Origin of the sequence: Paenibacillus auburnensis, assembly GCF_927798115.1 — a bacterium.
Lineage (GTDB): Bacteria > Bacillota > Bacilli > Paenibacillales > Paenibacillaceae > Paenibacillus_AQ > Paenibacillus_AQ auburnensis.
Genome location: NZ_CAKMMG010000009.1, coordinates 115,343 through 173,013 on the forward strand (window position 1 = coordinate 115,343; position 57,671 = coordinate 173,013).

Consider the following 57,671-nt stretch of genomic DNA (forward strand, 5'->3'; position numbering starts at 1 on the left):
CGGCTCGCTCGGCTCGGCCACTGCCGACAATTGCCGCCCGACGACAGTAGAGGTATCCACCGCAGCTTCGGTCACCCGCGACCAGCCGCAGCATTTCTTCCTGGAGCGGTACAACCAGGCCTTTACCGATGAGGTTGCTGCGTTTGCCCGCACGATCCGCCTGCAGGAGCCGCTCATCTGCAGCGGGCTTGACGGCCAGCAGGCTGAGCGCCTTGCCGTAGCCGCCAAGGAATCGCAGCAGAGCGGGCTTCCGGTCAAGCTGTCTGCCAGCGCCGGGGAGGGACAATCAGAGTTGCAAGCCTTGTAAGCGGATGCATACCTTAAAGACCGAGGAGGACAGTGAAGATGTCTGATCTAATCATTAAGGCCGGTGCGCCCGGCAGGGATGGGCTTGTGGCCGCGGTGAGCAAGGAGAGCGCCGGATGGAAATACGTAGGGTTTGAAGTGTATCAGCTGCCTGCAGGAGATGTGCTTAAGCGCAGTGCGGAAGGGAACGAAATCTGCCTGGTGTTGCTGGCGGGTAAGGCGGATGTTAAGGTGGACGGCCAGCTGTTCGCCGGTATCGGCGGGCGCATGTCCGTCTTTGAGGATATGCCGCCGTATGCGGTATATGTTCCGGCGGGAGCGCATTATGAGGTTACGGCCCTGAGTGAGCTGGAGCTTGCCGCCTGCCTTGCGCCAGGAACGGGTAAGTATCCCCCGCGGCTGATTGCCCCGTCCGATGCTGTGGCTGAGGACCGCGGCTATGGCAGTATGTCCCGCCGGGTGGTCAACATCCTGCCTGAGAGCAGCGAAGCCGAGAGTCTGCTGGTCGTGGAGGTGCGCACGGGCGGCGGCAACTGGTCCAGCTATCCGCCGCATAAGCATGACCGGGATAATCTGCCGGCGGAGTCCTATCTGGAGGAGACGTACTATCACCGGGTAAATCCCTCTCATGGTTTTGTAGTACAGCGGGTGTACAATGACGACCGCAGTCTGGACGAGACGATGGCCGTGCCTGACCGCAGCATTGTGCTGGTTCCAGAAGGCTATCACCCGGTGTCTGCGCCGCCCGGCTATGATTCTTATTATCTCAACGTGATGGCCGGTCCGGTCCGCACCTGGGTCTTCCACAACGATCCGGATCATGAATGGCTGTTCAAGGCTGGACAGCGCAAGCCGGGCGGGCAGGAGTAGGGTTGCCGGCACGTAAAATGAAAGGGGCTTCCGCCCGTCGGAGGCCTCTTTTGCGCGGTCCCGGTAGACGAGGCGCTGTCTCCGCCGGATAGACACTGCCGGGTGAGTTCCCTATAATCGAGGTATACGATGGCATGAACGTAAAGGCGGGCTTATTAACAATGAAACCTACGATCTATGATGTGGCACGGGAAGCGGGAGTCTCGATCGCTACGGTGTCCAAGGTATTGAACAAGAGCGGGCGGATCAGCGACAAGACACGGGAGAAGGTGGGCCGGGTCATGGAGGAGCTGAACTATCAGCCCAGCCTGGTGGCCTCTGCGCTGACGAGCCGGCGGACGGGAACGATCGGGCTGGTGATTCCCGATATCGCCAATCCCTTTTTTGCCGAGACGGCCCGCGGTATTGAGGATTATGCCCAGGAGCAGGGGAGCGACCTGATCGTGTGCAGCACAGACCGGGATGATGAGAAGGCGGCCAGATATATCTCGCTGCTCCTGCGCAAAAGAGTGGACGGCCTGATCATTGCCTCCCATACGGGGAAGACGGATGTGATCCGCCGCCTGCTGGCCGACCGTGTGCCGCTGGTGCTGTTCTCGGCAGATATCCGGATGATGGAGGGTAATAGTGTCACGGTCGATGACTATAAAGGCGGGTATCAGGCGACGGAATATCTGCTCTCCCTGGGGCACCGCAGGCTGGGAATCATCTCTGACAACCTGCCCGGAAGCAAGCTGCGCGCCGAGGGCTTCCTGGATGCCCTGAAGGATGCGGGGATTCCCTTTGACAATCCGGCGAATCTTACACATACCTCGGCCACGCTTGAGAACGGCCGTAAAGCGGCCGCAGTTATGCTGGGCCAGGCAGAGGAGCAGCGGCCGACCGCGATATTCGCCTGCAACGATCTGCTTGCGATCGGGGTACTTAAAGAAGCGCGCGGCGCAGGCCTGTCCATTCCCCGTGATCTGTCCGTAGTGGGCTTTGACAATACAATGCTGGCTGAAATTTGTCATCCTTCCCTGACCAGCATCGCCCAGCCCCTGCGCGAGATGACGGAGCAGGCGATGATTCTGCTGAATGAATCGATCGACAATCCGGATAGCCCCAAGCGCAAGATCATGCTGATGCCGGAGCTGATTGTCCGTCATTCCACGGGTCCGGTACCGGGTTGAAAGAGAAAGATATCTTAAGGAGTTGGGCGTAGGTGTCAATCCATGAGAAGGTACAACAGTGGGAACGGGAAGAGGGCGTCAGGCTCTTTCAAAATCTCGGTCTGCCCCGCAATGCGGCGATTTTAGATTATGGATGTGGATTTGGTCATTATTCAATAGCCGCTTCAAGGTTTCTGGGAGGCAAGGACGGACAGGTATATGCAATAGATATCAATAAGGATTGCGTGAAACATGTTTCTAAGGTAGCTGATGAGGAAGGTTTGGTAAATATTATAGCTGCCGGAGGGAACAAGGATTATAGCTTTAACTTTTCAAATGATGTTTTTGACATGATTATGTTCTATGACCTCTTGCATGGCGATGGATTTCATAGATTCACCCTGTATGAAGAGGCTTCAAGAACTCTGAAAAAAGGCGGAATCTTGTCGATTCTGCCGTTCCATCTGTCAAACTTCCGGGATAAGGAAGGAAAGAAAACAAGCTACTCCTACCGTAAATTGGTCTTGGAAGCTCAAGAATATGGGTTTACGGAAATCGGCGAAAAGCCGCTGGGCATTCATTTTGAGAAATATCACAGCGCATATTATATAAATAAAGGCGGAGTTGAATTCGAGAATTTGGAAAGAGCAAAAATTTTGAATTTGCAAAAAAACTAAGGTTTAATTCCATAAGCTTGGCACCTGAAAGGCCGGTCTAGTACATAGACTGGCTTGTTTGCGTGTCTTGTAAAGCTGGCGCGCAAGTGTGATGATATCGCTTTCAAATTGAGGATTGCCAAACCGGAAATTCTAAACTATACTAAAGGGGAAAATTAGGTTAAGCGCTTACCCTTCCCGGGGATGATTTGCATGAAGTTCGAAGAACCGGCAGTGGTTGTTCCGGTCCCTTTTCGCTGAAGCTTTTTCAAGGAGGCGTCACTATGAATGGTTTACAGTTTAATCCCGCCCGGCCGCTGGACTTAATCGCAGTCGGCCGGCTCTGTATTGACTTGAATGCCAATGAAACCGGCAGACCTATGGAAGAGACCATGACCTTTACCAAATATGTCGGCGGCTCGCCTGCGAATATCGTAATCGGCACGGCCCGGCTGGGCCTGCGCACCGGCTTCATCGGCAAGCTTGCCGATGACCAGATGGGCCGGTTTATCCGCGCCTATCTGCAGCAGAATGGCATCGATGACAGCCAGGTGAGCGTGGACCGGACCGGTGCGGTGACAGGACTTGCTTTTACCGAAATTAAGAGTCCGCAGGAATGCAGCATTCTGATGTACCGGGACCATGTGGCGGATTTGCTGCTGAATACCGGGGAAATCTCCGAGGATTACATCCGGCAGGCCAAGGCGCTGCTGATCTCCGGCACCGCTCTGGCGCAGAGCCCCTCCCGTGAGGCAGTGTTTCTGGCACTGGAGTTTGCCCGCAAGCATAACGTCACTGTATTTTTTGATCTGGATTACCGCCCGTATACCTGGAAATCGGCCGCAGAGACGGCTGTCTACTATAATCTGGCTGCCGAGAAATGCCACTGCATCATCGGTACCCGCGAGGAATTCAATATGATGGAGAGCCTGTACAATGTGGCTGATGAAGACGATGAGAGAACGGCCAGCAGCTGGTTCGCACATCAGGCGAAGCTGGTCGTCATCAAGCATGGCGGCAGCGGCTCGATCTCTTATACAGCAGACGGGCAGAGTCACCGGAGCGGTATTTTCCCGGCCAAGGTACTGAAAACGTTCGGCGCCGGCGATTCTTATGCCTCCGCCTTCATCCACAGCCTGATGCACGGCGACAGTGTCAGTGAAGCCATGCGCCGCGGCAGTGCTTCGGCCTCCATCGTCATCTCCCGCCACAGCTGCTCGGACGCGATGCCGACCCTGGAGGAATTGGAAGCGTTCTTACTGACTAATGAGGAGATCACTTCAGGCGCTTAGTGAGAAGAGCGGAAGCAGCCGATGCACCTGAGGCAGCGGAAGGAATCGGAAGCCGCAGAGGCAGCAGAGGCAGAGTCAATCGAATCGCACAGCGGTGCAGCAATACTTTAGCAGCAGTACATCATTAGAGCCGAGGGAGTGGACAGAATGGCAGAGCAAACCGTGCAAGTACTGAACAACTATATAGACGGGCAATGGGTAGAGGCGGATACGAAGCTGACAGAGCCGGTGTTTAATCCGGCCACTGGTGAGGAGCTGGCCAGAGTTCCGTTGTCCGGCAGAGCCGATGTTGACCGGGCAGTAGCGGCGGCGAAAGCGGCTTTTGCCGACTGGTCCAAAACGCCGGTGCCGCGCAGAGCGCGGATTTTATTCAAATATCAGCAGCTGCTCGTGGACCACTGGGAGGAACTGGCGAAGACCATTACGCTGGAGAACGGCAAAAGCTTCAAGGAAGCCTACGGCGAGGTACAGCGCGGCATCGAGTGTGTGGAGTTCGCGGCTGGTGCGCCGACGCTGATGATGGGCCGGCAGCTGCCGGATATTGCGACAGGCATTGAGTCCGGGATGTACCGCTATCCCATCGGGGTGGTCGGCGGGATTACACCGTTTAATTTTCCGATGATGGTACCCTGCTGGATGTTCCCGCTGGCCATTGCCTGCGGCAACACCTTTGTGCTGAAGCCTTCGGAGCGTACCCCGCTGCTGGCGGCGCGCCTTATTGAACTGCTGGCGGAAGCCGGACTGCCGAAGGGTGTGCTCAATGTAGTTAACGGTGCGCATGAGGTGGTCAACGGGCTGCTGGAGCATCCCGATGTGAAGGCAATTTCTTTTGTCGGATCGCAGCCGGTGGCTGAATATGTCTACAAAAAAGGAACAGCCCACCTGAAGCGGGTTCAGGCGCTGGCCGGGGCAAAGAATCACTCTATCGTTCTGGCAGACGCGAACCTTGAGGCTTCCGCTAACCAGATTGTGAATGCGGCCTTCGGCTCAGCCGGAGAGCGCTGCATGGCTTGCTCTGTTGTGACAGTGCAGGAGGAGGTGGCCGATGAACTGATCTCGATTTTGCTGCGTGAATGTGATGGTATGACTATCGGTAACGGGCTGGACGAGGATACGTTTCTCGGTCCGGTCATTCGCCAAGGTCATAAGGACAAGACCGCCGCTTATATTGATCAGGGTGTGGCTGAAGGCGCGAAGCTGCTCAGAGACGGCCGGGTGGATGCTGCTGTGCAGGGAGAGGGTTATTTTATCGGCCCGACAGTGTTTGACGGGGTGACCCGGGAGATGAAGATCTGGCAGGAGGAAATTTTTGCGCCGGTGTTGTCAGTCATACGGGTCAAGGATGTGGAAGAGGCGGTGGAGATCGCCAATAGCTCACGTTTTGCCAACGGGGCTTGTATTTTTACGAATGACGGCGGGAAAGTGCGCTATTTCCGGGAGCATATCGAGTCAGGCATGCTGGGGATTAATGTCGGGGTACCGGCACCGATGGCCTTCTTCCCTTTCTCCGGCTGGAAGGATTCCTTCTACGGTGATCTTCATGCGAACGGAAGCGACGGGGTTGAATTCTACACACGCAAAAAAGTCGTTACTGCCCGCTGGCAGTAGAACAGGCGAAGGGAGGAAATGAAGTGGAGCGAATCAGATTAACGACGGCGCAGGCGCTGGTAAAATTCCTGGATCAGCAGTATGTGGACTTTGGCAGTGGCCCGGAACGCTTCATCCATGGCATATTCACCGTCTTCGGCCATGGCAACGTACTCGGTCTGGGGCAGGCGCTGCAGGAAGCGCCGATCGGGCTGACGGTCTACCAGGGCCGGAACGAGCAGGGGATGGTGCATGCGGCGACCGCCTTCGCCAAGCAGAGCCGCAGGCGGCGGATTATGGCCTGCACTGCTTCCGTTGGGCCGGGTTCAGCGAATATGCTGACGGCTGCCGCGACGGCAACGGCGAATCAGATTCCTGTTCTGCTGCTACCCGGCGACACCTTTGCCACCCGCCAGCCCGATCCGGTGCTGCAGCAGATGGAGCATACTTACAACCTGTCGATCACAGTGAATGATGCCTTTAAGGCGGTGAGCAAATATTGGGACCGGATTTACCGGCCGGAGCAGCTGATGACGGCACTGCTGAACGCCATGCGTGTGCTGACCGATCAGGCGGACACGGGAGCAGTTACGATCGCACTGCCGCAGGATGTGCAAGGGGAAGCGTGGGATTATCCGCTGGAGTTCTTTAAGCGGCGTGTCCACCGGGTCGCTCCCCGGCTCCCCCGTCCGGATGAGATCGCTGCGGCGGCTGAGCTGATTGCCGGCAAACAGCGGCCTTTGCTGATCTGCGGAGGCGGAGTCCGGTATAGTGACGCCGGAGCTGAGCTGCGCGCTTTTGCCGAGAAATTCGCCATCCCGTTCGGGGAGACGCAGGCCGGAAAAAGCGCGGTGGCCAGCAGCTTCGCCTACAACCTCGGCGGCATAGGGGTCACCGGTAACGGCTGCGCCAATATGCTGGCTCGGGAAGCCGATCTGGTGATCGGTGTCGGCACCCGGTTTACGGATTTCACCACAGGCTCGAAGAGCCTGTTCGCGCATCCTGAGGCGGAGTTTTTGACGCTCAACGCCTCGCCTTATCATGCAGCCAAGCTTGATGCGCTGGCTGTGGTATGTGACGCGGCTGAAGGCCTGAAGGCGTTATCCGCTGCTTTGGAGGAGCGGGGTTACCGCTCTGCTTATACAGATGAGATCGTATCCGCCAAGAAGACTTGGGAAGCGGAGAGAACCCGTCTGGCTGGCGTGGAGTATACGGGGGAAATAGGCGGTTTGCAGGCGGCATATGGCGTATTGGAAGGCAGCGTGGAGGAGGCCGGTGCGATGGATAGTGTGAAGGAAGCCGGTGCGATGGAGGATGGTGTGAAGGAAGCCGGTGCGGTGGATGGCGTGAAGGAAGCCGGTGGGATGGAAGACAGCACGCGGGCAGCGGCCCGCTTAGGGGATTTATTCGTACCCGAGGTTGCCGGACATCTAGATGATAAACTCCCCGAGTATGCGGAGGTGCTGAATACTTCACTGACTCAGACACAGGTGCTTGGGATCATCAACGAGTCCATTCCTGAGGATGCCATTGTCATCGGAGCGGCCGGCAGCCTGCCGGGTGATATGCAGCGGATGTGGAATTCGGCTGTGCCGGATACTTACCATATGGAATACGGATTTTCGTGCATGGGGTATGAGATCGCCGGTGCACTCGGCATCAAATTGGCTGAGCCGGAGCGGGAGGTATACGCCCTGGTCGGGGACGGCAGCTATCAGATGCTGCATTCGGAGCTGGTAACGAGCCTGCAGGAGAACAAGAAGATCAACGTCATCCTGCTCGACAATGCAGGCTTCGGCTGCATCAACAATTTGCAGATGGAACAGGGCCTCGACAGCATGGCGACAGAATTCCGCCATCGCGGCCAAGACGGCGGGCTGAGCGGCGGGCTGATGGTCATCGACTATGCAGCCAGTGCCGCCGGCTATGGGGTCAAGACCTTTCGGGCGGCGACTGTGGAAGAGCTGCGTAATGCTCTGGCGGAAGCCCGGCGGGCGGAACGGTCCACGCTGATCGACATCAAGGTGCTGCCGAAGACAATGACACACGGCTATGGATCCTGGTGGCATGTCGGTGTGCCGGAAGTGTCCGGCAGCGAAGCCGTGCAGGCCGCCTACGTGCAGAAACAAGGGCAGCTGGAGAAGGCTCGCAGTTATTAAGCTGTTTAAGCAGTTTGTGCTGTCGGAGCAAGGAAACTCTGCGGTGGGCAGCTGAAGCCTACTGCCATACCTGTGATAATGGAAGGGGTAGTACCGATGATGTTCAAAGAACATGCGGTCAGGCTGGCGATTGCCCCCATCGCCTGGACTAATGATGATATGCCTGAACTGGGGCGGGACAATACGTTTGAGCAGTGTATTAGTGAGATGGCACTTGCCGGGTATGAGGGCAGCGAGGTGGGCAACAAATATCCGCGTTCTCCGGAGCGGCTGCACCGGGCGCTTGAACTGCGAGGGCTGCAGATTGCCAGCGCCTGGTTCAGTGCCTATCTGACGGCAGGTCCTTATGAGGAGACTGCGAAAGCTTTTATTGCACACCGTGACTTTCTGCATGAGATGGGAGCCAAAGTGATTGTGGTTTCCGAGCAGGGGCGGAGCATCCAAGGGCAGATGGATACACCTTTGTTCGCTGCCAAGCCCGTGTTTACGGAAAAGGAGTGGGCGGCGCTCGCTGCGGGTCTGGGCGGGCTGGGCCGCCTGGCTGCCGAAAAGGATATGGTGCTTGTCTATCACCACCATATGGGAACCGGAGTGCAGACGGCGGCTGAAATTACCCGGCTGATGGAGCTCACCGATCCCGGCGAGGTATCCCTGCTATTTGATACCGGGCATCTGGCTTTTGCCGGTGAGAATCCTTTGGAGGTGCTACGCGCCCATCTGCCGCGGATTAAGCATGTCCACTTGAAGGATATCCGTCCCGGGGTTGTCCAGCGTGTGATTTCGGATGGGCTCAGCTTCCTGCAGGCGGTAAAAGCAGGAGCGTTCACCGTGCCGGGTGACGGGTGCATTGCGTTTGCGGAGATTTTTGAAGAATTGGCGGCGGCGTCCTATACGGGATGGTTCGTGGTGGAAGCGGAGCAGGATCCGGCGTTGGCCGATCCACTGGAATATGCGATCAAGGCGCGCCGCTATATCCGGGAAGTCAGCGGCTTATAAGCCGCTTGGGCGGCGGACCGGGCGGCTGTGATCTGGCGGGTTTGTCCAGGTGAATGTCCATGCGGGGTTGTGCGGCTGCGGCTGTGCGCACCCCGCCTTTTGCATTGGTAGGGGTATGTGGACTTCTATCGTTGCGCGGATAAGAAGCATCTTAAAGGTGTAGGTGTGGTAAGGGGGAATCTTCGTAAGAAGATGGAGCCCGGCCAATCCCGGACGGAAACAGAGGGAAAAATCCCACTGATTGGGCGGAAGTCCGGCCACCGGGCGAAAATAGTAGGAAAAATCCCACTGATTGGGCGGAAGCCCGGCCATGGGGCGGAAACAGAGGGATAAATCCCTCTGTTTAGGCAGAAATCCGGCCACCGGGCGAAAATAGTGGGATAAATCCCACTGATTGTACAGAAACCCGGCCACCGGAAGGAATCAGAGGGAAAAATCCCACTGATTGGGCGGAGACCCGGCCGCCGGACTCCGCAGATCGGGTTCGGGCCGTCCGGATGATCTTAATGCGTCAACTCCGGGAACAAGGTTGTTACGAGAATCCATTAGAATCCATTATTTGCTCCGTTGGCCGGGCCCGGGGGGCATGTGCTATAATGGCAGCAATTCGGACGGAAGCTTCGATTATGAAAAGCGCAGCCGGGTTTTCGGGGCGGCGTGTGCATGGAGCGGCCGGACCGCGGCCTGGCATTTTAACGGTTGTGGAGGGGGTTGTCTATTGTTCCGTACCTGGTATCACCGATTGCTGCTATCCTACTTTCCTATCTTTCTGCTAACTGTGACAATCCTGATTTTTGCCTCGTTTGTGTTTATCAATGACATTTCCCGGATGGAAACCAAGAAAGCGGACCGCATCTCTGCCAGTTATCTCATGGATAATGTGGACCGGACGGTCAAAGAGGTCGAACTGTCAGTGCTGGAAGCTGCCGAACGCAGCGACGCCTATAAGCGTTACTTTAACAATCAGGGTAAAGCGGATACGGGAACGGTTTATGCTGTGGCCCAGAGTCTGCGCAATCTAATTCACGAATCCTCCTACATTCAATCAGTCTATCTGTACGACAAAAGAAATGAAAGCGTTTTAACAGAAACTGGATTGAAGGAGCTTACCGGATTTGTAGACGAAGACTGGATTAGGCAAATAACCTCCGGTGTCCTGCCGGAAGGCTGGCAGCCCGTCAGGGAATATAAATATGAATTCATTCAGCGTACGCCCATACGTGTGCTTACTATAAATAAAGCCATGCCGCTGCCCTTCGGCTCAGAGGGGATACTGGTGATCAATATCAAAATGAGCGGAATTGAGCAGCTTGTCGACAGCATGGTCAATCCGCAGCTCTCTTTCCTGACCATTTCCGGCAGCGATGGACAGACCGTGTACCAGGCGCATTCGGACAGCGAAGGTGCCAAAAGCGGCAAGCTGCTGAACACGCTTTATCTGGAGAGGCTCGGCTGGACGTTCTCCAGCGGAATCAAGGCAGGCAACCTGTTCAGCTGGGTGTCTGTGATTTCCTATCTCTGGGTGGCGATTGCTCTTGGGACGGTTATATGTGCGATTTTTTACCTGGTCTATGTGACCCGGCGCAATTATAAACCGATCCAGGTCATTATGAACCGGATTGAAGGCCACCAGATCCGCAGGATGGACCAGTCGGCTGACCGGCCTGACGAAATGATGCTCATTGACGGGGTGCTGGAGGATCTGATCAACCATATGACGGATTATGATAAAAAAAGCAGGGAGAACCTGTTGCTGCAGCGCAGCAAGCTGTTCACTGATCTGTTGCACAGCGAGCGGCTCGACAATGTCATCCAGCGGCTGGAGGAACTGTCGCCGCTCACCGGAGCCGATTCCTCATCCCGTTTTATGGTTGTGCTCAGCGAAATTAACCGCTATGAGCAGGTATTCGAGGACCGCTATACAAGGGGAGATCAGAATACGCTTAAGTTTGCCCTGATGAATGTTTTTCAGGAACTGGCGCGAAATGCAGAGCTTCAGGGCTGGGCGGAGTGGGTCGGGACCGAGCGGGCTGCGATTCTTTTCCTGGCTACCGGCAGTGATGAGGAAATGACGGGTAAGATCCGCCATTTTGCCGAGGATTGCCGCTCCTGGGTAGAGCAGAATCTGCGGATCTCACTCAGCTTCGGCATCGGCCCGGCTGCAGCCGGACCGGCTACGATCCGGGAGTCTTATGCAGCAGCTGAACAAGTTATGCAGCATAAGCTGCTGATGCATGAGGATATCGCGCTGGCAGAATGCGGGGAGGCGCGCCAGCCGCTGCTTGAAACGTATAAATACCTGCAGATGATTGCCGAGTTTGTCAAGCAGTTCCGGATGTCTAGCGGTCAATGGAGGGAGCAGCTAGAGGGGATTTTTGAAGCGTTTGAACAGGACTTTCTGCAGGACGATGATATCCGCTCCCTCATTCAGGCTATGCTGCAGATGCTGAGCCGGGAAGTGGCCGTGATGTCGGAGCAGCTGCAGGACGAGCTGTCGGCGGAGAACGCCCGGGTTCGACTGAAAGGACTGGATAAGGCTGATTCGATCGATGAAGTGAAGAGCATTCTGTTTGAATATTTGACTGATTTATTCCGTACCTATGTCTCTGTAAGTGAGACCAAAAGCTACCGGGCGATGGTCAACGAGATGAAGAACTATATCGAAGAGAACTTTGCCAATCCCGATCTTTCCCTGAAGCATTTAAGTGACCGGTTTCAGGTATCCGGCAAATATGCCAGCTACCTGTTCAAAACGGAATTCAAAATGAAATTTGTGGATTTCGTTACCGAGCTGCGGATGAAGGAAGCGGAACAGCTGCTGCTGGAGACGGAATATTCGCTGCAGGATATCGCACTCCAGGTGGGCTATGCGAATGCGATTACGTTCGGCAGGGTATTTAAGCGGGTTGCCGGCATCACGCCGGGCGATTACCGCTCTTTGAAGCGCCGCGGAGCATCCAAAGCTTAAGACGTATGTTCTGTTTATGGCTCAATAGCGATACCCGTCCAGCTTGCCGGTCTCGAAAGTGAAACGTCAGGCCCATTCTTGTTAACCAAGCCGCATTCCTGCTCGCAAACCTCCGTCAGGAGCATGCAAACACGGATGCGGCTTCTATTTTTTCTGCTTTTGAAAGCGGTTTATCATACGAAAATGGTTGGTCCGATAAACCGGAAGTCCGAATTATTAGCGTTTTTGCAATCGGAAACAGGTTTATTGTCAGCCCTCAGGAGAGTGTGGAATACTGTGGTCATCCCGGTACGTTAAGCAGCCAGGCAGTAAAGGCGGCGAGAGCGTGAAAGCATTCTTTTCTGAAGAAAGGCAGTACGGGAGCTCGGATGTGAGGTTGGGGGATTCATAAAGTCACCATTATAGCCGCAGAGGCGAAGGAGATGGCACAATGACAGTGAATGCAAACCAGAAAGTTCTGAAGAAGGCATTGGGAGTCGGATTGAGCGCAGTAATGGGGATGTCGCTGCTGGCCGGATGCGGATCGGATTCCAATGGGAACACGGCAAACGGAGGTTCAGCAGTAGAGGGAGACAACGGCAAACGTGTCACCTTGAAAGTGGAAGTGTTCGACCGGGGGAACAGTCCGGCGCCTCATACGATCACCAACAACTTCTTGACTCAGATGGTACAGGAACGATTCGGTGATCCGAACAACATTGATGTCGAGTTTGTACCGGTTCAGCGCTCCGAGGAAGTTACGAAGCTCAACGTTCTGATGGCCAGCAACACAGATGTGCCTGATATTGTGTTTACTTATGATTCCAGTGTGTTCTACCGTTACGCCCAGCAGGGCGGGCTGACTGATGTCGGAGCGATTCTTGATGAACACGGACCCAATCTGAAGAAATTCCTCGGTGAGGAAACGCTGTCCTACGGACAGATTGATGGCAAGCAGCTGTCCATCCCGGGCAAACGTGCCGTTACGGGGCGCTACAGCTCCTATATCCGTCAGGATTGGCTGGATAAGCTTGGTTTGCCTGTTCCAACAACCACCGATGAGCTGTATACAACCTTGAAAGCGTTTAAAGATAAGGACCCAGGCGGTCTCGGCAGCAAAAACATCCCGATGGGCATGGCGCTTGCCCCGGCCCAATTCGAAACCTTGATCTACTCCTTCATCAAACCGGTTAAAGGTGATCTGACTTACGGTCAGCGCTACGAGCTGCCGCTACATGAAGGCTTCAAGGATGCGATGCAGTTCCTGAACAAGCTCTACAATGAGGGCCTGATCAGCAAAGATTTCAGTCTGGACGAAGATAAGACCCAATTGGGCAAGGATCTGAATAACGGTTATGTAGGTTACTGGTCAGATGATGTTGGTAACCTTGCGTATGCCGATGGAACGCTGGATGTCCTCTACGCAAATGTGGAGGGAAGTAAGATTTCTGCTGTGGATACTTATACCAATGCTAACGTTGACAACAAACACATTAAATCCCGCTATGCCTCGAACGGCATGTATATCATGATTCCCAAGAGCAGTAAGCGGGCAGTGGAAGCTGTGAAGTATCTGGACTGGATGGCTTCCGATGACAATCTGGTTCTCATGTACAGCGGGGTTGAAGGCGAGAACTATGATCTGGTTGACGGCATCCCGGTTGTCAAACCCGATGTGTCTAAAGAGTTTGCAGACCGGCTCTTTAACGGCGGTGACATGGCGATTATCTCCAACGGTAAAAACTTTGGAGACCAGGAGCTTAATCAGAAAGCTTGGATAAGCGGCTTCCCGGAACGTCATAAGGAAATTCTTGAGCAGTCTTATGCAATCGCCAACACCGATACGGTCGGACCGATTGTCTTCAGTAAACCGATTGAAGCGGAACCCAAGTACGGCACTACCCTCAATGACAAGCTGGCCGTAATTATGGTTAAGACAGCGATGGCCAAACCGGAGCAATTTGATGCCGTGTATGAGCAGGAGATGAAGGATTTCATGTCCCTCGGCGGAACTCAGCTTAAAGAAGAACTGGAAGCAGCTTTGAAAGATCTGTAAGCACGGTAAATAAATATAAAGGGAAAACCGGAGGGAGCTGGTACGCCGCTTCATCCGGTTTTTCTTCCCAAGGAGGGAACCGACTTGAGTAAAGTGAGCTACTTGAAGCGGTATTGGCAATTGTACGCGCTGCTTTCACTGCCAATGATCTACTTTTTTATCTTCCGCTACGGACCGATGTACGGTGTGCAGATTGCCTTCAAGGACTTTAATCTTTTCCAGGGAATCGGCGGCAGTGAGTGGATTGGGTTCGACGCATTCCGTGAAGTGTTTAACCTGAGAGAGTTTTATACCGCACTGCGCAATACCTTTATGCTTAACTTCCTGGATTTACTCGTATCTTTCCCTGCCCCGATCATTCTGGCGATCATGCTGTATGAGATTAAGGGCGTATGGTTCAAAAAAATCTCGCAGACCATCCTTTATATCCCTCACTTTATTTCCTGGGTTATCATCGGGGGAATTGTTTATCAATTATTCGGCAACCAGTCCGGTATGGTCAACGGGGTGCTGGAAGGCCTGGGCTTAAGCCCGATTCCGTTCCTGACTGAAAAAGGTCCATGGCTCGTCACCTATCTGTTCACAGGGGTCTGGCAAAGCGCCGGCTGGGGAACCATACTCTATCTGGCAGCGCTTACCGGCGTAAACAGAGAGCTGTTTGAGGCGGCTGAGGTCGATGGGGCAACACGAATGAAGAAGATCTGGTATATTACGCTGCCAAGCATTAAGCCGACAATCGTCACCCTGCTTATTCTCAATCTCGGCAAAATGGTCAGCATCGGCTTTGACCGTCCGTACATTATCGGAAATACAGCGGTACGTGAATACTCTGATGTGCTGAGTACCTTTGTCTACCGGGTCGGTCTGGAATCCGGGCAGTACACCCTGGCTACCGTAGTCGGGCTGTTCCAGGCTGTGGTCGGACTGGTATTCATTCTGGGCTCCAACTATATTTCGAAAAAAATGACCGGCAACGGCATTATCTGATAAAGAGGGAAGGAGGCGGAGTACTATGAGTGAACGTACTTCCAACCGGATATTTGATATCGTCATTGTTACCTGTGTGGCCTTGTTCGTGCTGTTCTGTCTCGCTCCGTTCTTGCATGTTATCGCAGTATCACTCAGTTCCAACCGGGCCATTACTTCCGGTGAGGTGACGCTTTTTCCGATTGAATTGAACTGGAAAGCCTATGCCCAGGTGTTCTCGGATAACGCAATGATAAGATCTCTGGGCTATACCGTGCTGCTGACTGCCGCGACAACCGGGCTGTGTATGCTCTTCACCATCGCCGCAGCCTATCCGCTGACCAAGGGCTACCTGAAAGGCCGCAAGACGTTTATGGTTATTATCATCATTACCATGTTCTTCAGCGGCGGGATTATTCCTGAATATCTGCTGATGCGCGATCTGCGCCTGCTCGATTCCACCTGGGCGCTTATTCTGCCCGGTCTGGTCAGTCCGTTCAACCTGATTATCCTGATCTCCTTCTTCAATAATATTCCCCAGAGTCTGGAAGAGTCGGCTGAGATCGACGGCAGCTCCTTCTTCCGCACGCTGATGAGCGTCGTTCTGCCGCTGTCCATGCCTGTGCTCGCCACGCTGGCCCTCTTCTATGCTGTAGGCAGATGGAATGGTTTCCAGGATGCACTGATGTATATCAATAGTCCGGAGCTGTATCCGCTTCAGCTCAAGCTGTTCCAGATGGTCCAAAACAATATGGTTTCCGAGCTGACGCAGATGGAGGGTGCGAACCGTACTCCCCTGACCCCGGAGAGCCTCAAGGCGGCAACGGTTATCTTCGCTACGGTGCCGATCCTCGCCGTGTATCCGTGGCTGCAGAAGTATTTCGTCAGCGGCGTCATGCTTGGTGCCGTTAAGGGTTAAAGCTGCGGCTGCACAGGCAGAGATAAGAAAGGAGAACAGGGCTGTGGAAGATAAAGGAGCATTCTCATTCTCAACCTGCTGGAATATTAAACGGCATACGGATGGCAGCAGCATGCTGCGGGAAATCCGTGAGCTTGGCTTCCGGCGGGTGGAGCTGAACTATAATGTCACCGAAGCCATGCTGACTACGATTGAGCCGATGATCGAGCGGGGGGAGATTGGCATCTCCAGTGTTCATAATACCTTCCCTCACGTATCCGATCCTGATTACGGCACAGATTCCGTGCTGCTGGGCTTTGGAGATGAGACCAAGCGGCAGCGGGCGGTAGAGCTGCTGGTCCGTTCGGCTGAGTATGCCCAGCGCTACGGCGGCGAGGCCGTGGTGGTGCATCCCGGTGAAGTGCCTTTTCCGAATGATATTGCCAAGGAGCTGGAGCAGATTTACAGCGGGCAAGGCAGAGATTCGGAAGCGTACCGCAGCAAGTGGGCGGAGCTGCTGGAACGGCGGGGGGCTTATAGCGCCGGCTATGTGCAGACGATTATCCGCAGCCTGGATGAAGTATGCAACCGCGCGGCCTCCAAGGGTCTAAATGTCCGCTTCGGGATCGAGACACGCTCCCGGCCGCAGCAGATTCCAACGCTTGCAGAAGCCAAAACGGTAATAAGCGCATTAAAGGGCGCACCTGTCGGCATCTGGTATGACACCGGCCACGCCATCATGATGGACCGGATGGGCTTGTACGACAGTGTAGGAGAGATGGAAGGGCTGATGGATGATATTGTGGGCGTTCACGTCCATGAGACCATCGGGCTCTCCGACCACTGGTGTCCCTATGTGAACAGCGGAAATATGGATTTCTATGATGCCTATTTACCGATGATTGAGCGGGCGCAGGTTAAGGTATATGAGCTGAAGGCGGCCTGCCGGCCGGAGGAAATCCATGAGAGCCACCGCCTGCTTACGGCTAAACTGGCAGGCAGGGGGTAGGCCGCATGCTGGGTGATGCAGACCGGATTATGAGCGATGAAGACCGCAAGTTAAGTGATGCAGACCGCAGACTAGCTGCCCTGTATGCCCCTCGCTTAATGTTCGACCGGAGCGAGCCGTTTTTCCCGGTCCGCTTCGGTGTAACGGTGCTGCGGGAGGACGGGGACTCTTCTTCCTTCCGGCGCCGTCTGGCCGTGGACCATCCCAAAGTAGAAGCAATTGTAGAATACGCGATATATTACGATTATGATATCCAGCATCTCTATGATCTGGAGCATGTGTGGGTGTATATCGGCAGGAACGGAGAGGTGGCGGATGTGGAAGCCAGCTTTCACGGGAAATACCTGAAAGGACTGCTCCGTGGCTCCGCTAATCTGAGCGGTACGCGGGCCGTTCTGTATGTCCAGCCCGGCAAGCATGCGCTCTCCCCGATCCCCGAAGTCTTTGAGCTGCTGCCGGCCTTTGCCTCTTGCACACAGGAGGGAGCCGGGGCAGACGGGCTGATCTTCGGGGATTTCTTCCGCGGCATTCTGGCTACGGACGAAGAGACGGACCGAAGGGTCCGATGTTATCTGCAGACCTGCCGCTTTACGCCTTCTCTGTCTTATGAGGAATGGATATATGCTGAGCAGGAGGATCTGTTCGTTTCCTGGAGCCAGCTGTTTGCAGAAATTCCCGGACGTATCCGCAGGGAGCTGGACCGGCTGTAGATAAGTTATACGAGGGCCCGTTATGATACAAGAAAAGATTCTTAATGGAGGGAACCATCATGTATAAGCAACTGGTGGCCAGCAATGATCTGGCGGTAGAGAGCGGATTATCCCGGCAGGTGCTTGATCCGGAGAGCCGCTATTACGGAGGCACCATTGATCCCGGCACGGGCGTTGCCTGGGTCAATCACACCACCGGCACTCCGACCGAGATGTGTTATTGGGGGGCCGCCCTGGTAAACCCCGATTCTAAGTACTACCGGGACGAAGAGCTGCTGGACCGGCTGCGGCTGGCAACGGAGTTCGTGCTGCGTGCCCAGCATGAGGACGGCTCTATCTCCCCGGGCTGGACGAACTATCATTCCCCGCCGGACACAGCCTTTGTCATCGTCGGCTATGCCCAGCTCTATCAGCTGCTGGCGCAGCAGGAATGGCAGCCGCTCCAGCCCGTGCTGGACAATATGAGGCTGTTTCTTGAGCGGACGCTGCCCGTCATGCTTACGGGCGGCGTCCATACCCCGAACCACCGCTGGGTAATCTGTGCGGCGCTTGGATTTCTGCATGAGCTGTTTGGGCTGGAAGAGCTTGTACAGCGGGCGGATCAGTGGCTGGCAGAGGGAATGGATATTACCCCGGACGGGGAATGGACGGAGCGCAGCAACGGCATTTACAATGCAGTCAGCGACATCATGCTGATTCATGCTGCCCGCCTGCTGGACCGGCCGCAGCTCCTGGAACCGGTCCGTCTGAATCTGCGGATGATGGTCTATCTGGTCCATCCTTCGGGCGAGGTCGTGACCGATTATTCCGGGCGGCAGGATCTGGGGAGTGTCCATGATCTGTCCCCGTATTATTTGCCCTACGCCATTCTGGCCCGTGCAGACAACGATGCGCAGTTCGCTGCCATGGCGGAATGGGCCGGGAGGGCGCTCAGCCATCCGGGCGTCTGCTCGGCCAATGTGCTGGTGAGGATGCTGCTTGAGCCTGAGCTTCAGCAGTCTTTTGGGGCAGTGGCAGAGCTGCCCGTGAAGTACGAGACGCTACTGAACGGGGATTTTCTGCGGCACAGCTATCTGCAGGACATGGAGGCCGCCGGTCATCAGGGGCGGATCTTTCACAGTCGGCTGCATACCGATTTCGGGGCACCCGTTGCCCGCTTTAGGGATGGAGATACCAGTGTAACGCTGATCACGGAGACACCGTCTTTCTTTGCGCTGCGCCATGGTGCTGTGCGGCTGCTGGCCGTGCAATTGGCGTCTTATTTCAATCCGGGATTCGTCCCGATGCAGGAAATGACGAAGCTGTCCGCCGGATACCGCCTCGCAGGCGAGCAGAAGAAAGGATATTATGGTCCAGTCGAAGAAGCCCTTCTTCCGCCGTCTGCCACAGCAGCGGTCAGTCCCTGGTATCTGCTCCCCCACCAGAGCCGTCCGCTCACGCATGAGCAGACGCTCCGCGTGGAGACAGAGGTGCAGCGAACAGACACGGGCTGGACGATCCGGGTGCATTGCGAGGAGCCGGGGGAGGTCATGACCCAGCTGTCCTTTGTTTTTGGCCAGGAAGGCAGCTTCACTTCTGGCGAGCTGCAGGCGGTAGAAGAGGACTGCTACCTCTGGAGCGGAGGCGTTCTCCGCTATACCAGCGGCGAAGACTGGGTGGAACTGACGGGGGGAGAGCTTGGCCATCTGGCGAGGGCGGTACGGGAAGCGAAGCTGCAGAACAACTGCAAGGCGGTGCTGGTCAATGTGATGACCCCGTTCGATAAGACGTTCACCCTGACGCTCTCTCCTTCTATGAGAAGTGTCTAATCTCTGAGAGAATCGGCGGATTCCTTGACTTCTGAACTCCATATGTTAGAATGACGAAACCCTAATTCTAATATAAAGAAGTGAAGTTATGCTAGAGCCCAAGGTAAAGGGGAAACGGGGCAGCCTGTTCCTCGACAAGTATTTTTCCGGAGAATCCATAGATTACCGCCAGATGATAGCGTTATTTATACCGCTTCTGGTCGATCAGGCCTTTATTGTCGGTCTGAATCTAGTGAATACGGCGATGATCAGCTCGTCCGGTGTGGCGGCGATCAGCGCCGTGAATATGATCGATTCACTTAATATTTTTCTGATCAGTGTGTTCATTGCAGTTTCCACTGGAGGGACCGTTGTTGTCGCCCAGTATAAAGGGAGCGGTAATGACCAGATGGTCTCCAAAGCCACAGCCGGTGCAGTCTCATCAGTTTCTTTGATGGCGCTATGCATCGGCTTGTTTGGGATTGTGCTGCACGGTCCGCTGCTGAACCTGCTGTTTGGTGCGGCTTCGCCAGAGGTAATGGCCAATGCCCGGACGTATCTGATTGGCAGCAGCCTGTCCTATCTTGGTATCGCTGTTGTAGAAGCGGTCTGTGGCGCATTGCGCGGAATCGGCAGGACCAGGGCATCACTCGTGCTGTCCCTGATCATGAATCTGATCTATGTTTTGCTGAATTTTGTATTCATTAACGGTCTGCATATGGGTGTGTTCGGGATGACCATTGCCATCAATGTTTCCAGATACCTGGCTGCGGTCTGCGCACTCATCTATCTTTTCCGGATGGACAATACGCTGCATGTGAGAATCCGCGATCTGCTGGTCTTGAACTGGACGATGCTCAAACGAATTATGAATATCGGCCTGCCGTTTGCCGCAGAGCAAATGTTTTTTAACGGCGGAAAGATCCTGACTCAAATCTTCATCGTCAGCCTGGGCACCTATGCGATTGCGACGAATGCCATCACATCCACCCTGGCCGGAGTCATGCAGATTCCTGCGAATGCCTTGTCCCTGACGCTCATTACGGTGGTAGGCCAATGCATGGGCAGCAGAAATGTGAAGGACGCCCGGAAATTCGTCAAATCGTTTCTTTGGCTGTCGTCCGCTTCCTTTGTGCTGATGGCGCTGCTGATTTTCCCGTTTTTCCATCCGCTGGTGTCCTTGTTCCACCCTCCGGCTGAGATTATCGGCGACATTTTCCTGGTCTTTCTGATCAATTCGATTGCCCAGATTCCGCTGTGGTCGATCAGCTTCATTACGCCGTCGGCCCTCCGGGCCGCGGGTGATTCCAAATATACGTCGATGGTCTCGATGCTGTCGATGTGGCTATTCCGCGTGGTGCTGGGATACCTGCTCGGTATCCAGTTCGGTATGGGCATTGTCGGTGTATGGCTGGCGATGAACTGTGAGTGGGGCGTGCGGGGCTTCATCTTCCTGCGGCGGTTCCTTGGGGAGAAATGGGTCCAGCATAAGGTAATCTAATCCAGATCGGGGCTGGATGTTATATATATGAATTCTGCACAGCCTCATTTGGGGTAAAACAGAGCAGGTCCGGCGGCCGCTTTCAAGAGAAAGCGGTTTTTTTGGTGCGATTTTGACTGCGCAGATCACGTTTTATCCGAATAAATGACAATAAACCTACTAATATTTCCTTTTTTACTATGAGCTGAATCCCGTAATTACCCCAATTTACAGCAAAAATCCTACAGATTATAGTAAGTTAAAAAATTGGGTCAAGGAGGAATCTAATGAAGCACAAAAAAATGAACCGCTGGTTTTCCGGCACCGTTGCAGGCGGACTTCTAGTTTCCACTTTACTGGCGCCCGCGGTGTACGCGGCACCGTCCAGCGGCAGTACAACAGTTACCTCCGAGCAGGCAGCAGCTATTCTGGAGAGCCTGACTCCTGCACAGAGACAGGCGCTGGAACAGCTTAGTGCCAGTACGGGGCCTATCATCTCGTCTGACATCGATACCAAGAGCACGGATCTTGTCCATGTTATCGTCCAGTTCAAGCCCGAGCCGGCGGCAGTAGCCAGCCTGAAGGGAGCTGCCACTGCGCGTTCGTTTTCCTTGACCTCTGCGGAGGATCAGGTAGAGCAGTCGCATAAGGATTTCAAGGCTTTCCTAAACAAGCTGCAGGTAAGCCGCAGTGCACTCGCCTATAGTCCTTCTCGCATATCGGTCAGCCAGGAGTACCGTGATGCCTTCAACGGTGTGGCGCTGACTCTGCCGGGGATTGCCGTACAGGATTTGGCCCAGTCCGGTGTAGTCAAGAAGATCTGGAACGATGCCAAGGTTGAGCTGCCGGACGATACGCTGGTGCCTACCGATCTCACAGCAGACGATGTTATGGATGAGTCTGCAGGAGAAGAGGCGGCGGCAATCAATCCCTTGATGATGGACAGCGTTCCATTTATCGGAGTGGACAAGCTGCAGGCCGAAGGCATTACCGGCAAAGGCATCAAGGTAGGGGTTCTGGATACGGGGATTGATTATAATCATCCCGATTTAACAGGCGTCTATCATGGATACCGTAAAACCGAAGGCGAAGATCCGGCTGCTGTTGATCCGGCTACCGTCAAGGGTTGGGACTTTATCGACAATGATGCAGATCCGATGGAAACGACATATGATGACTGGATCGCCGCCGGCGAGCCGGAATCCGAGACGGAATACTTCACGGCCCACGGTACCCATGTTTCCGGAACCATTGCCGGCCAGCAGGCCAATGATGTGGATTATGCCGTTAAAGGTGTGGCACCCGGCGTAGAGCTATACTCTTACCGTGTCCTTGGACCTTATGGATCAGGCGCGAACAGCGGCATTATCGCCGGGATTGACAAGGCCGTTCAGGACGGCATGGATGTTATCAACCTGTCCCTCGGTTCGAAGTTGAATGATCCGCTTGATCCAACCTCCATTGCCATTAACAACGCTATGCTGGCCGGAGTTGTCAGCGTGATTGCTGCAGGTAATGACGGTCCGGCAGCCGGAACGCTTGGCACACCGGGGGCCAGCGCCCTCGGGATCACCATTGGGGCCTCGAGCGTACCGATTACCATTCCTTCAGTAACGGCTTCTGTGTATGATGCGGCCCACCCGGTAAAGGAAGGGGAGGCAGCAGCCGCTGTGACAGATACGGTCTATCAACCGCTTACTATGAAGCTGTTTGGCGAAGAGTTCAACTATGAACCAAGCAGTATCGTCGGTTCGGAGATGGAGATCGTATATGCAGGCCTTGGCAAGGCTGATAACTTCACCGGCCTGGATGTAGCCGGCAAAGCAGCACTTATCATGCGCGGAGAAATCGGCCTGAACGTCAAGATTAAGAATGCGGCCAAAGCAGGTGCAGCCGCGGTTATTATCTATAATAATACAACTGGTTATATCGATAATTATCTGGGTGAGGCGTCCGGGTTTGTCCCAACCTTCCAGATTCAGCAGGCGGAAGGCGAGAGCCTCAAGAAAATGGGCAAGCCATATATCAGCTTCACGGCGGCAGATGAAGGACTGTCCGCAGGAGATAAGCTCGCTGATTTCAGCTCACGGGGACCGGTGTCGGGAACGGATGATATCAAGCCTGACCTGGTAGCTCCAGGTGTAGCCGTATTCTCCACCTATCCGGTATATATGAATGATCCGGTGAACCAGAGTAATTATGATATTGCTTATACGCGGATGTCGGGTACTTCCATGGCGACTCCGCATGTTACCGGTATCGCTGCATTGATGCTGCAGGCGCATCCGGAGTATACACCTTTTGATGTGAAGACGGCTCTGATGAATACAAGCGTCGACCTGAACAAGGATTATTCGGTGTACGAAGTCGGCGCAGGTCGGGTCGATGCTTACCGCGCAGTTCATGCAGATACAACGGTTAAGGTCCTGGATACAACGACCAGCGTTTCTGCTGATAATCAGTATGTCGAAATCGCGGATATTACCGGTTCCCTGAACTTCGGAAGCGTGTATACCGAGGACGAGGAGACTGCAAAAGCCAGCAAGACGCTCGAACTGGACAACCGGGGGGACAGCGACAAGAGTTACCGTCTGGAACTGGAATTTCTCACGGACGTGCCGATTACCCTGGGCACTAATGAAGTAACCGTGCCTGCAGGCACCCGTGAAACTTTTAATGCCGAGCTGCTGGTGGATGATACGGTACCGGAGGGAACCTATGAAGGGTACATCCACGTGGTCAATAAAGCAGATGCTGCGGACCATTACCAGTTGCCGCTGCTCGTCCGGGTATCCGGTAAAGGGATCGGTTACTTCCAGATGGACCCGCCGGCTATCTCTAACAACTATGTGATGCATTCCTACTCCAACTGGGTTACAGTAGCTTACTTTGCGCTGAAGAGTCCGATGGAGACATTAGATGTCTATCTTAAGGATTACAAAACCGGAGAAGTGCTCGGTTTCCTGGGTACTATGGATGCTTCAGGCCTTGCGTTAGGCAAGGAGCTGTTCCTGTTCAATATGTTCAAAGGATATGTCTATCCGTTCACTGAAGACGGCGGCATCTCTGATATTGCCCGATTTGTTAAGGAGGGTGCTTATACGTTAGAAGTGCTGTCCAGAGATGCAGACGGTGCAATTTATCATCAGAGTTCTCCAATGACACTGGTGGATAATACGGCACCGGAACTTTCGCTTAAGACCACGAATGCTGCCGGAGACACGGCTTTGCTGACTCCACGGGTCATTGAAGTCGATGATTCGCTGTTCACGACAGAAACGTACGACGGCAAAGATATTTCTGCCATTTGGGTACACGGGAACATTGCGGACAGCAGTGTGAAGCCGCTGCAAGAGGCAGGATATTCCTATGATCAAAGCGACAATACGGTAAGCTTTTATGAATACGGAAGTCCGTTCATGTCCGGTTACTTTAAAGCTGATGAGAACGGCGACTTCCGTTACGGGATAACGAAGGAAGACTTCGCATCGGAACCTTATGAACTCCGGCTCTTCGGCTGGGATATTGCTACGGTAGGTACGACTTGGCTGGGCAATAAATATGTATATCTGACCCCGGACACCACTTATGCACTTACTGAACTGGACCGGGAAACGGTAAAAACAGGCGATACCTTTACTGCGACGATCAACATGAATAATCTGAAAGCATTCACCGGGGCGGAGTTTACACTTCAGGAACTTACCGGGAACTTCAAACTGGAATCGCTGGATGTCACGGATGAATTCAAGGCACTGGCGGCGAAGCAGGGGGCTACCGTGGAGCTCCAGGATGATATCAGAGATTTCTACAGCAGCGTAAAAGTAAAACTGCAAGGCGAGAACCTTACCGGGATCGATGGCGATGTACCGTTCCTGAAGCTGAAATATAAAGTAACTGGCGACACCTACTATAATAAGGTGGCCACGATTCTGGCAACGGATCTCTTCGTGACTCAAGCCGGGACGGAAGAAGCCGTATATACTCCGTCGTATACAACGGATTATATGGATTTCGTATCCAAGACTTCACGGTTCTATGGCTATTTAAGCCCGGAAGCCTTCCTGGTTAACGGGGAATATTTGGAGTTTGGCAAGGATTACAGCAAGATGAATTTCAAAGTATCTGCGGAAACTGAATCCGGCAAAAAATATACGGCAACCGTGGACCGGAATGCTCAATATGATCTTAAATCGATTCCTGTCTCAGACGAGGTAATCAAAGTAACCTTCAAAGCGCCGGGACACACTTCTATCAGCCGCTCAAGCACTGCTTACAAGATTGAAGACGGCAAGCTGATCGGCTCGCAGCAGCTGTTGTCCCTGCACGGCTCGCTGGCCGGGGACGTCAACGGCGATGAAGTCATCGATATTAACGATTTACAGCAGGCGGGACTGGCTTACGGGACAAGTGATCCACAATCAGACATCAACCAGGACGGAATTGTGGATGATACGGATATCGGGTTCATCGTGAAGAACTTCCTGTCACTTGGCCAGAATGCCGCTGTAGATGCGGTTCCTCAGGACAAAATTGGCGGGATTGGCCTGGACGAGATACTGGAGCAAATCAAGAACGGCATGCCTAATAACGGCGGCGGCACCGACAATGGAGGCGGCACTGACAATGGCGGTGGAACCGACAACGGAGGCGGCACCGATAACGGAGGCGGCACCGACAATGGCGGTGGAACCGATAACGGAGGCGGCACCGACAATGGCGGTGGAACCGATAACGGAGGCGGCACCAATAACGGCGGTGGTGATACCGGAGGCGGTACTGATACAGGCAACGGCAATACTGGCAACACAAGCAATACAGGCAGCAGCAATACCGGAGCTGCTCCGGTTGTGGTTACTGAGCAAACTGTGCCGGCCTCCGATTTGGCGGCTGTCACTAACGGTATAGCAACAGTTGACGGCAAAGCGGGCGTTCCGGTGAAACTGCCGGCCAATGCCGGGGAGCTGCTCAAGGGCAGCAGCCTGGCAGTACACATGGATGCTGCAATGGTAACTATTCCGTCTGAGGTGCTGCAGGCACTTGCAGCGCAGGCCAACGACAATAAGCAGGGCAATATCTACTTGAATATTGCAGCTAAGGCGGCAACGCCTGCACCTGCTGAAGCGGGTGTGGCACTGACGGCAGGCGGCGTATATGATTTCAGCCTCTTCTATAAGAAGGCGAATGGCGAAGAAGTGCGCCTTGCAACCTTCCCGAAAGAAATACAGCTAACCCTGTCATACAATCCTGATCTGAAAGCGGATCTGGCAGGTATCTACTATCTGAACGAACAGACCTCTGCCTGGGAATATGCAGGTGGTAAGGTGAATGCAGCACAGCATACGGTAACTGCAGGGGTCAGCCATTTCAGCACTTACGGTGTATTGGCATATGACAAGAGCTTTACCGATCTTACGGCTTCCCATTGGGCTGCCGGAGCGGTCAAAGCACTGTCGGCGAAGCACATCGTAACCGGCCAGTCGGAAACGCTGTTCGCTCCGGATGCCAAGACAACACGGGCTGAATTCGTGGCGATGATTGTAAGAGCGTTGGGATTGCATACGGCTGCAGCGGATACGCACTTCAGCGATGTTCCGGCAGACGCCTGGTATGCGGATGAAGTGGCTGCGGCGCATGGGGCCGGACTGGTGAACGGCATTACGCAGACCGCGTTTGCACCTGATCAGAGCATTACCCGTGAAGAAATGGCAGTTATTGCAGTTAAGGCTTATAACTATGCGGCTGCAAAACAAGCTGGGGCTTCGGCCAATACTCAGGTGTACAAGGATCAATCGTCCATCTCTTCCTGGGCGGCGGCGAGCATCCAAGAGGCAGCAGGCCTGGGAATTATGTCCGGGCATGCGAGCGGGCTGTTCGCTCCGAAGGCGGCGGCAAGCCGGGCCGAAACAGCGCAGACCATTTATAATCTGTTGACTGCGGCAGGCAAGTAATATCAATTTTTAATATGTAGGCAAAAAGCCGGGGGATTATCGCTGCAAGAGCGGTAACCACCCGGCTTTTTTTAATGGAATAACTCTTGAATCTGTCTTTACCGTTGTATAATAAAGAGAGCTTACTGCTGTACTTTAATGGAAAAGAGGACTTAAGAATGACTGAGGGGAAAATCATCAAGCACTACCGGGAGAAGCAGCAATTAACCCAACGTGAGCTTGGTCATGGGATTTGCTCAGTGACTCATCTAAGCAAAATAGAGCGGGGCATCACCGAGTATTCCTCCGAAATCATCGATTTACTGTGCGGGCGACTCAACATCAATATGGCTACAGAGATAGAACGTTTCCATATGACCCAGCGCAAGTTAAACGAATGGCATGATGCGATGGTAATGCAGCGGACGAAAGAAGCGGAGATCCTGAAGGAGCAGATAGAGCAGGAAACACTCAAAGATTTGCCCGATTACAAAATCCCGTATCCTCTGCTGTTGACCCGTTACTATTTATATAACAATGACTTGAAGCCTGCTTCCGGGCTTATCCGGGATATTGGAAAGGATGAATATGCTTCGCCCTACGTGCGCAACTATTTCAAGCATCTTCAGGGAATCTATTATTTTTTGTCGGGTAAATTCCTGGAATGTATCGGCGTTTTGACGGAGATTGACGAGCCGGAGTATACCGAACAGGAGTATTTCTATCATCTGGCGCTTGCGTATCATTCGATTCATTCCAATATTATCGCCTATTATTACGGGGAAAAAGCGCTGCAATATTTCCGCAAGACACTTAATCTGGTGCGGATTATCGATACCGAGACTCTTTTGCTGATTCAGCTGAGTGTGAACGAACCGCATTATTTCTCGATAGCGAAGCAATCTTACGAAAATCTGATCAAAGCCTGTGAGCTATGCGGCTCTATCGACCGCAAGTACAAGCTGCTCCATAACCTTGCCTTTGAGCATATGCGCCGGGGACTGTACGACGAAGCGGCAGACCTGTTCGAACAGGTGATGGAGCTGATCAGCGGGCCGGACCATTCGTTCTACCTTACTGTGCTTGACTGCTATATCACTTCCTGCATGGGCGCCAAGCGCCTTCCCGTGTCCGAATTGCTTGCATTAACCTATCAAGGGCTGACACTGGCGACAGAGCGTACAGACAACCGGGCGATTAACTTTAACCTGCTTATGTTGTCGTTGAAAGAGGATTGGCAGCCGTATTACCGTTATATTGAAGAGGAAGCCCTGCCGCATTTCCGCAGCAATGGTGACACCTACGCCATCGAGCGGTATGAGCGCAAGCTGTTGTCTTATTATCTCAAGAGCGGCGAACGCGATAAAGCACTGGATCTTTCGCTCTCCATGATTGGCGGCATGAGCAACGGGCTGGAGAATTATTGATGACCGATATAAAAAAAGAGACTTCCTCTATCGCAGAGTTGAATCTGCAAAGAGGGGGTCTCTTTGTTCATATTATTCAGCGGCAGCCGAAGCCGCTTCTTTACCGGCAAAAAAATTCGGCAGATACTCCCTGTTCGCCTCCAGCATTTCATCCAGCATGGTGATGGCCACCTCTACGGAAGGCACGAGCGGATGATGGGCGAGCGCCTGGATCGCCAGGCTGCGGTCGCCGGTAACGGCTGCGTCAATCGCCAGCTGCTCATACGTCTTCACGGCATGGATCAGCCCCTTAGCCATCGGCGGATTCCTGGTCAGCGGCAGCGGCAGCGGCCCGGTCTTTGTGACGACACAGTTGACCTCAATGCTGGCATCCTCCGGCAAAAAGCTGAGAATGCTGCGGTTCGCCACGTTCAGTGTCTGAATATCATTCGTGCCGTTATGCAGTGAGCGCATCAGGTTGACGGCGGCTTCAGAATAAAAGGCACCGCCGCGCTGTTCCAGCTGCTTCGGCTTCTCCTTCAGCTCCAAATTGCTGTAGATTTCGAACAGCTCTTCCTCAACGCGTTTGACCACTTCGGCACGGTTTGCACCCTGCTTGGCGGAAGTCAGCTGCTCTTCGAGCATGGCGTCGGTCATGTAGAAATATTTCAGATAATAAGAGGGCAGAGCACGCAGGGACTGCAGGAATTCGGGATTCCATTCCCGCGCAGGGACGTTCTTCGCGCTGTAGCCAGCCGTATCGGCCAGCATCTCATCCAGCTTGTCTTCACCCTCGACATCAATCCGGGTAATCCAGTGCAGATGATTAAGCCCGACGAACTCGGCATAAATCCGGTCCGGCGCGGCATTGTATTTCGCTGATACCTGCTTGATCAGCCCGATCGGCGCATTGCAGAGGCCGATGCTCTTCACCTTCGAGTATCTTAGTACCGCTTCAGTCACCATTCCCGCCGGGTTGGTGAAGTTCAGCAGCCAGGCATCAGGAGCGAGCTCTTCGATATCCCGGCAGATATCGAGGATTACGGGAATGGTGCGCAGCGCTTTCATCATTCCGCCCGGGCCGGTCGTTTCCTGGCCGATGACGCCGTATTTGAGCGGAATAGACTCATCGCGGGCGCGCGCGTCCAGCATGCCGACGCGGATCTGGGTGCTGACGAAGTCGGCACCGGCAATCGCCTCGCGGCGGTCAGTCGTCAGATGGACTGTAATCGGCAGACCCGATTCCTGCACCATCCGTTTAGCCAGGCTGCCGACGATGTTCAGCTTACGCAGGCCGGGCTCAATATCTACGAGCCACAGCTCAGTCACAGGAAGCTCTTTATGATGGAGAATGAAGCCTTCGATCAGTTCGGGTGTATAGGAAGAGCCGCCGCCGATCACGGCGATTTTGAGTCCTTGGTTAGCTGCCAAGATGAATCACTCCTGTCTGGTTGTTATCGGAATGGGTTCGAATTCTTGAAAGGTACGCATTTTGTCATAGATTTCACTGGTGATGCTGAGGCCGTCACTTTCCAGCGCAGACCATACCGCACCGACCACAGGCTCTGTGGTCAAGGTAACAACAGAGGCGTGCGGCGCGGCTTCGCGCACAGCCTGTTCAATCGGCCCGCGGATCCAGCCGCGGTCCCCCCGGGTCAGCAGGCTGCCGGCCAGCACGACGTCGAAGACGTCATGCTCCATGCCCAGCCTGCGGATCACGGCCGCTGCCGACTTGCCCAGCTCGGCACCCTGCCGGTGCAGGATGGCAAGCGCGGCTGCATCGCCCGCCGCTGCCGCCGGGAACAGCAGGCGCGCCGCATCCAGCGGCACGGATTTGCCATGGTCGAGGAAGTCGTTGTACATGTCTCCGACCGACTTGTAGCCCAGCAGCTCCAGCAGCGCTGCCGTCAGCAGGGTTGGAGCTTCGCGCCCGTCCCAGGCACGGATCACGGTGCGGAACACCTCGACATTCAGCGCGCCGCCGCCGCCGAAGTCGCCGTACATATAATCGAAGCCGCCGCACTGGAAGTGCTGGCCTTCACGGTTACGTCCTGCGGCATTGGTGCCGGTGCCGCAGATCAGGGCGACCCCGTATGGGCGGTTCGTGCCCGCCCGGAGGCCGATCATCGTGTCCCCGCCAATCGTATAGCTGCTGAATCCGATGCTGCGGACCAGCGGATGGAGGATGTCGTAGTCCGTCTTGCGGTCGGCTCCGGCGAGCCCGAGATAGGTATGCCTAACATCCTCAAGCCCGAGCCCGGCCTCCGCCAGTGCGGCAAACGCTGCTGCACGGATATTCGCGGCGGCTTCCTGCGCGCCAGTCTGGTGATTACCGTTGCCGCTCCTGCCCTTGCCGAGCACATTGCCCGCGGCATCGGTCAGCAGGGCATAGGTTTTACTTCCGCCCCCATCGATCCCCATATAGTAAGCCAATGGTCGTCACTCCTAAAGTTTTGTGAGCAATCCTTCATTGATGTGCGTGCTATTCCAATGAAGTGGAATTTCTCCTCTTATTTCTCCTTTAATCCATAGAATTGGGATGCTAGTAGGAAAAACTCCACTTTATTGAACCGAATTCGGCCCCGAAGGGATGGATGATCCGAAACAGATGGAGATTTTCCAGCTAATCATCGCAAATGATAAAAAACGGTGGAATTAGATGGAGGAAATCCAACTAATACTTAAACCGGGCGTTTGGCGTGCACGTCGTGTACTCGGGCAGTTGGACAGTCGTGTACTCATGCAATCGGACAGTCGTGTACTCGTGTACTCGTGCATTCCGACAGTCGTGCACCCGGGAAGCCTACTTCCCGGCAGTCGATTCCCGCACAATCAGCTCCGGATCAATCCGGATGCTGGCGCCCCGCTTCATATTGCCGTTAATCCGCCGCAGCAGCATATCGGCTGCGGCCAGCCCGATCTTGTCGGCAGGCTGGCGCAGCGTGGTCAGATGCGGGCGGAGCTGTGAAGCAATATAGTGGTCGTCATAGCCGACCACGGCCACCTCTTCCGGCACAGAGATGCCGGCCTCCATTAGGGCATTGATCAGGCCGAGCGCGATGTTGTCATCGCCGGCGAATACTGCCGTGGGCAGCTTCCCCTCCCGGAGCCAGCGTTTGCCCGTGTCATAACCCATGCCGATATCGAAATCCCCGTGTACAATTTCGAACGGCTCCAGCCCTTTCTCCTGCAGCGCCTGCAGGAAGCCGCTGCGCCGCTCGCGCGTGCTGCGGAACATCTCGTGCCCGCAGAGATGGGCGATGGAGGTATGCCCCAGCTCCAGCAGATGGCTGGCTGCGGCATAGCCGCCTTTGACATTGTCGATGGTAACCGAGTAGGCATCATTGCTCTCCTGCTGATTATCGATCAGCACATAGGGAATACCCCGGCGTTTCAGCTCCACGAGATAATTGTCTTCCTCCATCGGCGATAGCAGAATCAGTCCGTCTACCCGGTCCTCCTGGATCAGGTAATGATTGTCGCCGCCTTCCATACCTGTAGAGATGGAGATGGCCAGGAAATACCCGTGCAGCGCAAGCACCTCGTTCAGCTCTTTGACCACTGCATCGAAGAAGGAATCCTGCAGCGTCGTTACGATCAGACCGATAATTCCGGTCTTGCCGCTGGCCAGACTGCGGGCAGCCGCGCTCGGCCGGTAGTCCAGCTCCCTGATCGCATCGAGCACCTTCTGCCGGTTGTTTTCCCGCACGGATCCGGCACCGTTTAATACACGGGATACGGTAACAACGGACAATCCCGATTTTTTGGCTACATCAAATATACTTACTTTCATCTCCAGCGCTCCTTGCGGTGATTTTCCGAAGCTATAATACTACCTCCAGTATACAGGGTCGGGAAATGTTCTGCTAAAGGTGTTACCGCTTGATAATCTCGGTGACCTTGCTCTGAATGACCGGCATTACTTCCTTGAGTGATTTGTGGCCGGTCTCGACCGGCTGGAGCTCATTGATGAACATGTCGTTGATCTGCGAATAGTTGGTGATCAGATGGTTGTAGGATTCATAGCCGTATTTGACCGCACCTTCGTACACCTTTTTCACATCCGCAGGATCGATGCCGTCAAAATGCTTATAGTATGCTTCCGCTGCCTCGGTGTTCACCGGCGGGTTGCCGCCGCTCAGCTCGATGGATTTCTCCTGAACCTCGGTCGTCATCAGGAACTTGATCCATTCAAAAGCTTCCTTCGGATGCTTCGAGCCTTTTAGAATCAGCAGCGGGTCAACATACAAGGTGCTCCGCACTTTATCATTACCGCCCCATGGGACAGCGGCTACACCGATTTTGAACGGAAAATCATTCGCACCTGCCAGATTCCAGGAGCCGCCGATCGACATGCCGATTTTGCCGGCTACGAAGGGGTCGCCGTTCTGGCCCGCTACACTTTTGCTCCACTCGGAGGTAGGTGATACTTTGTCCTTAAAGACCAGATCGAATAATTTCTGGTAAGCAGCAATAACCTCCGGTGAGTCAAAATGCGTCTCAGAAGGTACGCCCCCGTTAGTCCACGTATCCTCAGAGTACGGCTCAGCTCCGAAATACAGCGGCCGCATGTCGCGTTCAGCCCAGGTAAAGTCAACCCCGTATTGGGTTTTGGTGATATCGTCCGACACTACAGTCATCTGTTTGGCTTCTTCGACCATTTTCTCAAACGTCCAGCTCTTGTCCTCGTAATCACTTGGCGGATAGGAGAGCTTCGCTGCATCGAACATATCCTTGTTGTACAGCATAAGCGTGACGTACATATTCACCGGGATGCCGTAGGTATGGTTATTGACCGTATAGATTTTCATCAGATTGTCCGGGATATGGTAATCCTCGGCTTTGAACCCGTCTTCGGCTATCAGGTCGGTCAGATCGAGCAGCATATCTTTGTTGTAATATTCGGCAAAACCGCCGTATCCGTAGTGGCTGGTGACATCGGGAGATTTGCCTCCGGCAATCAGGGTCTGCAGCTTGCTGTCGAACTGCTCGTAGGGCGCTTTTTCCACTTTGACCTTGATATTCGGATGCTCCTTCTCAAAATCAGGAATCAGCTTCTCGATGAAGGTGCGGTCCTCGGAATCAATCGTATAATGCGTAATCGTCACTTGTTCGTCTGAGCCGCCGCTGTTACCGGTGTTTCCGCTGCCTGTCGCCACATTGCCTGCCGATTTGCCCCCGCCGCAGCCGGACAAAGCCGCCGCTGTAGTCAACAATGCGGCCAGCAGCAATGCGGACCGTTTCCTCATGGTGTTCTTATTCATCCAGAATCCCTCCATCATTTCAAGAGTATTGGGCCGCTGGCAAGAGCAGCGGAGATTACTTGATGCCTGTAAGTACTATGCCTTCCACGAACTGCTTCTGGGCGATTGCGAACAGGGTGACAATCGGCACCATCGCCAGCACGGAGGCGACCATTAAAAGGTGCCACGGCGGGATACGGAACCGGGAGGAGGTGAGTGAGGCCATCCCGACCGGAAGCGTGAATTTGTCCGAGGAGCTCAAGTAGAGCACCGGGGTCAGGAGATCATTCCAGCTGTAGATAAAAGCAAAGATCGCCACGGTTGCCAGCGCCGGAGCCGAAAGTGGGAGTGCAATCGTCCGCCACATCCGCAGCTCGCCGCAGCCATCGATCCTTCCGGCGTCGAACAGCTCCTCCGGCAGTGTGGAGAAGAACTGGCGCAGCAGAAAAATGTTATACGCCGAGCCGAAGAAGGCGGGTACGACCAGCGGCAGGAAGGTGTCGATCCACTGCATTTTGGAGAAGAGCACGAATTGTGGAATCATGATCGCCGGATAAGGCAGCATCATTGTGCTAAGTAGCAGAATGAACCAGAGCTGGTTGCCTCTGCCGCGGTATCTGGCGAATCCGTAAGCGACCAGCGCCGAGGACAGCAGCGTGCCAATGACGGTGAGGACCCCGATAATCAGACTGTTCTTGTACAGCGTACCGAACTGCAGCGTATCAAAAATCTCTGTGTAATTGCTCCAGGCCCAGCTCTCCGGCAGAAAGGTCGGCGGAAATTTCAGCATTTCGCGCTTCGATTTCAGTGAGGTAGAGACCATGAAGAACAGCGGCAGCAGCATCAGAAAGGTTGTAATCAGCAGGGCTGCGAAGCTGGCGATCTTGACCGGGTCAGCCTTCCGGCGGTGTGCCAGGGATGAAGGTGCCCGGGAGCTGGCAGCTTTGACGATACTCATCGGCGTCCGCCTCCTTCATAGTGAACATAACGGTTAGACAGCTTCATAATGACGGCCGTGAACAGCATGACTACGATCAGCAGCACCCAGGCCAGCGCAGAAGAGTAGCCGGCGCGGTATTCCTTGAAGGCGCTGGTGTACAGATTGTAGACGTAGAACCAGGTGGAGTAATTGGGACCGCCCTGCGTCATGACAAATGCCTGGGTAAAGACCTGGAAGGAGTCGATCAGACCCATAATCAGCTGGAACAGCAGGACCGGGGAGATCATCGGCAGCGTAATATTTACAAAAATCCGCAAGCGTCCCGCCCCATCGAGCCTGGCGGCTTCAATCAGGCTGCCCGGAACACCCTGCAGTCCGGCCAGGAAGAGGATCATCCCTGCTCCGGCGGTCCAGAAGGACATGATAATGAGTGCGTATAATGCAGTGTCGGGACTCATCAGCCACGCCGGGCCGGGAATGCCGAACCAGGAGAGCATATAATTGAAGAGTCCGATCTGCGGGTTAAAGATCCAATACCAGAGCAGTGACATCGCCACCCCCGAGACCATGCTGGGAAAATACATCGCAGTCCGGAAGAACCCGCGCAGGGGAAGGGTCTGATTCAGCAGCAGCGCGAAGCCGAGGGCCAGAAGCAGCTGTACAGGTACACTAATGAAGGTGTATTTCAGCGTGACCGTTACAGACTTCCAGAACAGTTCACTGTCGAACATCTCAGTGTAGTTGGCCAGGCCGATGAACCTGGGCGGATGGATAATGTCATAATCAGTGAAGCTGTAGTAGAGTGAAGATAAGATGGGGTAAAGGGCGAAGACAAGGAAGCCGATGAGCCACGGCGATATGAACATGTACATGTAGAACGTCTGCCGCCGGCTTTCACTCTTAATCACGGTCACACCAACCTTTCATCAATAAAGTTTAAGCGCTTTAACTTTTGTTGCAAATAAAAGTCGGATAAGCTCGGTACTTGTTGGAATAAAATACATAAAGTTTAAGCGCTTAAACTTTATTATCATCCTGATGACAATATCATAGAGGATGGGCCGGGAATAATCAACAGTTATTTTTGATAATAAAGCGCTACCAGTCAATAAATATTACGTAAGCCTGTGTTTTTTAATGATTATTGATCCGCCAAGCCGATATAATTGCCTTTTATGTTAAGTATAATGACATTATTCTGGCATATTAAGCAGATGGTGTGATCAATTTCCCATAAAAGCGGACAAAGAAAAAGACAGCTGCCATGATTGCTCACAGCAGCTGTCTGTCCCAAACTTAAAACCGTTATGCCTTAACGTGTGCTTCCGTTCCACTGCTGATCGCCCGACAAATATTTCGCGGTCAATACCGACAATAGCTCGATGCCGACTTCATTTTGCCCGCCTTCGGGGATGATGAGGTCTGCGTATTTCTTGGATGGCTCAATAAACGCCTCGTGCATAGGTTTCACCGTTGTCAGATATTGCGTGTGGATCGAACGGATCGTCCGTCCGCGTTCCTCGATATCGCGCAGCACCCGGCGCAGAATCCGTACATCCGGGTCAGTATCAACGAATACCTTAATGTTCAGCTGTGTCCGCAGCTTCTCGTCGGACAGCACATGCAGTCCTTCCACAATAACAATGTTGTTGGGCTTCAGCTCAACGGTCTTGTCTGTAAAGCGGGCATGCGTGGTGAAATCATACACCGGAGCATAGGCGGCTTGTCCTGACTTCAGACAATCGAGATGCTCAATCAGCAATTCCGTGTCAAAAGCCAGCGGATGATCGTAATTGATTGCTCCGCGTTCTTCGAGGCTGAGATAGGAATGGTCTTTATAGTAGTTATCCTGAGATATGAACGTCACTTTGTCAGTTCCGAGACGGTTAATAACGGAGCGGGCTACCGTTGTTTTGCCGGAACCAGTCCCGCCGGCGATACCAATAATAAGCATGGTGTTGTAATAAACCTCCCTAAGCTATTGCCTTTGCAATTCCAATATTGTAGCACAGCGGTCAACTTATTTCACCTCGGATACCGGTACTAAAACGTGAATTTTTTAAAAAAATATAAGAAATTATAGGTTTTAAAGCTGTTTCTGCTTGGAATTTAGAAAATTGCCGTGAAATGTTATAATTTTAGAACATTGTTCAATTTAGCGTACCTGAGAGGAGAATTTGCCCTTATGCAAGAACAGATAACATTGATGGAGGCCTTTAACGGAGCAGAGATTCAATTAGCGGGGCACGGGAAACGGGATGTGCAGGTGCTGAAACAAGCATTTGCCGCTGCCGAAGGAAATATTGGCAGTGATATATACGGGGACGGCGCAGTCATCGAGGATTTCCAGGCGGAAATAGCAGGCGTTCTCGGCAAAGAATCAGCGGTCTTCTTCCCGAGCGGAACGATGGCTCAGCAGATTGCTCTCCGGATCTGGTGTGACCGCAAAGGGCTGAAGACTGTCGCCTATCATCCTTTGTGCCATTTGGAGATTCATGAGCAGGACGGGCTGAAGGAGCTGCATCATATCAAGCCGGTACTGCTCGCTGACAAGGACCGTCTGATTACGCTGGAGGATGTGCGGAATATTGGAGAGGATATTGCCTGCCTGCTTCTCGAGCTGCCGCAGCGTGAGATCGGCGGCCAGCTGCCGGATTATGCTGAGCTTGAAGCCATCTCCGCCTATTGCCGTGAGCAGGGGATTATTCTGCATCTGGACGGGGCCCGGCTGCTGGAGGTACTGCCGTATTACGGGAAGACTGCGGCAGAGGTCTGCGGGCTGTTCGACAGCGTATATATCTCCTTCTACAAAGGCATAGGCGGCATCGCCGGGGCGATTCTCGCGGGCAGCAAGGACTTTACAGAGGAGTCTAAGATCTGGAAGCGGCGGCATGGCGGCGATCTGATCAGCCTGTATCCGTATATTATTCCAGCACAATATTACTACCGGCAACGGGCGGGCCGGATGGCTCAGTATTACACAGAAGCCAAGGAGCTTGCGGCTCTGTTCAACGCTTGCGACAAGGTGTCTACGCTCCCGGAAGTCCCGGTGTCGAACATGTTCCATGTCCATTTTGCCCTGTCCAAAGAGCAGGCAGAGCTGATTCTAATCGAAGTGTGTGCGCAGACGGGTGTAGCCCTTGCCGCAAGGCTGAAGGAAACCGGAGCAAACTCCTGTTATTATGAGCTGAACATCGGCGATTTGTACGGCGGGATTTCCAAAACCAAGCTGAAAGAGACGTTCGGACTGCTCGATCAGCTGCTGAAGGAAGCTTAAATGATAATCCGGCATCTTCTGAATAAGGAGGGTGCCGGTTTTTTTGCTCTTGTCCTCTTATTTTCTTACAATATAACGTATTTTGATCTCGAAAAATTACATAAGTTACTAAAAAAGACACCCTAAGGGTGTCTTCTGTGTGAGCGATATGGAGCTGATCCGCAGCCGGCAGTTACCGGTTCAATAGCGTTCTTACAAAAGAAACGCGCAGCAGCTGCTTTTTCATCAGCTTGGTGCGGAACTCGCGTTTGAGCTGGCTGTAGGCTTTGGGGCAATGGGTGCTGGCCCAGCTGTACATGAACTTGAAATCGGTATGGCTTTTGGCCGAGTTCATCAGATAATACGAGATGGTGTCATAGACATTATGGTTGAACCACTCGTTCATTTCCGCCTTGCTGTAGCCGTAGCGTTCAATGGCCATGTTGCGGATCAGCCGCTTCTCCTCCAGATTCTCGATCAGGAAGGACTGGCTGAGATTGAAGGTAATGTTGTTGCCGTGGATCCGGTAAACTCCGGCAATCGTGTCGATAAATCCGGCATCGCCGATCAGCAGCGCGCGCAGATAGATCGAAGCGTCGTTGACCATGTTCATATTCAGGATATCCAGCGCCATCAGCGCTTCCCGCTTGAAGATGGTTGTGAGCGTGGAGGCGGGTTTGGGATAGTTTTTTTGCTCGAAATTTTTAAAATAGTCCTGCTTAGGCGTGATGCTGCGCAGTCCCAGGCTGGAGATTTTGAGCTGCTGCGTCTTGGAATATTCCATGAAGACATTCGCCGCGACAAAGGAGATCTCCGGGTGGAGCTTATGGAAGCTTACGGCCCTGCTGAAGTAGCTGGAGTCAATGAGATAGTCATCATCGTCCAGGAACAGGATGTACTCTCCGTTGCCGTGAGCGGCGAACGCCTTGCGCCGGTTGTTCCCCGGCCCCTGATTGGTTTCGCTGCGCATATAGATGACACGCGGTTCCTCCCCGAAGCTTGCTGCCATCATGGCATCCGTTCCGTCGCTGGAGCAGTCATCGATGACGGTGATTTCTTTATGGGGATAATCCTGGCGCAGAATACTGTTAATCGCCTGGTTCAGGAAGTCTTTTCTATTATATGTTGTGATAATCACGCTAATCTTGGGAAGGCTGGCCGGGTCGGCGGATGCTGTAGGCTGGCTCTCCGGTGCAGTTATCCGCAGCTTCTCAAGCCCGGACAGGAGCTCCGGGAACTCTTTGCCAGTGTCCGTATTGAACTGCTCCGAACAATAGAACTGCAGCGCATCCGCCGAGGCACGCCCTGACAAGTAGGCTTCAATGACTCCAGTTAACGTCTCCAGCGCATCTTTCTCCGCGTTATTGGCTGCTCCGCTGCTAATATTCCGGCATTTGGTGACGATGTCTTCGCGGGACAGCCCCCGTGCGGGCGGATGTTGAATATCGTTATGGAGCTGATGCAGTAATCGGTAGCCGGCCTGATGCAATCCTTCGCTGTGATCCATATTCAGCCCTCCTAAAGGTATGGTTCTTGTTTAAAAAGTTATTACAGTTAAGCCTCGGCTCTTTGCCCCGCCGCAACCTTGCGCTTAAGCCGCAGCTTGGTGAGGGCGCTTTTGGCGTAACCCCAGGCGTAGCGGGAGACTTCCCGCTCCATCATGGAGCCGATTAGGAAATAGAGGGGCAGGATGATAATACCCAGCAGCACGCTCCACAGAATGACGGTGGTGTACGAGGTCATTTTGATATCGATGAGGTTAGCTGCAAAAACAATAGCGGCGAACACAGCGACATTGGTCAGCCAGCGGCGGAAAGTCACCCAAGGGCTGCGCTCCAGCAGTACTCTGTTGGCATAGACGATAATATCGATCGAACGGTATAAGAGCGCAGCGATCGTGCCCATCAGCACGCCGTAAATGCCGAAGAAGATCACGAAAATAACCGAAGCCCCCAGGTTGATCGCCGATTCGAGAATCGAACGGAACTGGGTATTGCGGAAGTGTCCGGCGATCGTAATCAGATTGTTGGACGAGGTCCGGGCATTTGTCAGCAGCTTGATGACCACGAACAGGACCGGAAGCCAGAAATTAATATAGTTCACATCGTTGACCCCGGCGGTGTACAGGCGCATGAACGGTAGAATTACAATGTACACTACGGTCAGGATGGAGAAGATCAGGCCCATGAAATATACCTCGTAGGCATCGTAGAACTTTACAAAAGCCTCTTTGCCTTCATGATAGCTCTGCCCCAGCGCGGATTTGATGCTTCCGTTCACCGTCTGGACGATGTTGTCGACAATGGTGAAGATCATATTGTACATCACGTAGATGCTGACAATTTTCAGGTTGGTGAAGATCGTCAGAATCAGCACATCCGTATTGCGGAAGACGAGATAGGAGATTTCATGCACCATAACCGAGTTTTTTTGCCCGATGGCAGCGAAGTCCGGCTTCTGGTTCAGATCAATCCACTTATAATGCTTCCGCGAATAGTAGTAGAACGCAACGATCTGCAGCAGCGTCAGCACGAAGAAGGAGGCCTGCACGGCGATAATGTTTACACCCTGCAGCAGCAGGATGATCCGCACCACATTGTTGAGAATGTTCGCAATCGTGACGATAGAGGTCTCTACATAGCTTTTGCCCTCGGCGATCAGCAGGATGCGGAATTTACCCTGAAAATAATAATTGATCGCTCCGCCAAGGCCTGAGAAGAGAATAATCGCCATAATCGCTATACCGCTGATCTCCGAATGGATAACAAGCGGATAAATGACGGCCAGCAGGACAACAGAGATAAAATAATAAATCCCGGTTTTTTTGTAGTAGCTGGACGAGGCAGCGAGTATCGAATTGATATGCCCGCGGTCACCCGCGGCAATAGGCTTATAGAGGGCCTGCAGCGAAGCTGCGCCGATTCCGGCTTCAAGCAGGGCGAAATAGCTGATAATCTGCACAATTGAGGCGATCAGACCGTTCGCTTCCGAGCCGTAGTTGACCATAATCAGCCGCGGGATGAAGAAGCCGAGAATAATGGTGATCACCTGGCTGGCAAGACCGAAGCCCAGGTTCAGCATACTCCGTTTAGCTTTCATAGCTGCGTCTCCCTTCCAGGGCAAACGGTGCCGGAGACAGATAGGCGTCCAATTGTTCGAAATGCTTCTGGGCCTGGTTGGCCTGTAAAGTCACATCGATTGTATTCGTGGCCATGCTCTCATAGACCATTTCCGGAGTAAGCTCCGCCAAATGGGCGAAATCCGTATATTTGCCGTCAAAATAGGCGTCCTGCATGACGTTGATCATTTTTTTGCTGTAGGCGATCGGGAAGACCGGTTTGCCGAAGACCCAGCCGAGAATCATCGCATGGAATCTGGAGGCGACGATAAAGCTGGCATCCGATAGCGCCGCGAGAATGTCATCAATATCTGTTTTATAGAGATGCACATGGGTCTGTCCCTGATACTCAGCGGGGATGAGGCCAAGAATATGCGTAATCGCCTCCTGGTCACCCTCGTGCTGGCAGAACGACATGAAATGCACGGCATAGCCCTGCTGAATGAAATGGATTGCAACATCTTTCATTTTTTCATAATAGAGGTCGTCAAACCCTGTTAAAGCCTTGGAGGAGGGCTTGATTACTGAGATCGCAATCGTCCTGCCTTGGCCGCCGTTCTTCTCCGCTGCGGGTTCAGCACCGTCATATTTTAGCTGGAAAATAATATCCGGAGCCATCCGCACATTGTCCAGATCCTTGAACAGATCATAGGAGTACTGCTCTCTGAAGCAGACGTCTGTATATTCCGGGAACACCTTCCGGTAGTGCTGGACATATCCCTCATCGGTAAACGGGCCGAAATTGGCGCCCATGAGATAGTAAGGTTTGCTCTTGTTGCGGACATCCTCGGCAGCAGCCACATATTCCGCCCAACCCTCGCCCTGCATAAAAATAGACCCGCCGATATGCACGGTTCCATCAGATTGATCCCCGAGCAGCCTCTGCACAAAATTAGGATGCAGCTTCAGCTTGCGGAAGACATAGTTAACGCCCCGGAACAGCACGGAATCGGAAGCATAGACCTTGAGGTTCTTAATGTCCTTGAAGACCAGCTTGTAAAGACGCGGAGCAATAATCATAAAGCGGGTATCCGGGTAACGTTCGCAGAGTACCTTAATGAATAAATCGTCGCCGAGGTTGAACTCTGTATATGCGTAGATCATCATCTTCTTCATATCTTAATTTCCTTTCTAGAAATCACGGTTTTGAGCTTGTGTTTGAACTGGATCCAGCTCCGGTCTAAGCGGATCAACCGCGCGTATAAAGGCGGGGAAATTAAGAAGGCCTTGATGTGCAGGGCAAGCTGCCGGTCATCTCCCTGGTAGTGCTTCATAATCAGCTTCATCTCCTGGGGTAATCCGGGATAAGCGCGCCCGATATCTTCAAGCAGGCTGCGGATATCCGCTCCGGTAGTGCCGTTCAGACAGGTTTTCAGGTTGTAGAAATAGTTCTCGGTCATTTCCCTGTTCATCAGCAGCTCCGATATAGCGGCGGCTTCACTGAAGGGATGGGCTCTGAAATATTCATCCACCCGTTTAAAGGCAGCGACCACATCGAACTTGCTTACATTATACGTACCGGTAATGGAGGAAGTCCGCTGTACATAATAAGACAGAACCTCCGGGATAGAGACTACCCGTACAGCTCTGGATAAGGCTTTATAGATAAACTCCTGATCCTCGCCGTTTACACAGCGCTCCGTATAGAGGATGCCGTGATCAAGCAGGAAGCTGCGTTTGTAGGCAATGCTGCCGGTCCAGATTCTCAGGCTTTTGTGCATAAAAATACTCTGCAGTGCTTCGCTGCCCGTAGTATCGCTCGCGGCAGAAGTGAAGCTTACTATCGTTGACTGATCCTCACGGACCAGGTTGTAGCCCCAGCAGATCACGTCCGGCCCGGCAGAGCTGACGATCCTCCGTACCAGGCTGCTGTCGGCATAATCATCTCCGTCCAGGAATAGCACATAATCCCCGGCAGCTGCGGCTAGTCCGGTGTTTCTGGCGGCGCTGACGCCGGCGTTGGCTGTGCGGATCAGCTTGGCCTGAAGACCGGGATACTGCTCCAGGAAGCTGTTCACGACCGCATAGGTCCTGTCGGTAGACCCGTCGTCGACCAGAATCACTTCGAACCGCTTCTCGCTCTGCTCCAGGAGTGAATGCAGCAAGGGCGTTACATAATGCTCTAAATTGTACATAGGAACTACAATACTTACACTCATGCGGCTGCTCCTTTCCTGAAGCGGAAGTGGTTTAACGGGCCGTCTGTCTGGAGAAAATTTCCCTCAGCCCTTTTTTGTAGCCTCGGATAGCGGGGAAATTCTTCTTGGGCTGCTCCCGCAGAATGAGATAGAGCGTGGTCCAGATCAGGGCAAGGTAGCCGATCGGCCCCGAACGTTCGTCTTTCAGCAGATGTACATGGTTAAGCACCCTTGTATAGGCCACGTCCTCAAGATTGTCCCTGGAGGCTGGAGATTCGTGGTGCAAGAGTTTCAGTTCAGGATTGATATAGAGAGGTCCGGTCCTGCGGGCGATTCGGGACATAAGAATATCTTCGCCGACACTGTAGCTTTTGAGCCAGGGGACAGGCTGCAGATCGCGGATGGCCTCTTTTTTGAAAGACATGTTGCATCCGTGCTGGAATTCGGTCTTGAAGATTTTCCTCGCTTTGTGCCAGTTGTACATGGATCCGGCTTGGCCGCTTAAGGAGAGCTTGCCGCTCGAGAGAGATTGCTGGAAGGACAGAAGGCAGCGGATGGTGCCGAGGAAACTGTTGCGCATTCCGATGGCGACGCCGCCGACTCCTGCACAATTCGGATGATCGAGGTAGGTTTGGTATAAAGTGGCCAAATAATGACCGGGGATTTCGACGTCATCGTCGAGGAAGAGGATTTTATCCATGGTGGACAGCTCCACAGCCTTGATCCGCGACATCCATAGTCCCCGGTCTGTCGTTTTGCTGAAGTAAATCAGGGGATAACCGCTGGCAGCGAGTAAAGCCTCATATTCGTTCAATACTTCTTTGGGTATTTCACCGTCGTCAATAATAATGACTTCTATAGGGTAGGTCTGGCCTATGCTTTGCTTAGTTATAGAATGAATGCACCGTGTCAGGTCCTGTACCCGGTTCCTTGTGCAGATAGCCACTGACAATCCTTGCATATACTCCACTCCCTTATCCAATTCTCCCATCTTATGTCTATAAATCTCACTTGGGATTATAAGCTAACTTAAGCTTACTATTGGCATCAAAAGGTTGTATATACTACTTTAGTTTACTTATTGGATATCACCGGCAGCAACGAAAAGAACGAAATCAGTAAATTTTTTTTGTATTTAACAATAAATCCTATTAATTCGACATAAACTGCGCTACTTAAAAATCCGATATATTAAATTATAAGTATTTTTACAATAAGGAGGATAGGGACGTTATGGGTTTCTAGCATTACATCTTAGATAAATGGGGCTGAGTTTGTGAAAATAAAAAAGAGATCAAGACATTTGATCGTGGCATTAGTTTTTATCCTGATCATCAGTAATTTCTATGGTATACCATACGTTGCCCGGGCACAGGCTTCAGGCCCACTTGATACAATCATCGAAGATACGCTGGAACCTGCCGGGAAATACGTTTCACTCATAAATAGCAATGGGATTGGCATTTCCGAAGTGGATAATAGCAACGGGCAATGGCAGTATAATGCCGGGGGGTTATGGTTGTCTATTGTGGCACCAGGTTCTGGCAAGATTGCCGTCTTCGGCAGAGATGTGATGATCCGTTTTGTTCCGAAGAAGGACTGGAATGGGACTACGCAAATCAAGTACCGCAGCTGGCTTGCTTCAGGAGAGTATAGCGGTAATTATGTAAATGTAAGCGCTGAATATACCGGGGATACGGGGAGTTATAGTGAACTGGAGCAAGCTGCGCAGATCGTGGTTACACCTGTTAACGACGCTCCTTATATTTCAGAGTCCAGCGGTAGTACTTATCTTGATTTTGACGGTAAAGGATATGTTACGATTCCGGATCTAAACATATATACCAATTCACTTACGATCGAAACCTGGGTAAATGCCAGCAGTGCTCCAACGTGGGCCCGTATTTTCGATACTTCGTATGGACCTGATAACTTTAATTTACATCTTACATTTGAAGGAAGTACGGGGAGGATAGCCCTTGAAGCATTACCGCAAAAGGGGGCGAGAATTAAGGCCTATATGGTAAAAACGACAGAGCAGCTGCCTTTGAACCAATGGGTTCATGTAGCCGCTGTTTACAACGCTGTAGAGAAAAAGGCCTATATCTATTGGAATGGGATTCTGAAAGGCAGCGGTTTTATGGATCTCACCGATATGGCGAATGCCAGTGCCCAGAACTCTAATCTGCCGAGACCTTATAACTTTATCGGTGAGAGTACATGGTCCCAGGATGCCAATTATGTTGGCGGTATGAGGGATTACCGGATATGGAAAAAGGCTAAGACCCAGGCGGAGATTGAAAGCCAGATGAACACCAGCCTTACGGGATCTGAGGCTAATCTGATGGTTAATTATAAGTTCAATAATGCTAACGATGGAGCGGTAGCCAAGGACTCCTCTACAGGCGTAAGGAACGGAAATATCATCAGCGGGAAATGGCAGTCCAGTATAGGGTTCAACTCCAATCTGGTGACATCAGTCAATACCCCTGTATCGAAGCCGTTTAAATTGACAGATGTGGACGCCGGAGATGTGCTTACGCTTTCTGCGACCTCGTCCAATACGTCTCTTTTGGCGAATGCCAATATCACATTTTCAGGCGAAGGCACGGATAGGAACATTAATCTGACTCCGACAGCAAACATGACAGGTACCTCTACCGTCACCGTCACCGTAAATGATGGAACTACTTCAAGCAAAAGTAGCTTTTTGCTGAGTGTTGTGGCCGGAAAATTTGACCTTAAATCCATTACGCCTTCTGTAGGTGTGATGACACCTGCCTTTAACCGCGGGATTATCTACAACAAAGTTCATGTACCCAACAAAAGCGGAAACAGCCCGAACAATAGCATCGATATAAATGTAGCAGCGGTGAATCCCGCTGATGTAAATGTAACCGCCTATGCCGACAATGGTTCTGGAGTAACCGTATCGGGAGCCTACCCGACGTTTACTGTAAGCGGCCTGGCAGTGGGTGTGTATAAGCCGGTGAAAATCAAAGTAGCTGATAAATTCTCAACCAATTTTAAGGAATATCAGCTTGATTTGATCCGCTATCCGGGAAATGATGCTGATCTGGCTGCAGCGGACGGGCTGGCCTTGTCTAACTTGAGCGGTGGACAACCCATTGCCCTGTCTCCGGCCTACAGCAGCAATACCGGCAGCTATACCGCGACAGTCGAGAATAATGTGAGTTCGATTAAAGTAGATGTAATCAAATCCAGTCTATTTGCGGCAGCAACATTAAACGGGGCAAACATTGGCTCTACGGAATCCGCTAATGCGACTGGAAATGTAAGCTTAGCCTACGGAAAGAATGTGATTTCCGTGGTCATTACCGCAGAAGACGGCAAGACTCAAAAAACCTATACGGTTACGATTGTCAGAAAGCTGTCTGGCGATGCCAGTCTGACCAATCTAACCGCTTCACCGGCGGGTCTATCGCCCATCTTTAATACCAACCAGTCCGACTACACGTTGAAAGTTGCCAATGCTGTAACGACTGCAGAGTTCACCCCGACAGCGGCAGCAGATGCAGAATTAAAAGTGAACGGCATAGCTCACCCGAGTGGAACGCCTTTCTCCATTACTGATCTTGCTGCAGGGAACAATAAGTATCAGATCGAAATAACGGCACAGGACGGAATAACGAAGAAGGTCTACAGCCTGGTCATTCTGCGTGCTCCTTCGGATGTTGCAGATCTGTCCGGATTAAGCGTTTCTTCAGGAACTTTAACACCGGCATTCAACAACAATGAAACCGGTTATTCGGTTGAAGTGCCTTATCAGGTCTCTTCACTGGGTGTCACTCCTAAGCTGCTGGACGCTGCGGCAAGCCTGTCTGTGGACGGGAATGCACATCAGGACAATACAGCCTTCACCAAAAGCTTAAGTGTCGGGCTGAACACGGTCAAGATCGTTGTTACCTCACAGAGCGGAGCCCGTGAGAAAACGACCCTTATCAATATTATCCGGAAGGCATCTTCCAATGCGGATCTGTCCAATCTGGTCCTTTCAAAAGGCGTGCTCAATCCTGTGTATGACAAGAATCAAACCGGGTATGCCGTTACCGTAGCTAACCAGGTATCTGAGCTTACGATAACGCCAACTCCTGAGGAACTCCAGGCAACGGTTAGTCTCAACGGCAACTTGATTGCGGGTGCCCAGCCAAGATTGGTCAATCTGCAAGTGGGAGTTAACGAATTCAATGTTCAAGTCACAGCTGAAGATGGGGTAACTTCAAAGAATTATGTATTGACGATTGTCCGCGAAGCCTCGTCCGATGCGGATTTAACCAATATTACCCTGTCCGGCAAGCCGCTGTCCGGCGGATTTGACCGTGCAACTTCGACCTATTACGAATATATAGCAAACAATATTACCAGCATGACCGTTGCTGCGACTACAAGCGATCCGCAGGCCACCTATACCATCAACGGGCTTCAGTCTGCAAGGGGTGTGCCGCTGCAATTGGTTGTTGGTGAGAATAAAGTTACAGTAGTCGTTACGGCTGCTGATCAATCAACTACCAAGGAGTACACGGTAACCATCGTCCGTGCGGCTTCGTCGAATGCGAATTTACTAGAGTTAACGATGAAGGACTTATCGGACAATGCGATTGCTCTTACGCCGATTCAAGACACTTTAAGCTATACCGGGACTGTTGAAGATGAAGTATCTGTATCCAAGCTCAGTGCGGTTGTTGATGATGCGAATTCGAGCACATCCGTATTTGTGAATGGGGTATGGATCGAAGATCTGAATGCTGTGCCTTTGACTACAGGACTGAATGTAATTGAAGTTAGAGTTACAGCGCAAGACGGGAGCATGAAGATGTATACCATTAATCTGGTGAGAAACCCGAATACAGATGCTTCGCTGTATAATCTGTTCGTTTCTCCTGGCGAATTAACACCAGAATTCCAGCAAGGCATCAGTGATTATTCTGTCCAAGTGGATAACAGTGTGGATAGCATGGATTTTTGGATTAATACTAATAACTGGGAAGCAAACTACACCCTGAAAAAGAACGGAGCTTCTGCAGGTGTAACTGGAAGCCGTGTGACACTGGATGAAGGGACGAATCAAATCACAGTAGAGGTTACCGCTGCAGATGCCAGTACCAAAAAAACCTATACAGTTACTGTGAATCGCGCCATTCTGCCGAAGGATTCCTCTCTAGCGAATTTGACCATCAGCTCTGTGAGAGGAACCGAGACTCTCAATCCTGAATTCTCGAGTGAAGTGTTCAAATACTTCTTATCGGTACCTTATGAGGTAGATCAGGTAGACTTGGATGCGGTGAAAGGAGACCTGAATGCGCGGATTACCGTCAATGGTGTCACTGTAGATCAAACGATGCCTATCCAGTTAGCAGAAGGCCTGAACATCGTAAACCTGAAGGTCACAGCGCAAGATGGAAAGACAGAAAGTGTCTATGAGCTGGATTTCACCCGGGAATCACGTTCTTCCAATGCTAATTTGAGCAGTATCGGTACAGATGTTGGGGTATTGGATCCTGCTTTTGATCCTGAAGTGACTAATTATACGGTAGAGGTAGAAAGTGATGTGAACTCTGTCGTTCTTACCCCGGTAGTGGCAGATGCAAAAGCGGGTAGCCAAATTACAGGAAGAGACGGAGCCTTGCCGGGGAATCTGGTAGAAGGCGACAATATATTTGATATTGTGGTCACAGCGGAGGACGGTACTGTAAAGACTTATACTGTAAATGTTATTAAGGCCAAGCCTGAACCTACGCCAACGCCAACAGCAACACCGACGGAAGAACCGACGGCAACACCGACTCCGACAGCAGAACCGACAGTAGAACCGACAGAACTGCCGACAGCAACGCCAACGGACGAACCCATAGTAACACCGACAGTAGAACCGACAACAATACCAACAGAAGAACCCATAGTAACACCAACGGTAGAGCCGACACCGGCAACGCCAGCGCCAGTAACACCAGCACCGGCAACGCCAGCGCCGGCAACACCAGCGCCGGCAACACCAGCACCGGCAACGCCAGCGCCGGCAACACCAGCGCCTGAAACGCCAGCACCGGCAACGCCAGCGCCGGCAACACCAGCGCCTGAAACGCCAGCACCGACAACGCCAGCGCCAGCAACACCAGCACCGGCAACGCCAGCAGCGGCAACACCAGCACCAGTAACACCAGCACCGGCAACGCCAGCACCGGCAACACCAGCACCAGAAACGCCAGCAGCACCAGTTGTGACTGCATCGACAGAGGAGATTACCGTGAAAGTAGAATCAGGACAACTGGGCCAGGGTTCTGTTCTGGCGGAAACGGTCATCCAACGTACTCAGGATACAGGTGGAATTCTGCATGATGTAGTCAACTTCACAACAGAGCGTGTAGAGGAGGTTGTCCGGAAAATTACCGGATCTTCGGATAATACGGCGCGGATTATGATCCCGGATGAGAAAGACCAGGTTGCGGACATCAATGTAAAGGTTCCTAAGGATGCTATTAAAACACTTGGTGACTCCAATGTGAACATGGAGGTCTTCACCGAGAACGTAAGAATTCTTATCCCGCAATCGTCATTAGACAATTTTACAGAAGATTTGTATTTCCATGTTGTACCGATCAAGGACCAGACACTGCGCAAAGAGGTTGAAGACCGGGCAAGAATTGAGCGGATTGTCAGAGAAATAGCAGCGGACAAGCAAATTGATGTGGTTGCCCGTCCAATGACTATTGAGACTAATATGCAGAGCAGACCGGTTACGTTAACGCTTCCTCTGCGTGATGTGCAGCTGCCAAGTGGACTCCAGGAGAGAAAGGACTTCCTGGCGAATCTTGTGATCTTCGTCGAGCATAGTGATGGAGACAAGGAACTGATTAAGGCAACCGTAGTCGATTACAAAACAGGTGAGCTGGGTTTACAGTTTAAAGTAAACAAATTCAGTACATTCACCATATTGAACATGGAAGGCTGGGAGCAGTATCTTGCCTCAGCGGAGGCTGCACAACAGCAACTTGCCGGTCACAAGGCATTCATCAACGGTTTTACCGATGGGACCTTTAAGCCGGACCATTCCATTACCCGTGCGGAAATGGCTGCAATTCTGGCCAGAAATCTTGGGTATGACCCATCCGCGCCGTTGGCTGCCTCTTCCTTCCCGGATGTGAAGGATAGTCATTGGGCAAAGGGCGTAATTGAATTCGTCAAAGCGGCCGGATTGATGCAGGGTAATGACAAAGGCCAGTTCCTGCCGGATGCTCCTATCACCCGTGGAGAAATTGCCGCTATTGCATCCAGATTTAAGAAGCTGGACACTGCGGCCGTTACTTCCAGCGGGTTCAAGGATGCCGACAGCCACTGGGCTGCCAAGGAAATTGCGGCAGCAAGCAAGGCTAACATTATCAACGGCTATGGGGATGGTACTTACCGTCCAACAGGGAACCTGACACGCGCTGAAGCCGTGAAGATTGTCAACCGGCTGTTCGGACGCGGGCCGTTGTACGGTGTCACAACACCGACCTGGCCGGACGTTCCAGTGACAAATTGGGCGTATAATGAAATTGAGGAAGCCTCCATTGATCACACGTTCACCGTGCGGAATGAAGGCGGAGAAACGCTTAGCCAATAAATTTATATCAAAAGAGAAAGGCCGTAGGTCACCTGTCGGGTGCTACGGCCTTTTTTTTGCATGTTAATTAAATTCGATTGTTAATGAGCTGGCGAAAGTTGTCCCTGGTGCCAGGCCGATTACGCCTTGCTTGTCCTGCAGTTCGCCATCGAACGTATCACCATCTGCGATACCCTGCCAAGGCTCGATGCATACAAAAGGTGCGTTTTTCGGCTGCCAGAGCCCAAGATCGGGGAAGCCCTTGAAGGTGACGATTACGCTTTTAGCTGTAAGCTTGCTTCTTAGCGCAATGCGCTCTGACTTCACATTCCGGAAGACCAGCGCGCCGTCAAAGAACATTTCATGGGAGAGCGGAAGAATGCGTTCCCCTTTCAGTACCGGCTCGCTTTTGCCGCTGATGACAAGACCGGCATCGCTCAGGAACAGGCGCTCGAGATTCTCCTGTTCCGAGAACTCCAGATAATAGTCCGTGATAGCGCCTTGTCCATCCACCGGGCAGTTGAAGGCCGGATGGGTACCGAGCTGGAAGAAGATCTGCTGCTCATCGGTATTCTCCACGCGGTAGCTGATTTCAAGCGTGCTTCCGGTCAGGATGTAAGTAAGGAACAGCTTGAATTGATAAGGGTAGCTGGCGAGCGTCTGCTCATTCTGCGAGAGTGAGAAGACCGCATGTGTGTCGGTGGCTTCTACCAGTGTGAATTCACTGCGTCTGGCAAAACCGTGATTGCCGATCGTGTACGCCTTTCCGCCGGTCCGGATCTCTCCGTTCCGGGCTGCGCCAATAATCGGAAACAGCACCGGAGAGCAGCCTGTCCAATACTCCGCATCCCCGCTCCAGATATATTCATTGTCCGTATCGAGCCTTTTGAAGCTGACCAGCTCAGCCCCCAGTGTGCTAATGACAGCTTCGGCAGTTCCGCTGCGTAGTGTGGTGTTCATTTGTCAGTTCCCCTTTCATCCTAGCTTCATCTCGTGATAGCTCATATTCTATCAAACTCTTCTGCAGTGTTGTAACACAACGTGAATATTTACAAAAAATAATTATTACAGACTGTACAATGACAATAAAAAGGATTGGTATAACATATATAGAAAGCAATAATAACATGATGATCCGAAGCGGAGGGATATATAACATGAAGCTGCAGCAGGTATTGGTGAACGGCGGGCGATTGAAGAATACCATTGAGGCTTTTGCCGATTTTGGACGTACGGATAATAATGGTGTAACCCGGCTGTCGCTTTCGGAGCAGGATGTACTGGTACGGAATTATTTCACCTCCTGTTGTGAAGAACTGGGGATGACAGTGAAGATTGATGATATGGGCACGATGTATGCCACGCTTGCCGGCAGGGAAGAGGGTCCGCCGGTAGTGATCGGCTCCCATCTGGATACGGTGAAGAAAGGCGGCAGATTCGACGGGGTGCTCGGTGTTATCGCCGGACTTGAGGTGGTAAGAACTCTGGTAGATCATGGCATTACGCCGCGCCTTCCGGTGACGGTAATGAATTTCACCAATGAGGAGGGTGCGCGCTTCGAGCCTTCCATGATGGCTTCCGGCGTACTCGCGGGCAAGTTCGATAAGGCGGTGATGCTGAAGAAGAAGGATCCTGAAGGGACGACCTTCGAGGAAGCGCTGCTGGCGAGCGGCTATGCCGGGGAAGAGGCCAACCGGATCACCGAAGCGACGGCTTATCTGGAGCTGCACATCGAGCAGGGACCGGTGCTGGAACGGGAAAATCTCACCATTGGCCTAGTCGACTGTGTGGTCGGGATGGCCTGTTATGAGATTGAAGTGACAGGTGAATCGGATCACGCCGGAACGACGCCGATGGATATGCGCAAGGACGCTTTGTTTGCCGCCACTGATCTAATTACAGAGCTGCGGGCCAAGCTGGGCGTACTTGATTCCGAGCTGGTGTACACCATGGGCCGGATGAACGTGCTGCCTAATATTCATACAGTGATTCCGAATAAGGTGATTTTTACCGTGGAGGCAAGGCATAAGGACATGGATATCGTCCGTCAGGTTGAGGACATTATTATCGGTCTGCCGGAAGAGTTGCTGGGATGTTCTGTTCAGAAGACGAAGCTGTGGGGCCGCGACACCGTATGGTTTAATCCGCAGGTCTGTGAGCTTGTGGAGCAGGCGGCGGTAAAGCTGGGGTATTCCCATAAAAAGATGGCCAGCGGAGCGGGCCACGATGCCCAGTTCGTAGCCGGATTCCTGCCGTCGGCGATGATCTTCGTTCCCAGCGTTAACGGCAAAAGTCACTGTGAGGAAGAGCTTACCTCCTATGAAGAATGTGAAATGGGTGTGAATGTTGTGCTGGAGACGGTATTATCAGTGCTATCCAGCTAACGCGTGTCAGTTAATATAACGCAGATGAGCCAGGCTTTCACAGACGGAAAATGAGAAATATATAACAAAGGACACCAGCGATGGTGTCTTTTTGGTGTGTGCCGGGCTGAGGCCAGTAGCTGTCAACCCTTGTCGGTTCAACGAATTTCGGGAGATGACGGTTGTGTTTTACCACCTCCATTGTGTTAAAACACAATCATGGCAGATAATGTTTTTCTTTTTACCCAAAATGCAAACGGAATTGGTATGTTATCATTCTTTACATAAGAGATCCACATAAGACGGGAGAGATGAACAATGATTATTGGTGTACCTAAAGAAATTAAGAATAACGAAAACCGCGTAGCGATTACCCCTGCCGGAGTGGTCAGTCTGGTGGCTGAAGGACATAAAGTACTCGTGGAAGCCGGAGCCGGAGTAGGCAGCGGATTCCTGAATGAAGAGTATGCCGCAGCCGGAGCGGAGCTGATTGCAGACGCAGCTGCTGTATGGGCTGCCGCTGAAATGGTCATGAAAGTAAAAGAGCCGCTTGAAAGCGAATACGGCTACTTCCGTCCGGGTCTAATCCTGTTCACGTATCTGCACCTTGCTCCAGAACCGGCCCTCGCATCCGCATTGAAAGACAAAGGTGTCTTCGCTATCGGTTACGAAACGGTTGTGGATGGACGCACACTACCGCTGCTTACACCCATGAGCGAAGTGGCGGGAAGGATGTCCGTGCAGCTCGGCGCACAGTTCCTCCAGAAGAACTACGGCGGACAAGGCATTCTGTTATCCGGTGTTCCCGGCGTTAGCAGAGGCAAGGTCAGCATTATCGGCGGCGGTGTAGTCGGTACGAACGCAGCTAAAATGGCCATTGGCCTCGGGGCTGAGGTGACCATTGTTGACCTGAGTGCAGACCGGCTCCGCCAGCTGGATGATATTTTTGGCTCGCAGATCAGCACGCTGATCTCGAACCCTTACAACATTGCCAAAGCGGTCGCTGAAGCGGATCTGCTGGTTGGCGCCGTATTGATCCCGGGTGCAAAAGCACCGAAGCTGGTCACTGAAGAAATGGTCAAAGCCATGAAGCCGGGCTCTGTGATCGTCGATGTAGCCATCGACCAGGGCGGGATCGTAGAAACGATTGACCGGGTAACTACCCATGACAATCCGGTGTTCGAGAAACACGGCGTACTGCACTATTCGGTAGCGAACATGCCGGGAGCTGTAGCCAAAACCTCGACCATTGCTCTAACCAACGTAACAGTTCCTTATGCACTGCAAATAGCCAATAAAGGTGTATTCCAGGCGATCGAAGACAATGCCGGACTGAAGAGCGGCGTTAACGTAGCCAACGGCAAAATCACCTGCCAGGCCGTGGCAGAAGCTCTTGGGGAAGAGTACTTCACGGTAGAGAAAGCAGTAGAGCAAGAGTTCACTCTGATCTAATATGTGCTAAGCCCCGCAGAGAGAGATGAATGAGATAGATGAATGGGGAATGAGCGGGAGATGGGGAGCGGTGTCGGCATTCCGCTGAACCAGACCTGAGGACATACTGGCATTTAGGAGCTTAAAGAGAATAGAGAGGTATTTCCACTTCAGTCCGGTGAGTAATCACCGGGCTTTATTTATTGGAGTGAGAGGCATAAATACCTCTGAATTCGCTGGAATCGGGTGGACTGGCGGAATGAGAGGCATAAATACTTCTGAATTCGCTGAAATCGGGCAGAGGGGCGGAATGAGAGGTATAAATACCTCGGAATTCGCTGAAATCGGGCGGAAGGGCGGAATGAGAAGTATAAATACCTTTGAATTCATTTAAATCGGGCCTGATGGCAAAAGGGCACTTAGGACAAGACGGTAAAAGCAGCCGTAGTGGTCGATGAACCTACTCATGTCAGGTTTTCTCGCATATTATCCTAGTCAGCCGTAAATCTGAGTAATATAATGTAAACACCTAAACGTGCAAGATTCGGTTATTCTTCGGGCTGAGGTGGGGACATTGACAGATTCAGGGCCAACATTTGACCGTTTTTTTGACAGCATGGAATCCTTGGCGGATACCATTAGTGAATCGCTGCAGTCGCAGGTGACGATTGAGGACAGCAACCACCATGTCATCGGCTACAGCTCCCATCAGTTTGAGAGTGACCCTGCGCGCATCTCCACGATTATCGGCAAACGGGTGCCGAACACGGTCATCATCGGACTCCGCAAAAAAGGCGTCATGCACCAGCTGGAGAACGCGGCGCATCCGATCCGCATTCCGGCGGTGATGGAGGTCGGGCTCGGGCCGCGGCTGGCCATGTGCATCAAGCACCAGCAGGAGATTCTGGGCTATATCTGGGTAGTAGACCGGGGAAATCTCGCCGAGGGATATGCCGAGGAGATTGTCGAGAAGGCAGCCGGCATCGCCGGGCGTTACCTGCTGAAGCAGCGCGGCTGGAAGACCAAGCAGGATAAGGCTTTCGAGGACTTCTTCTGGAAGCTGCTGACCTCGCATTATGATACGGAGCCGCGTATCCGCCAGGAAGCGGAAGCCTGGTCGATTCTGCTGCCGGAGAGCTACTACATCGGGGTGCTGGAAAGCGATAAGATCATCGACGAGCACTTTTTGCTGCGATTCCGGCAAGTGATGGACGCCAATGCCGGGCAGCGTCTCCTGTTCCTGACGGCTGAGCATAACCGGCTGATTCTGCTGTTTTCTTTTGTTTTTCCGGTGGAGGGAGCGGAAATTCTGTCCTCCTTTATGAACAAGCTGCTTGCGGATATGAGCCGCAGTGAAGGCTGCCGGCTGGCCGCCGGCTGCAGTCCGGGGTACAGGGAATATACCTCGGCCGCTCTGGCCTACCGCGAAGCACTGACGGTGCTGGAGATCAAGAAGCTGCTTCCCTACCATGCCCGCGGGCTGCTGCTCTACGAGCAGATCGGCTTTTGGGCGCACATTCCGGCTATTATGGAACAGAAGCGCAGCCGGACCCGGCGCAGTGCGCTGCTCCATCCGCTCAAAATGCATGACCGTGAGCATAAAAGTGATTTTCTCAAGACGATCGCCGTGTATTTAACGCTGGACGGCAATCTCAAGGAGTCAGCTGCCTTTTTGCATATTCATACCAACACCCTGATGTACCGGCTGAACCGGATCGCCGAAATTACCGGCAGAAGCCTGAAAGAAACCGACTACCGCACTTCGGTCTATCTGGATATTCTCACCGAAGAAACGGCGCAGGTGAACAGCTGGTTTCAATTTCAGGAGGATACAGGCAATGCGGCATCCACGTCGTAGGGCTTCATAAGGAAGAGTCCAGTTCCCCTGAAGGGGAATTTGGACTCTTTTTTTGATGCTCCGCACCAACAGAAGTGCTGACACGTACAATAACCTATATTTTGTGAATGAATCAGGAAAGGGGCTGACAGAATGGGGATTAACTACGGCTCACCCGGCGGTTCAGACTTTGAACGGAACATGCGGGCGGGAATCATTGCGGAGGCGAAATCAATGAGTGTGGGCGGAACGGACTTCGCCGATTTTAAGAACTCCCGCTGCAATCCGAGATACTGGAACCGTACGGTTAACGGCGGATTTGAATTGAAGGCGGGGGTACGCCCATCGGCAGCGATCAATGATATTTTTGAAAACGGGCCGCTTTATGCCTTCGAATGTGCAATGGCGATGGTGATGATTCTATATAAAGCAACGATTGGTGCGATTGGAGCGGAAGCGTTTGACCGCTATTTCACCGACCTGTTCCTGTGGGACTGGAATTATGACAGCAATCTGCAGATGATCACCACGTTCCAGCAGTTTGAGATGCAGCCGGGCGATGTGGTCTATTTCAGGAATCCCGACCATGACCCGGATTTGCCCGAGTGGCAGGGGGAGAACGCGATTATGCTGGGTCCGGACCGCTACTATGGACATGGACTGGGCATCAAAAGCGCAGAGGAAATGATCACCTCGCTGAACCGGAAAAGAGTGCCGGGCAGCCGGACATCCGCTTATTTGACCGACGAGGCGCTCCACCCGAATTTTGATTATATCAGCACACTCGCCATGAGAGGTAATCACCCTAAGGAAGGTAAAGGCGGGCAAAACGCCATCTTTTCCAGAATCGGAGTGCGCACCTATATCTATAAATAGCTGAACTAGGGGGAGCTATCCTTGCCTGAGCGGTATTTGAGCGGATGCACCCCGACTGTTTTTTTGAAGACAGTACTGAAATAATGGGGGTTCTCATAACCGACCCGCTCGGAGATCTCCATCACTTTAAGATCGGTTGTCAGCAGCAGCTCCTTGGCCTTGCCCATGCGGACTTTGGTGATATAGTCGGTGATCGTCTCGCCGGTCTCTTTCTTAAAAATCAGGCTGATATAGTTGGGGGTCAGGAAGACCTCTTCGGCAATTTTGGTAATGGAGAGCTCCCGGGCGTAGCCTTCCTGCACGATCGTTTTGATCCGGCTGATGGCCCGGCTGTTTTTGGAAGTGTTTTTGCCTGCCACATAAGTGCTGAGGTCATGAAAAAGCTCCAGCATATACGCCTTCAGCCCGGCAATGCTCTTCTGGGTATATAGCGTATCCATAATCGTCATCCGGTCACTCAGTACCTCTTCAATATTCTCGTCAATCTCATAGAGCGTCCGGGCTGAGGTGAAAATCATCTCGGCACAGATGCTCTGTACATAATCGATTTGCAGCCGCGGGCCCGCAAGTTTGGTGAACAGTGTATCCAGCAGCTCCATCACATTGTCCGTATGGCCAGCCTTCAGCTCATTCATCAGCCGGGCATGGAATGTATAGAAA

39 protein-coding genes (2 of these 39 running past the window's edge) are annotated in these 57,671 nt (G+C 52.7%); 25 read left to right on the forward strand and 14 right to left on the reverse strand.

Annotated features, from left to right (window positions below; all coding sequences use genetic code 11):
* The 19 genes from iolG to L6H70_RS23365 form a co-directional block, all read left to right on the forward strand.
* Positions 1-307, forward strand: the final stretch of a protein-coding gene (iolG, locus tag L6H70_RS23280) for an inositol 2-dehydrogenase (protein WP_236336534.1). It extends 740 nt beyond the left edge of the window; the window shows 307 of its 1,047 coding nt (coding positions 741-1,047); its start codon lies beyond the left edge, outside the window; its stop codon occupies positions 305-307.
* Between the two features lie 38 nt (positions 308-345).
* Positions 346-1,176 carry a 5-deoxy-glucuronate isomerase gene (gene iolB, locus L6H70_RS23285; protein ID WP_236336535.1) on the forward strand — a complete coding sequence of 277 codons (831 nt, stop codon included), beginning with the start codon at positions 346-348 and terminating at the stop codon, positions 1,174-1,176.
* Between the two features lie 161 nt (positions 1,177-1,337).
* Positions 1,338-2,348 carry a LacI family DNA-binding transcriptional regulator gene (locus L6H70_RS23290; RefSeq protein WP_236336536.1) on the forward strand — a complete coding sequence of 337 codons (1,011 nt, stop codon included), beginning with the start codon at positions 1,338-1,340 and terminating at the stop codon, positions 2,346-2,348.
* Between the two features lie 32 nt (positions 2,349-2,380).
* Positions 2,381-3,004: a class I SAM-dependent methyltransferase gene (locus L6H70_RS23295; protein ID WP_236336538.1), complete on the forward strand. Its 624-nt coding sequence runs from the start codon at positions 2,381-2,383 to the stop codon at positions 3,002-3,004.
* 263 nt (positions 3,005-3,267) lie between these two features.
* Positions 3,268-4,275: a 5-dehydro-2-deoxygluconokinase gene (gene iolC, locus L6H70_RS23300; RefSeq protein ID WP_236336539.1), complete on the forward strand. Its 1,008-nt coding sequence runs from the start codon at positions 3,268-3,270 to the stop codon at positions 4,273-4,275.
* The gene (locus L6H70_RS28755) at positions 4,275-4,403 is read left to right on the forward strand and encodes a hypothetical protein (protein WP_279306790.1); all 129 of its coding nucleotides are present in this window, start codon (positions 4,275-4,277) and stop codon (positions 4,401-4,403) included. The genes iolC and L6H70_RS28755 overlap by 1 nt, the downstream gene beginning before the upstream one ends.
* Positions 4,404-4,422: 19 nt before the next feature.
* Positions 4,423-5,883 (forward strand): CoA-acylating methylmalonate-semialdehyde dehydrogenase, encoded by a 1,461-nt coding sequence (locus L6H70_RS23305; protein ID WP_236336540.1) that lies wholly within the window; start codon positions 4,423-4,425, stop codon positions 5,881-5,883.
* Positions 5,884-5,906: 23 nt separating this feature from the next.
* Positions 5,907-8,021 carry a 3D-(3,5/4)-trihydroxycyclohexane-1,2-dione acylhydrolase (decyclizing) gene (iolD, locus tag L6H70_RS23310; protein ID WP_236336541.1) on the forward strand — a complete coding sequence of 705 codons (2,115 nt, stop codon included), beginning with the start codon at positions 5,907-5,909 and terminating at the stop codon, positions 8,019-8,021.
* A gap of 99 nt (positions 8,022-8,120) precedes the next feature.
* Entirely contained in the window at positions 8,121-9,017 is an 897-nt protein-coding gene (gene iolE, locus L6H70_RS23315; RefSeq protein ID WP_236336637.1) for a myo-inosose-2 dehydratase, read from the forward strand.
* Positions 9,018-9,735: 718 nt separating this feature from the next.
* A complete protein-coding gene (locus L6H70_RS23320) occupies positions 9,736-11,985 on the forward strand; it encodes a helix-turn-helix domain-containing protein (RefSeq protein WP_236336542.1) in 2,250 nt (749 codons plus the stop codon).
* Between the two features lie 430 nt (positions 11,986-12,415).
* On the forward strand, positions 12,416-14,020 hold the full coding sequence (locus tag L6H70_RS23325) for an extracellular solute-binding protein (protein WP_236336543.1): 1,605 nt from the start codon (positions 12,416-12,418) through the stop codon (positions 14,018-14,020).
* A gap of 144 nt (positions 14,021-14,164) precedes the next feature.
* The gene (locus L6H70_RS23330; RefSeq protein ID WP_236336638.1) at positions 14,165-15,007 is read left to right on the forward strand and encodes an ABC transporter permease; all 843 of its coding nucleotides are present in this window, start codon (positions 14,165-14,167) and stop codon (positions 15,005-15,007) included.
* A gap of 25 nt (positions 15,008-15,032) precedes the next feature.
* Positions 15,033-15,905: a carbohydrate ABC transporter permease gene (locus L6H70_RS23335; protein WP_236336544.1), complete on the forward strand. Its 873-nt coding sequence runs from the start codon at positions 15,033-15,035 to the stop codon at positions 15,903-15,905.
* Between the two features lie 43 nt (positions 15,906-15,948).
* Positions 15,949-16,893, forward strand: coding sequence for a sugar phosphate isomerase/epimerase family protein (locus L6H70_RS23340; RefSeq protein WP_236336545.1), 945 nt, complete (start codon positions 15,949-15,951; stop codon positions 16,891-16,893).
* Positions 16,894-16,898: 5 nt separating this feature from the next.
* Complete coding sequence (locus tag L6H70_RS23345) at positions 16,899-17,603, forward strand: hypothetical protein (protein ID WP_236336546.1); 705 nt, start codon at positions 16,899-16,901, stop codon at positions 17,601-17,603.
* 59 nt (positions 17,604-17,662) lie between these two features.
* A complete protein-coding gene (locus tag L6H70_RS23350) occupies positions 17,663-19,411 on the forward strand; it encodes a hypothetical protein (protein WP_236336547.1) in 1,749 nt (582 codons plus the stop codon).
* A gap of 88 nt (positions 19,412-19,499) precedes the next feature.
* Positions 19,500-20,891 (forward strand): MATE family efflux transporter, encoded by a 1,392-nt coding sequence (locus L6H70_RS23355; RefSeq protein ID WP_236336549.1) that lies wholly within the window; start codon positions 19,500-19,502, stop codon positions 20,889-20,891.
* A gap of 266 nt (positions 20,892-21,157) precedes the next feature.
* Positions 21,158-26,821 carry a S8 family serine peptidase gene (locus L6H70_RS23360; RefSeq protein ID WP_236336550.1) on the forward strand — a complete coding sequence of 1,888 codons (5,664 nt, stop codon included), beginning with the start codon at positions 21,158-21,160 and terminating at the stop codon, positions 26,819-26,821.
* Positions 26,822-26,979: 158 nt separating this feature from the next.
* A complete protein-coding gene (locus L6H70_RS23365) occupies positions 26,980-28,227 on the forward strand; it encodes a helix-turn-helix domain-containing protein (protein WP_236336551.1) in 1,248 nt (415 codons plus the stop codon).
* A gap of 72 nt (positions 28,228-28,299) precedes the next feature.
* On the opposite strand, the gene L6H70_RS23370 is transcribed toward L6H70_RS23365, so the two are convergent.
* The 7 genes from L6H70_RS23370 to udk form a co-directional block, all read right to left on the reverse strand.
* On the reverse strand, positions 28,300-29,637 hold the full coding sequence (locus L6H70_RS23370) for a 6-phospho-beta-glucosidase (protein WP_236336552.1): 1,338 nt from the start codon (positions 29,635-29,637) through the stop codon (positions 28,300-28,302).
* Between the two features lie 6 nt (positions 29,638-29,643).
* On the reverse strand, positions 29,644-30,627 hold the full coding sequence (locus tag L6H70_RS23375) for an N-acetylglucosamine kinase (protein ID WP_341482758.1): 984 nt from the start codon (positions 30,625-30,627) through the stop codon (positions 29,644-29,646).
* A 382-nt stretch (positions 30,628-31,009) separates the two neighbouring features.
* Positions 31,010-31,999, reverse strand: coding sequence for a LacI family DNA-binding transcriptional regulator (locus L6H70_RS23380; protein WP_236336554.1), 990 nt, complete (start codon positions 31,997-31,999; stop codon positions 31,010-31,012).
* Between the two features lie 82 nt (positions 32,000-32,081).
* Entirely contained in the window at positions 32,082-33,470 is a 1,389-nt protein-coding gene (locus tag L6H70_RS23385) for an ABC transporter substrate-binding protein (protein WP_236336555.1), read from the reverse strand.
* A gap of 55 nt (positions 33,471-33,525) precedes the next feature.
* Positions 33,526-34,407, reverse strand: a complete 882-nt coding sequence (locus L6H70_RS23390) for a carbohydrate ABC transporter permease (protein ID WP_236336556.1) — start codon at positions 34,405-34,407, stop codon at positions 33,526-33,528.
* Positions 34,404-35,261: a carbohydrate ABC transporter permease gene (locus L6H70_RS23395; protein ID WP_423802878.1), complete on the reverse strand. Its 858-nt coding sequence runs from the start codon at positions 35,259-35,261 to the stop codon at positions 34,404-34,406. Before L6H70_RS23395 ends, L6H70_RS23390 begins: the two co-directional genes overlap by 4 nt.
* 440 nt (positions 35,262-35,701) lie before the next feature.
* Positions 35,702-36,343 (reverse strand): uridine kinase, encoded by a 642-nt coding sequence (gene udk, locus L6H70_RS23400; RefSeq protein WP_054943298.1) that lies wholly within the window; start codon positions 36,341-36,343, stop codon positions 35,702-35,704.
* Positions 36,344-36,574: 231 nt separating this feature from the next.
* On the opposite strand from udk, the gene L6H70_RS23405 reads away from it, so the two are divergent.
* Complete coding sequence (locus tag L6H70_RS23405; RefSeq protein ID WP_236336558.1) at positions 36,575-37,666, forward strand: threonine aldolase family protein; 1,092 nt, start codon at positions 36,575-36,577, stop codon at positions 37,664-37,666.
* Positions 37,667-37,838: 172 nt separating this feature from the next.
* Here L6H70_RS23405 and L6H70_RS23410 read toward each other — a convergent pair whose 3' ends face one another.
* From L6H70_RS23410 to L6H70_RS23430, 5 genes are read right to left on the reverse strand one after another with little or no spacing between them, the layout of a single operon-like run.
* Entirely contained in the window at positions 37,839-39,152 is a 1,314-nt protein-coding gene (locus tag L6H70_RS23410) for a glycosyltransferase family 2 protein (RefSeq protein WP_236336559.1), read from the reverse strand.
* A 47-nt stretch (positions 39,153-39,199) separates the two neighbouring features.
* Positions 39,200-40,744 (reverse strand): lipopolysaccharide biosynthesis protein, encoded by a 1,545-nt coding sequence (locus L6H70_RS23415; RefSeq protein ID WP_236336560.1) that lies wholly within the window; start codon positions 40,742-40,744, stop codon positions 39,200-39,202.
* The gene (locus tag L6H70_RS23420) at positions 40,734-41,879 is read right to left on the reverse strand and encodes a polysaccharide pyruvyl transferase family protein (RefSeq protein ID WP_236336561.1); all 1,146 of its coding nucleotides are present in this window, start codon (positions 41,877-41,879) and stop codon (positions 40,734-40,736) included. Before L6H70_RS23420 ends, L6H70_RS23415 begins: the two co-directional genes overlap by 11 nt.
* Positions 41,876-42,922, reverse strand: a complete 1,047-nt coding sequence (locus L6H70_RS23425; RefSeq protein WP_236336562.1) for a glycosyltransferase family 2 protein — start codon at positions 42,920-42,922, stop codon at positions 41,876-41,878. The genes L6H70_RS23420 and L6H70_RS23425 overlap by 4 nt, the downstream gene beginning before the upstream one ends.
* A gap of 31 nt (positions 42,923-42,953) precedes the next feature.
* Positions 42,954-43,862, reverse strand: coding sequence for a glycosyltransferase family A protein (locus tag L6H70_RS23430; RefSeq protein WP_236336563.1), 909 nt, complete (start codon positions 43,860-43,862; stop codon positions 42,954-42,956).
* 348 nt (positions 43,863-44,210) lie between these two features.
* Between L6H70_RS23430 and L6H70_RS23435 the strand changes: the two genes are divergently transcribed.
* Positions 44,211-50,525 carry a cadherin-like beta sandwich domain-containing protein gene (locus L6H70_RS23435; RefSeq protein ID WP_236336639.1) on the forward strand — a complete coding sequence of 2,105 codons (6,315 nt, stop codon included), beginning with the start codon at positions 44,211-44,213 and terminating at the stop codon, positions 50,523-50,525.
* Between the two features lie 63 nt (positions 50,526-50,588).
* Here the strand turns inward: L6H70_RS23435 and L6H70_RS23440 are convergent, their stop codons facing one another.
* Positions 50,589-51,464 carry an aldose 1-epimerase family protein gene (locus tag L6H70_RS23440; protein WP_236336564.1) on the reverse strand — a complete coding sequence of 292 codons (876 nt, stop codon included), beginning with the start codon at positions 51,462-51,464 and terminating at the stop codon, positions 50,589-50,591.
* Positions 51,465-51,661: 197 nt separating this feature from the next.
* Here L6H70_RS23440 and L6H70_RS23445 point away from each other — a divergent pair, with 197 nt between their 5' ends.
* The 4 genes from L6H70_RS23445 (at position 51,662) to L6H70_RS23460 (ending at position 57,011) form a co-directional block, all read left to right on the forward strand.
* Positions 51,662-52,888, forward strand: coding sequence for a Zn-dependent hydrolase (locus L6H70_RS23445; RefSeq protein ID WP_236336565.1), 1,227 nt, complete (start codon positions 51,662-51,664; stop codon positions 52,886-52,888).
* Positions 52,889-53,185: 297 nt separating this feature from the next.
* Positions 53,186-54,319: an alanine dehydrogenase gene (gene ald, locus L6H70_RS23450; RefSeq protein ID WP_236336566.1), complete on the forward strand. Its 1,134-nt coding sequence runs from the start codon at positions 53,186-53,188 to the stop codon at positions 54,317-54,319.
* A 553-nt stretch (positions 54,320-54,872) separates the two neighbouring features.
* On the forward strand, positions 54,873-56,156 hold the full coding sequence (locus L6H70_RS23455; protein WP_236336568.1) for a PucR family transcriptional regulator: 1,284 nt from the start codon (positions 54,873-54,875) through the stop codon (positions 56,154-56,156).
* Positions 56,157-56,288: 132 nt separating this feature from the next.
* Complete coding sequence (locus L6H70_RS23460) at positions 56,289-57,011, forward strand: protein-glutamine gamma-glutamyltransferase (RefSeq protein ID WP_236336569.1); 723 nt, start codon at positions 56,289-56,291, stop codon at positions 57,009-57,011.
* Positions 57,012-57,016: 5 nt separating this feature from the next.
* Here the strand turns inward: L6H70_RS23460 and L6H70_RS23465 are convergent, their stop codons facing one another.
* A protein-coding gene (locus L6H70_RS23465; RefSeq protein WP_236336570.1) for a response regulator crosses the window boundary here: on the reverse strand, positions 57,017-57,671 show its final stretch. 971 nt of this gene lie beyond the right edge of the window; 655 of the gene's 1,626 nt are visible here — the last part of the coding sequence; its start codon lies beyond the right edge, outside the window; the stop codon is at positions 57,017-57,019.

What these genes read in the sequence shown, in the direction of transcription:
- L6H70_RS23305 (WP_236336540.1), top strand. Translation starts at nt 4,423, where the DNA reads ATGGCAGAGCAAACCGTGCAAGTACTGAACAACTATATAGACGGGCAA.
- L6H70_RS23410 (WP_236336559.1), bottom strand. Translation starts at nt 39,152, where the DNA reads ATGGATCACAGCGAAGGATTGCATCAGGCCGGCTACCGATTACTGCAT.
- L6H70_RS23440 (WP_236336564.1), bottom strand. Translation starts at nt 51,464, where the DNA reads ATGAACACCACACTACGCAGCGGAACTGCCGAAGCTGTCATTAGCACA.
- iolC (WP_236336539.1), top strand. Translation starts at nt 3,268, where the DNA reads ATGAATGGTTTACAGTTTAATCCCGCCCGGCCGCTGGACTTAATCGCA.
- L6H70_RS23390 (WP_236336556.1), bottom strand. Translation starts at nt 34,407, where the DNA reads ATGAGTATCGTCAAAGCTGCCAGCTCCCGGGCACCTTCATCCCTGGCA.
- L6H70_RS23360 (WP_236336550.1), top strand. Translation starts at nt 21,158, where the DNA reads ATGAAGCACAAAAAAATGAACCGCTGGTTTTCCGGCACCGTTGCAGGC.
- L6H70_RS23325 (WP_236336543.1), top strand. Translation starts at nt 12,416, where the DNA reads ATGACAGTGAATGCAAACCAGAAAGTTCTGAAGAAGGCATTGGGAGTC.
- L6H70_RS23365 (WP_236336551.1), top strand. Translation starts at nt 26,980, where the DNA reads ATGACTGAGGGGAAAATCATCAAGCACTACCGGGAGAAGCAGCAATTA.
- iolB (WP_236336535.1), top strand. Translation starts at nt 346, where the DNA reads ATGTCTGATCTAATCATTAAGGCCGGTGCGCCCGGCAGGGATGGGCTT.
- ald (WP_236336566.1), top strand. Translation starts at nt 53,186, where the DNA reads ATGATTATTGGTGTACCTAAAGAAATTAAGAATAACGAAAACCGCGTA.
- udk (WP_054943298.1), bottom strand. Translation starts at nt 36,343, where the DNA reads ATGCTTATTATTGGTATCGCCGGCGGGACTGGTTCCGGCAAAACAACG.
- L6H70_RS23405 (WP_236336558.1), top strand. Translation starts at nt 36,575, where the DNA reads ATGCAAGAACAGATAACATTGATGGAGGCCTTTAACGGAGCAGAGATT.
- L6H70_RS23350 (WP_236336547.1), top strand. Translation starts at nt 17,663, where the DNA reads ATGTATAAGCAACTGGTGGCCAGCAATGATCTGGCGGTAGAGAGCGGA.
- L6H70_RS23290 (WP_236336536.1), top strand. Translation starts at nt 1,338, where the DNA reads ATGAAACCTACGATCTATGATGTGGCACGGGAAGCGGGAGTCTCGATC.
- L6H70_RS23345 (WP_236336546.1), top strand. Translation starts at nt 16,899, where the DNA reads ATGCTGGGTGATGCAGACCGGATTATGAGCGATGAAGACCGCAAGTTA.
- L6H70_RS23355 (WP_236336549.1), top strand. Translation starts at nt 19,500, where the DNA reads ATGCTAGAGCCCAAGGTAAAGGGGAAACGGGGCAGCCTGTTCCTCGAC.
- L6H70_RS23460 (WP_236336569.1), top strand. Translation starts at nt 56,289, where the DNA reads ATGGGGATTAACTACGGCTCACCCGGCGGTTCAGACTTTGAACGGAAC.
- L6H70_RS23385 (WP_236336555.1), bottom strand. Translation starts at nt 33,470, where the DNA reads ATGAATAAGAACACCATGAGGAAACGGTCCGCATTGCTGCTGGCCGCA.
- iolE (WP_236336637.1), top strand. Translation starts at nt 8,121, where the DNA reads ATGTTCAAAGAACATGCGGTCAGGCTGGCGATTGCCCCCATCGCCTGG.
- L6H70_RS23430 (WP_236336563.1), bottom strand. Translation starts at nt 43,862, where the DNA reads ATGCAAGGATTGTCAGTGGCTATCTGCACAAGGAACCGGGTACAGGAC.
- L6H70_RS23420 (WP_236336561.1), bottom strand. Translation starts at nt 41,879, where the DNA reads ATGAAGAAGATGATGATCTACGCATATACAGAGTTCAACCTCGGCGAC.
- L6H70_RS23445 (WP_236336565.1), top strand. Translation starts at nt 51,662, where the DNA reads ATGAAGCTGCAGCAGGTATTGGTGAACGGCGGGCGATTGAAGAATACC.
- L6H70_RS23380 (WP_236336554.1), bottom strand. Translation starts at nt 31,999, where the DNA reads ATGAAAGTAAGTATATTTGATGTAGCCAAAAAATCGGGATTGTCCGTT.
- L6H70_RS23425 (WP_236336562.1), bottom strand. Translation starts at nt 42,922, where the DNA reads ATGAGTGTAAGTATTGTAGTTCCTATGTACAATTTAGAGCATTATGTA.
- L6H70_RS23375 (WP_341482758.1), bottom strand. Translation starts at nt 30,627, where the DNA reads ATGGGGATCGATGGGGGCGGAAGTAAAACCTATGCCCTGCTGACCGAT.
- L6H70_RS23395 (WP_423802878.1), bottom strand. Translation starts at nt 35,261, where the DNA reads ATGTACATGTTCATATCGCCGTGGCTCATCGGCTTCCTTGTCTTCGCC.
- L6H70_RS23330 (WP_236336638.1), top strand. Translation starts at nt 14,165, where the DNA reads ATGATCTACTTTTTTATCTTCCGCTACGGACCGATGTACGGTGTGCAG.
- L6H70_RS23415 (WP_236336560.1), bottom strand. Translation starts at nt 40,744, where the DNA reads ATGAAAGCTAAACGGAGTATGCTGAACCTGGGCTTCGGTCTTGCCAGC.
- L6H70_RS23335 (WP_236336544.1), top strand. Translation starts at nt 15,033, where the DNA reads ATGAGTGAACGTACTTCCAACCGGATATTTGATATCGTCATTGTTACC.